Here is a 57671-nt window from a genome sequence, read left to right on the forward strand (position 1 = left end):
AGCGCTATGGTACCACCTGATCCCATCCCGAACTCAGAAGTGAAACGTAGCTGCGCCGATGGTAGTGTGGGAGATCCCATGTGAGAGTAGGTCACCCCCAGGGTTTAATTTGAGAAGCCTCTAGTTCTAACGGACTAGAGGCTTTTTCTTTGCTCCAAGAAAAAGTGGGGAAATGGGCATAGGGAAAATAGAATACCTGTATCACTAGAAAGATTTTAGAGTGATATTGGAGGATAAAGAGTGGGGTATAGCCTCTATGAAATATTATATCTGTAAGAAGAGATTAATCTTTCTAATAATATATAGCATCGATAAAGTATTTTATCTTTTGTTAACTTTTATCATTTTAATAATGATTAATATAAATATTTATTTAGCAATGATTTGTTTTGGTAAATTTCAGCCAATCATTGTTGACATAAACAACTTAATCTTTATAATTAACGATCTATATGTTCATTTCTTGATAAATATCATATTTAACAGCGATTAATTTACATTACGACATTTATTGGATGAACAATATTTCACACATAGAGATACTGGTCGTTAATATGAAAAAAAAATATATGGCTCTTGTTGCTGTATTTTTTATGAATCAAGTTTATGCATTCGCTCAGAATGAAGTAGTTATTCGACAACCTTTTTTTGATGCAGAACCTCCATCTTACTTAATAGATATTTCAAATGATTCTTCTGAAAATAATACTATTTCTGAAAAAAAGTACCTTCAAGAAGAGGTCTTTTTACAGAATAAAGATGGTGCTGAAGATGTTGAAATCGTTAAGCCTCTACATTCCAATCAGTTAGTGATTGAAAATATTCAAGATACGATTAATCAAGAGAGAAGCTTTGAGATAAAAAGTCAAAGTGGATCTCACTCTATTTCTTTAATAGATGCTACGAGATTAATAGTTCTCACTCATCCACGTATGAATCAGGTAAAAGCAAATGCCCGTGGTGAAGCTGAAATGATCGATGTTGCCAAGTCTGGATATTATCCGCAGGTAAAAGGTGGATTGGGGCTTCAATATAATCCTGATAATAGAGATCGTAATAGTAGAGATTATGTTCAAAGCATAAATTTAGAAGTTAAACAGACCTTATATGATTTTGGAAAAACATCTAGTAGTGTAAAAAGTGCTGAATATGGCTATTTAGGAGCAAAAGCATATATAGATGCAACCTCTGAGGAATTGATTCATACAGCAGCTACCATGGTTGTCATGATTTCTCGTTATGAACAACTCTTAATTTTAGCGCAAAATCAAGTTGATCAAGTTGATTATTTAGGCAATCTTGTTGAATCAAGACATATCAAGGGTGCCAGCAACTTATCGGATGTGCTTCAAGCAAATTCGCGTTTAGATAATGTAATGTCGGAAGCATTAGATACTGAGGCTCAATATGATAACTATGTAAGAACGTTAGGTCTGTTAATTAATCAGCCAAATATTGAAGGCGCGAGTATTGGGCAATTACCAAAAGGATTGACAGAAAGATGTTCTATTTTATCTGATTGGGATGATATCCCTGAATTTGCTATGGCGGAGCTAGAAGCAAAGAGAGCTTATGCGGATTTAGATCGAGCAAAGGCTGACGAGTTACCAACAATATCTTTAGATGGAACGTCTTATCGCCCCTTAAATCCTGTGAATAAGTCAGATTCTAAGTTTGAAAGTCGAGTATCAGTCAATGTATCAGTACCTGTTTATCAAGGTGGTGGATTAGCTGCCGGAAGAAGAGCATCAGCAAGCCGAGCAGGTGCTGCAAATGCTAGAAAGGCTGAAGTTAAATTAGAGATTAATAAAGCTGTCACGGAAATTGATGTTCGCTTACAGAATATGGTGAAACGTAAGAATTTATTAATCCAAAGAGTAGAGAACTTACGTGGCACTAAAGAACTATACAAAAAACAGTATTTAGAATTAGGAACAAGATCTCTATTAGATCTTCTAAATTCTGAGCAAGAATTTCATCAGGCTCAAGTAGAAGTTGAAAATAATAAGTCTGATATTATTCAGGCGCAATTGGACTGTGCATTTTACCAAGGGAAACTAAGAAAGCTATTTTAGTTTCTTAGATGGGGCAGAGTTTTAGTTGCAGTTGTGTTAATTATAATAAAAGAAAAAGGGAATTTTCATGAAAATTTTTTTAGTAGAGCGAGCTGATGGGAGTACCCCCGTTGCCGTTCCGTTTGAGGATAGAGTTTTAACTAGCCCAACCTTAATTAAGCTAGATGGGAATTTGAGTGATATCTCATCTGTTGAGAAACAAGGGTTGAATTTAGTCATTGTTTTAGCAACGGGGAAAAAAGTAATCTTTTTTAACTTCTTTAAAGAAGATGAAAATGGTGAGCATAGTGAACTCGTTGTTGAAGATGGAAATGACAATCTCTTCTGGTTAAATAGTAGCCAAGATTTTGTGGAAATCTCTCCGGATTCACCAATTATGAGTGAATTTGCAAGTAGTGCCGCGGCTGATGATGTACCTCCATTTTGGTTGCTAGGCTTATTAGGCGGATTAACTATTTACGGATTAGATAACTGGAATAATGGAGATGATGATTCATCGCCTTCTTTTGATGAGCCAGGTCCTCCGATTTTTGAAGTTAAAGTTGATAAACCTCAAAATGTAGAGCTCAGTGAAGATGGTGATGTTGTAACAGGGACAGCGACACCAGGTCATGAAGTTCTTGTATTAGATAAAGACGGAAATATCATTGCATGGGGCGTTGCGGATGAAGATGGGAATTTCTCTATCAAAATTGATCCACCTTTAACGGATGGTAATAGTGCTGATGTTATTGCTAAAGATAGTGATGGCAATGAATCTGATCCAGTAGAAATTACGGGTAAAAAAGATACCATTGACCCAGAGCCACCAGAAGCAACCGTTAATGATGATGGAACTCTAGTTATTGGTCGTACTGAACCTAATGCTGATGTAATTATTAAAGATAAAGACGGCAATATTATCGCTGAAGGTCAAGCAGATAAAGATGGGAATTTCAGAATAGAGCTAGAGCCTGCTTTAACTGATGGGCAAAAAGCTGATGTAATAGCTAAAGATGAAGCAGGTAATGAGTCTGAACCTACAGAAATTGAAGGTGGAAGGGATACGCTTGCCCCTGAAATTGAATATGTAGATGTATCGTCAGATGGAATAATGGTTACAGGTAAAACTGATGAAGGAAGTACTGAAATCACTATTACTGATAAAGATGGAAATGTAATAGGAACTGGTACATCTGATGAAGATGGTTATTTTAACATTAAGCTTGATCCAGCATTAACAGATGGGAACAGTGCTGAAGTAATTGCGAAAGATAAAGCGGGTAATGAGTCTAAGCCGGTAGAAATCACTGGTGATAAAGATACGATCGCACCAGAAGCACCAGAAGCGACAGTTAATGAAGATGGAACAGAAATTACTGGTCGTTCTGAACCAAATGCTAAAATTACGATTACCGATAAAGATGGCAAAATTATTGGTACAGGTAAAGCAGATGAAAATGGTGACTTTACGATTGAGCTTAAACCTAGTTTAACGGATGGTGACAAAGCTGAAGTTGTTGCTGAAGATGAAGCCGGTAATATATCTGAACCAACGGAAGTGACTGGCGGAAAAGATACCCTTGCTCCAGACGCACCTACAGATCTAGAAATCAATGCTGATGGCACTGAAGTTACTGGTAAGGCTGAACCAAATTCACAGATTTTTATCACAGATAAAGATGGAAATGTTATCGGAAAAGGACAAGCAGATAAGAAAGGTAATTTTAAAGTTACGCTTGATCCAGCATTAACAGATGGAAATGCTGCGGATGTTACTGCTCGTGATAAAACAGGAAATGAATCTGCACCTTCAGAAATTGTAGGTACAAAAGATACAATCGCTCCTGAGGCTCCTACTGATTTAGTATTAAGTAATGATGGTACTGAACTTACTGGTAAAGCAGAGCCTAACTCTAAAGTAATTATTACTGATAAAGATGGTAATACTTTGGGATATGCGTATGCAGATAAAAATGGTGATTTTAAAATCACACTTGAGCCTGCTTTAATTGATGAGGAAGCGGCTGATGTAATTGCTCAAGATCGAGCAGGAAATAAATCTGAATCTGTAGAGATCGTTGGTCCAATTATTGATGATTCAGATTCAGATTCAGATTCAGATTCAGATTCAGATTCAGATTCAGATAGCGACTCTGATTCCGACAGCGATTCTGATTCCGACAGCGACTCAGATTCTGACAGCGATTCAGACTCAGACAGTGATTCAGACTCAGACAGTGATTCAGACTCCGACAGCGATTCAGATTCAGATAGCGACTCTGACTCAGACAGTGACTCTGATTCGGACAGTGACTCAGATTCTGACAGTGATTCGGACTCAGATAGCGATTCAGATTCCGACAGCGATTCTGATTCCGACAGCGACTCAGATTCTGACAGCGATTCAGACTCAGACAGTGATTCAGACTCCGACAGCGATTCAGATTCAGATAGCGACTCTGACTCAGACAGTGACTCTGATTCTGACAGTGACTCAGATTCTGACAGCGACTCTGATTCAGACAGTGATTCAGACAGTGATTCAGACTCAGACAGCGATTCAGATTCCGACAGCGACTCTGATTCCGATAGCGATTCAGACTCAGACAGCGATTCAGATTCTGACAGTGATTCGGACTCAGATAGCGATTCAGATTCAGACAGTGACTCTGATTCCGATAGTGACTCCGATTCAGACTCAGACTCTGACAGTGATTCAGACTCGGACAGTGATTCCGACTCAGACAGCGACTCAGATTCCGATAGCGATTCAGATTCTGACAGCGATTCCGATTCAGACAGTGACTCCGACTCTGACAGTGATTCAGACTCAGACTCAGATAGCGATTCAGATTCAGACAGCGACTCTGATTCAGACAGTGACTCCGACTCGGATAGCGATTCAGATTCCGACAGTGACTCTGACTCCGACAGTGATTCAGATTCAGACAGTGACTCAGACTCGGATAGCGATTCAGATTCAGACAGTGATTCCGATTCTGACAGCGACTCTGATTCAGACAGTGACTCCGATTCTGATAGTGATTCAGACTCTGACAGCGATTCAGACAGCGACTCTGATTCAGACAGTGACTCAGACTCGGATAGCGACTCTGATTCCGATAGTGACTCCGACTCAGACAGTGACTCAGACTCGGATAGCGATTCAGATTCAGACAGCGACTCTGATTCGGACAGCGATTCAGACTCTGACAGCGACTCTGATTCGGACAGCGATTCAGACTCTGATAGTGATTCAGATTCCGACAGCGACTCTGATTCAGATAGTGATTCCGACTCAGACAGTGACTCTGATTCCGATAGTGACTCCGATTCAGACTCAGACAGTGACTCAGATTCTGATAGTGATTCAGATTCAGACAGTGACTCTGATTCAGACAGCGACTCAGATTCCGACAGCGACTCTGATTCCGACAGTGACTCTGATTCAGACAGCGATTCAGATTCCGACAGTGACTCAGATTCCGATAGTGATTCAGATTCAGACAGTGACTCTGATTCCGATAGCGACTCAGACTCAGACAGTGACTCTGATTCGGACAGCGATTCAGATTCTGACAGCGACTCAGATTCAGACAGCGACTCAGATTCAGACAGCGATTCAGATTCTGATAGCGACTCAGATTCGGACAGCGATTCAGATTCGGACAGCGATTCAGACTCTGATAGTGATTCAGATTCAGACAGCGACTCAGACTCAGACAGTGACTCAGATTCCGATAGCGACTCCGATTCGGACAGCGATTCAGACTCTGATAGTGATTCAGACTCAGACAGCGATGCTGATGCTAAGACAGAAGAGCCTGGTGATTTGCTAATTGGTGATACAGAGGAAGGTAAGGGTAAAACTCTTACAGGTACGGCTGAACAAGGAGCTTTAATTGTTGTTAAAGATCGTGATGGAAATATCATTGGGCAAGGTACAGCTGATAAAGATGGTAACTTCACAATCGAGTTAGAACGTCCAGTGACTGATGGGGAAACGGTATATGTAACCGCTGAAGCCGATGGTAAAGAAATTTCTGATGCAAAAGAAGTTGTGGGTAATGCTGATACTATTGCACCGAATGCACCAGATGCAGAAGTGGATATAAATTCAGTACTCACGGTAAAAACAGAACCTAATGCTAAAGTAACGATTTATGACAAAGACGGGAATTTTATCTTTTCAGGTTCTGCGGATGAGAATGGGGGGTTCACTTATACATTTGATCCTGTATTAGAACGTGGAACAGATCTTTCAGTGACTGCAACGGATGAGGCGGGTAATGAATCTAAGCCTACATATATTAAAGCTGGTGTAAGTGAAATTTTTGGAACTTCTGATGACATAATAAATATTCTTTTAGATGCTGATCCCGCTAGAATTGTTAATGAAAATCCGAGTGGATTAAATAAAAGTGGATTTACTGTTGCTAATGTTGGGCTTGGCGCTGTTCTAGATTTAGATGTTTTATCAGATGTTGTGAAAAACTCTGTTCAATTTGAAGTAGGTAAAGATCAAGTTCGTGAAATTAGTATGTATGGTGATGCTGGTGGTATTCAGGTTGCCGGGACAATGGACTTACACTTATATAAGCTTAATGAAGTAACTGGTCGATGGGAGCAGCATGCAGTTAAACAAAATTGGGTTATTTCTTATTTATTAGGTGGCAAATCTTCTGAAACAGAATTTGAGTTAACAGAAGGTAAATGGATGTTTGTCATGGCATCAGGTGGCGGAATTCAGGCACTTACAGGGTATGGACTGAAATTCACTAAAGATGTTATTTTGGATTATGGAAATGCTGAGGAGATAACGGGGTCTGCCGAAGGTAATATGATTACGGGAGAAGGTTCTTCTTTCGGTGAGGATATTGTTCCGAAGGATAGCACTATTACAGCTATTAAAGATGGTAAAGGTAACTGGGAGCAGACCTTTATTGATGGCGTAATGGAGGTTGAAGGTAAGTATGGAACTTTAATTGTAAAAGCAGATGGTTCTTATACTTATACAGTAGATAGTGATTTCCGAAGTTATGGTAAGAAAGATACATTTACGTATCGAGTGACTTCCCCATCAGGTAAGACATCAGAATCTGAATTAGTATTTGATTTAGATCGTACTTCTAAGGAAGAACGTATCGATATTGATAATGTATTGATTATAGATACAGATCCTAAAACATTATCTGATGTAGAAATTCCTAAAAATGCTACTGGATTTTCATTTTTATCTTTAGGGTTGTTAGGACCAATTTTAAGCGCAGATTTACTAACAGGTGATGGGGTAATGGATTTCTCTGTTGGAGAAAATCAAGTTACTGAGCTTACTATTCATGGAAGTGCCGGTGGTGGTGTTGTGAACGGTAAATTTGATCTTGGAGTTTTTAAATTAGATGAAGCTACTGGAAATTATGTAGAGGTTTATTTTCAAAAAGAATGGTTTACTGCAGCGCTCATTGGAGGTGCTTCAGATAAATTGAAATTAATGTTTGGAGAAGGAACTTATAAAGCAGTATTATTCAGTAGAAGTACTATAGAACTGTTTGTAGGATCAGGGTTGTATGTGGATGAGGTAAAGACATATGATTATGATCAACCTGAAAAGTTTGGGGGTTCTGTTTCAGGGGATGCTACTGAGAGTGAGTCAACAATTCTATTAAAAGCTAATGGTGAGGATGTATCTTTAGGTAAAGAAACCGTAGTGCAAGGGAAATATGGGAAGTTAGCAATTAATGCGGATGGAACGTATACCTATACGGTAGAAAAACCAGCTAATGCTCCTGGAAATTGGAAGCCACCATATGGAGAAGTAGATAGTTTCCAATTAGTAACTCAAGATGAAAATGGTAAAACTATCATTGACAACTTGAATATTAAGATAGGAACGCATACTGCAGAGGATGATTTCGATAATATTTTTGTTACTGAAAAGAATCAAGTATCAAAAATTGTCTTCGACGAGCCTGATAAAATAGGAAATCATGGGAAATCATATTCTAAAGAGTTTGAAATAGCAGAACATGATGGAGATATTTCTGCGACTATTAAAGTAACAGGAAGTCCGACAATTGTGGGTATTGCTGGTTCATATTTAGTCTTGAGTTATACCTTGACGAATCTGACAACAGGAGAAGTATTTACGCATACAGAAAATGCGGCAAGAGGTAAAGATGGCTCTTTTGAAATTAAACTAGATAAGCTTCCTGCAGGTAAATATTCACTTGAAGTGAATTCTGATAAAGGAAATCTTCAGAGTATTTATTTTGAAACAGATGAAATTATTCATTCAAAAGATTATGTGGTAGACGATACAAAACTTTCATTTGAAGGGAGTCTATTTGAAAATGATAAGGGGCAGAAGAAGTCATTAGATACGCTTAGTTTTGGTAATAAAGTAATATCTATTAACAATCCTTATACAAATCCTAAAGAAACCGATAAAAATGGTGAGATTGTCATTGAAGGAAGATTCGGAACTTTAACTGTTAAGAATGATGGAACATATACCTATAAAGCAAAAGGTGGGGTTTATGGTATTGATAAATTTGTTTATGAAACAACATCAATGCTTGGCGCCAAAGAAAAAGCGACTCTTGAAATCAATGTAGGTAAAACGGTTGTAGGTTCTGTGAATGCAGATATCGCAAGCGGATCATCTGCGGATGATATCTTTACAATGGATGCTGGCGCTGACACATTAGTCTTTACGAATCTTGGAGATGAAGAAGGACGAAATGGCGGTAATGGTTACAATGGCTTTGATAAGTGGACAGACTTTAATGCCGAAGAGGGCGATATCATCGATGTTAGCCAACTCTTAAACGGCGAACAAACTGCGGACAATATCCATAAATACTTAGAGTATAAAGATGGCATTCTCTACGTTGACCGTAAAGGTGAAGGTAAGTTTGAAAAACTCTTAGAAGTTGAAGCTAAAGATCTTGATGAGCTATTGAATAACATCAAATGGCAAGTTGAGGGCGTACCATCACCAGCAAGTATCGATCTCTCAGGAGTAGAAAGCTTTGCAATGGTGGATGAAGACTTCTTTGAATCACCATTATCAGTATCGCTTGAAGATGTAATTTCAACAGATGAAGAAAATAATTTACCATTATTCTTCAATGATGAAGCTACAGAATCAATCTCTAACTTAGAGAGTGCTGACAGCTTTGTTTCAAATGACAATCTATTTGATCTACAATCAGTTGTGGATCCTTTAGATGAGTTATTAGATCAAAAAACAACTTTGATTTAATCAGTATCAATGAATAGAAGTCAATATTAATGAGTTAGGTAAGGCACCGAAATCGTTTCGGTGCTTTGCTTTTGTTTTTTTTGAAAAATTCTTATAGATTTACTGATTCATGCCGAATATTGGTGAGTCATTAAATCTATCAGTTTTGATTCAATAAACTTTAAAATTTAGTGGAAAATAGTTTGTGGACGAAAAAGAAGTAGTAAACCCAATAGTGAATCCCGATGATGTAAATAGTGAAGCGGAAACGACCACAGAAATCCCGGTAGAAAAAACGAGTAAGAAAATCGTCAATTACCAAGCGTGGATTGAAGCAATCGTGATGATTGCAAAGCATTATCGGTTAGAAGTATCGAAAGAGAATATCTCTCTCACGAGTCATTGGCTTAAAAATGAACCTCTCAGTGATGTACTTCGTGCAATGGCAAGGCAGGCAGGGCTCAGTCTAAACGTTATTAAATTAGAAAAGCATGAACTGAGTGTTTGGCGTTTACCTCTAGTCGTTCAATTGAAAGATGGACAAATTGCCGTTGTAGATACCCTTGATCAAAAAGGCAATGTCGGTATTACTTACAGCGGTGACTCCGGTGTTAAAAGCCATATTTCAGAAGAAGATCTGTTAGAAAATGTCACACTTGCGGTTGTTTTAAGACCTTCTCATACGGTGGCAGATTCAAGAATTGATGATTATATCAAGCCACATGATAAAGATTGGTTTCGTAAAATTGTACTTCGAGATATTAAACCTTATGGCCATATCTTTTTAGCCTCTTTTATTATTAATATGTTGGCATTGACCGGCATTTTATTTACACGACAAGTGTATGATAGAGTGATTCCGGCGGAATCTTATCCTACGTTGTATGTGCTATTTAGTGGCGTAATCGTGGCGATGATCTTTGGGTTTGTTATGCGAAAGATGCGAACTCGGGTCACAGATATGCTTGGAAAAAGAGCGGATTTACGGATATCCGACCAAGTTTTTGGTCATACTTTACGGATTAAAAACTCCCATCGACCACGTTCCACCGGTACGTTTATTTCTCAAATTAGAGAGCTTGATAGCGTTCGAGAAATGCTGACATCTACAACCGTCACGGCATTTGCCGATATCCCGTTCTTTCTCCTGTTTTGTGTAGTCTTTTGGTATCTTGCCGGGCAACTTGTATGGATTCCCATTATTGCCGTGATCTTAATGATTGTGCCGGGATTATTAGCACAAAAAAAATTACGAGAATTTTCAAACCAAGCCATGCGAGAAAGTGCGCTTCGTAATGCCATGATTGTGGAAGCGATTCAAGGTAATGAGGATATTAAAAGCTTACAAGCAGAGCAACGTTTTCAGCATCAATGGAATAACTATAATGCTGTATCTGCAGATGTAAACTTAAAACTTCGCTCTTTAGTGAGCTCGTTAACTAGCTGGACACAGAGTGTGCAAGCAGGGGCTTTTGCCGTTATCGTACTCTTTGGTGCGCCGATGGTCATTGAAGGGGATCTGACAACCGGTTCTTTGATTGCAGCTTCCATTTTAGGTGGAAGAATGATCGGCCCGATGGCAGGATTAACGCAAGTTTTAGCAAGATGGCAACAGTCAAAGTCGGCATTGCAAGGGATTAATCAACTCATGGAATTGCCAGTAGATAATCCGGATGGCAAAAAGCGGGTTCACAAGCATGTGATTACCGGGGATTTTTCGATTAAAAATGCGACGTTTTCCTACAATGAAGAGCAACCTTTGCCATCCCTTTCTATTAAAAACTTAGAAATTAAACCTGGCGAAAAAATTGCAATTCTAGGTAGAAATGGTGCCGGAAAATCCACATTATTACAGGTGTTATCAGGATTGTTAGAACCGAAAGAGGGCACTGTAATCTTGGATAATATTAGCATGGCACATATTGATCCTGCAGATGTTCGCCGTGATATTGGTTTAATGAGCCAAAACTCAAGATTGTTTCATGGTTCCATACGAGAGAATCTCATGCTCGGTGCGCCGATGGCAACGGATGAAGAGCTTTTAAAAGCGCTGAATATGTCGGGAGCCGCAGAGTTTATTACGAAGCTTCCTACAGGATTAGATCATGTGATTGCCGAAGGTGGTTTAGGCTTATCTGGCGGACAGAAGCAGTCATTATTACTCTCTAGAGCGCTTGTACGAAATCCTTATATTTTACTGTTAGATGAACCGACGGCATCGTTAGATGATGTGACAGAAAGGCAGTTTATTCAGAAACTTCAAGCTTGGAGTGCCGGCAAAACTTTAATCGTTTCTACTCATAAAATGAGCATCGTAAATATGGTAGATCGAATTATTGTCATCGATAACGGGCAGATCGTTTTAGATGATCCTAAAGATATTGCAATCGCAAAGCTTTCCGGTAAATCTGCAAAATAGAGGAATATTTCATGCGTAAAATGAGTAAAGAAGATCAAATTCTTTTATTGGATTATGAAGAGGATAAACACCGATATAACGATCAGATAGATGATGCGAAAATTGTAAAATCGACACGTATCATTTGGATGATAGGGTTAATGATTGTGGTATTAATCATATGGTCCTATTTTGCAAACATTGTGGAAGTTTCTAATGGAACGGGGAAAGTTGTTCCAACTTCTAGAGAGCAGGTGATTCAGTCTTTAGAAGGTGGAATTATCTCGGAACTTTATGTGCGAGAAGGCGATATTGTGGAGCGTGATCAGATTCTTGCTCAATTAGATCTTACGAAGACAGAAGCAACTGTTGAGGAGAGTGCGACGCGTTATAGAGCACTTCTTGCCAATATTTCTCGTTTAGAGTCAGAGGTGAATCAAACAGATCTCTCATTTTCAGATGAATTGAAAGAATATCCACATTTGATTAAAGCTGAAACGAAATTATACGAAACACGCCAAAAAGCGGTTCAAGAATCTATTTCTGGATTAGAAGAAGCATTAGATTTAGTAGAAAAAGAGCTAGCATTAACTGCCGAATTAGCAAAGGAAGGAGCGGCAAGTAATGTCGAAGTTCTCAAGCTTCAACGACAAGTTTCAGATCTTAAATTAAAGATCACGGAAAAGCTCTCTGAATATATGGTGCGCTCGCGTGAAGAGCTTGGAAAAGTACGAGCGGAAGCAGCATCTTTAGAATCAGTGGTAAGAGGAAGAGCAGATTCTCTTTCCCGTTTAACGCTGAAATCGCCGGTAAGAGGAATTGTTAAAAATGTGGCGCTCACAACGATGGGCGGTGTTTTACCTCCTAGTGGCGAGCTGATGCAGATTGTACCCTTGGAAGATCAGCTTTTAATTGAGGCGCGTATCTCGCCAAGAGATATTGCTTATATTCACCCTGGACAAGAAGCAAAAGTAAAAATTACCGCTTATGATTACTCTATATTTGGTGGATTAGAAGGCGTGGTAACAACCATTTCTCCTGATACCATTCAGGATGAGGTAAAGCCGGAAGTTTACTATTACCGAGTATTTATCAGAACAGATACAGATACGTTAATCGATAAAGAAGGGAAATCCTTCCCCATTGTGCCGGGAATGATTGCAACCGTAGATATTAAAACAGGCGAGAAAACTGTATTTGATTATCTAATGAAACCGTTTGGTCGTATCAAAGACTCATTGCGTGAGCGTTAAAATATATTTGAGAGTTTAAGGATTAAGTATAAATGTCATTTAATAAATTATTGGCGAATGCTAAAGAGAAACTAGAAGCGATATTGCAGAAAGAACCACTACCGCAATTTCCTAATGAGTACCCTGCATGCGTACTATTTTTTGCGATTTCTAATGGCATAGATCGAGCGCATATTGAAATCGCTACGGGGAATAACTTTGAAGATAGCTGGAGTAAAGGTATTTCCGCATTAAAGAGATGGCAAACTAAAAATTGGTATAAGCCGACGTGGTTAAGAGTTGAACTTATTAATCAAATAGAGAGTTTAAGCTGGGGCGACTTAAAGGTAAGATTTAGTAAAGCAAAACGTAATTACTTTAGATTTGGGCTCTCTTTTACACCAGATTTTAAAACCGCTATGTTAGAACATGAATTATATGCAAACGCAGTGCTGTATAAAACAGATAGTAGTGTTGCAATTCCTAATGCAGTGAATTTAAAAAACTTTAGTAAGCGCAGATTCAGAAAAGAACTACAGTGGCCAACAAATGATGATGCGTTAATATATCGCTTTCAAACATTAGCTGTTTTTACCGATGGTAAAGAGACTTATGAAATAGAATCTGAAGGCAAAAATAGTGGTTATCGAAAAGTAGAAGAATGGGATATTAATACTGTTACATATCTTATCGAAACAAGTAGTGCATATTTAGCGAACCAAGTGAAGTCCAATGGATTTTATCATTATGGTTGGTTTCCTTGTTTTGATCGCCCAATTCCTACCTACAATGCACTTCGACATGCGAGTTCAACGTATGCATTGTTAGAAGGTTGGGAAGTTACGCAAAAAGAAGCGCAGAAAAAAGCGATCGATCAGGCCTTGAAGTATCTCACGCAAGAGCTCATTAAAATTGTGGAATTACCGGATGGTTCTTCTGCGGCATTTCTAGTAGATGTTGGAGATGAAATTAAACTCGGCGGAAATGCCGTATCTATTTTGGCTTATGCAAAATATACGGAGATTACCGGCGATCAGAAATATTTAGAGATTATGGAGCAATTAGCGCTTGGTATTCTCTTTATGCAAAAACCAGATACTGGCGAATATGTTCATATTTTGAATTATCCTGATCTGAGCGTGAAAGAAGATAGCCGTACCATCTATTATGATGGAGAAGCGGCATTTGGTTTGATGCGCTTATATGGAATTACAAAAGATCCTTGTTGGATTCAATCTGTCGAAAAAGCATTTGATTATTTTATTGAAAATAAGCATTGGCAAGCACATGATCATTGGCAGAGTTATTGCGTGAATGAGTTAACGCTCTATAATCCTGATCCTAAATATTACCAATTTGGGCTTGATAATATTCGTGATCATTTAGATTTTGTTCTAACAAGAATCACGACATTCCCAACACTCTTAGAGTTAATGATGGCAGCGCAACGAATGATTGAGCGTATGCAAAATGACCCGAAAGTTGCATATCTTTTAGAAGGATTTGACGTTGATAAGTTCTATGAGGCTTTAGAATACCGTGCGCGTTATCTTCTAAATGGATTTTTCTACCCAGAAGTTGCAATGTTCTTTAAAAATCCTCAACGTATTTTGGGTGGATTCTTCATTAGACATCACGCATTTAGAGTCCGAATTGATGACGTTGAACATTACTTGTCAGGGTATGTTGCGTATAGGAAGTATTTGTTAAACCAATAATCATAGCGTATTTGAATACTATTGCACTGCAGTCTTATAAAAAATAAACACAATTGAGATAGAAATGTTAAAACTAAATCAAAAGATGTGGGTTAATCATACTGAAAAACCAACAGCCTTAACTTTCACTGTTAACGAACTATTAAGCTTAAGACCAACGGGGAATCGTCTTTCTGCCTGGGGTACTAATCATCTTCTTTTATACTTGCAAATCTTACGTGATTTACAGAAAAAGACTTTGAAACCAGAGCAAGTTATTACATTCTCTAGAGGAGCAATGGTAGAGCAAAAAGCTGCTCGATCTACGGGGGGTATAGAAGGAGAGGAAAGGTTATTAGTTGATGTATTAAATCAAGCCGTCTCTCTAAATGCTCCAGATTGTATCCGAGCTTTATGTCAATTGTATGGAGGAGAAAAAGAAACTAGAAAGGTTTTGAATCGACTAGCTATACAATTAAATGTGTCAAAAAAATCTCAACGAAGTTTAACGGGAAGATTAGCCGACACTCAAAAAAGTAATCTATTTGATTATTATAAAATTGGATTAGAATTTTTAAAGTTAAATGAAAGTACTCTATCTTTTTTAAAAAATAAATCACACGTCATAAAAGATAAAATTTTTGAGCCTCAGCCTTTGGCTAATTTACAAACTGACGTAGTGGCTAGTATTTCTTGGGGAAATAAAAGTAATCAGTGTTTACTATTTTATAGAATAAATCAGAAGATAGTTTGCTCATTAGTTATTAATGCTAAGGATTCTAAACATGTCACAGAGCTTGTATCAGCCTTAAGTTTACTTACAAAAGAAGGAGAGCTGAATACTATAACACCTCTTCATTCTATGAATGTTGAGGATGATAATAATGTAGATATAGGATTAGAGTGGTTAGACATCAACCTTAAAGGACAGATTCTAAATAAAGATTTACGACCTGACTTTAATTTTGACATGATCAGTTTAACTCCGAGAAAAATAAAAGAGGGTAATTATACTCGTTCATTATTTATAAGCTTAAGTCCTGAAGATATTAAAGATATGAGGGGGGCCAAAGCTAAGGAAAGCATCCATAGAAATGAGGCTTTATTAAAGCGAAATATTAGTGATAAATTAGCTTTAATTATTACAGATGAACCTATAGAAGCCTATAGAAATAAAGTACCTCAATATATTGTGGGAAATAGTTTGGAAGCCGCATCATTAATAGCTGATATTGTCGCTGAAAGCTATAGTGGAAAGATGATTACAATAACAGGTAGTGCTGGTAAATCTTCGACTAGAATGATTTTGGAGAATCTTCTCTCAGAGATGTCTTTAGTAAGTAATCAAGGCAACAATAATGTCCATTTACCTAATTTAGAATTAGCTCTAAATCTAGTAAAAAAACCTCAATATCTGATAGCAGAAGTTGCTCTAGGCGGACTTAATAGACGAGCTTATGGGAATGAGTCATATAGATATTGTAGTGACGTTGTAATCATCACTTCTTATGGACTTACCCACACTAAAACAGGGAGTGAGGAGAGAAACTTAGATATTAAAAATGAGTTGTTCAGACATACTAAAAATGGTGCTACAGCCGTTATTAATGGAGACATAGAAAAAAAATATCTTTGTAAAATTATGGAAGAAGCCAATAGGCAAAATTTACAGATTAAAACTTATAGTCTTAGTAATAATCAAAGTTATTGTTATTTGGTAGGAAAAGAAGTGAAAAGAGAAGGGGCTGATATTACGATTTCTTTAAATCAGCAGATCTATAGTTTTCCAATAGCTGTGGATAGTGATGGACAGATTCAGAATATCATGGCTAGCTTAATAGCACTAGAGGCTCTTGGTTGTGACGTGTCAAAGCATATTCCTTTTTTAAAAGAACATTATAATTTACCTAGAAATCTAGAACGAATTTTGGTTGGAGATGCTGAAAGACAATTTACATTGTTAGATGATAGTCATAATAATTCTTTATTAGCTATGCGAAATGGAATAATGGCCTTTTCTGAAAAAAGGCATCTTTATTCAGGAAACGGTTTGCTTATATTGGGAGAAATTTCTGATTTAGAACATGATGGGATTTCGGAACATACAGAGTTAAAAAAAGTAATAATAAAGAGTGGGGCAGAGCATGTTTTTTTGTATGGAGCAGCATTTAAACAACTTTCTGATCAATTACCTAATGCGCAATGGTTTCTAGATAAAGAGAAGATATTTGAAGAGGTTACTAACTATTTAACCAATGATTCACTAGTTTATATCAAAGGTTCTGGAGCTTCATATAGTAGCTTTTATACTGTAGCAGACCAACTGAAACAGTATGTTTTATAAAATGTGGCAAACGTATATAAGAGTATTTTCAACTCTCACATATGCAGTAATTCACAATATTATTCTATTTCTATTTCTATTTCTATTTCTATTTCTATTTATATATGTAAAAGAAAACAGACATGACATTAAAAAAATTTTTTAAATCTAAAGATATGTGGGAGTCAAATATTATTATTGATTCCAAGATTAATAATCGTAAAATCAATATAGCTATCTTGAGATCTTCTAATTCTAAAATCGGTGTCACGGAACGCTTTGTAGAAAATCATATTCATGATATTCAATACATTATGTGTGATAACGAAAATATAGCTCAAAAATATGATAAAGAAGCAATAATTTTATCAAGTGATAAAGAGCATGATTTGTTTGAGGCATGTAAAGAAAAAAGGAAAAATATTAATCCATTTGTATATACAGTAATTGGTAGTGTAGGAAAAACTAGTGTATTAGGATTGCTTGGTCGTTCTTTAAAAAGAATTCAATCAAAAACGTATGTTAATGACTTTGGAAATAGACCATTTTATATATCAAAAGGAATTCTTTTTTCTTCACTCAGGGCTGAAAACTGGGTTTTTGAAGTTGCTGGAGCCAGTAAGTTTAAGGGAGAACCTATCAGTGTAATATCTCATGATATGCTACAGCCTGATGTCTGTATATTTACAAATATTGCCGAAGCGCATGTTGGAGCTATTGGTTCGTTAAAAGATATTGCTATTATGAAGTCAAAATCACTACAAAATATTCCGGATTCTAGTATCGTGATTTTAAATGGAAATATGCCTTATCAGGATGTTATTAGATCAAATATTAATCCCTGCGCAAGAGTTTATACCTTTGGGGATAGTGAAGAATCTAATTTTAAATTATTAAAAAGTGAAGAGGGGATTTTAAAGTTTAGATACGATAATTCTGATTATGATGTAAATATTCCCAAGGATCTACCCCAAGAAATAAAGTTGAATTTTCTATCAGTTACAGCAGCTTTATTTTTAACTAAAACAGATTGGAGAGTTGCTTGTGAATATTTTTCTGACTGGAAACCGGTAAAAGGACGAGGAAACTTGGAGGAAAGAATTGTTAGTAATAAGAAAATAAATATAATCAATGATTCTTATAATGCTAATCCTATCTCTATGAAATTAGCTCTAACAAGTTTATGTAAGAAAGATACTTTAAATAGAAAAATAGCAGTATTAGGGGAGATTGCAGAGTTAGGAGATCATCGTATTAGGATACATAAAGATATATTAGACTATATTTCTGACCTAAAAATAGATAAGGTAATATTGATAGGAGAGTCTTATACAAAGCATATCGATAGTTATATTGACAATGAAAAATTTACTTTTTTTAAAGATATAAATATATTTAAAGAGAACTTTAGTAGTATTATTTTAGATAATGATCTAATTCTTTTTAAAGGATCCCATTCAAGTCTGTTATATGATTTTTTAAATAAATTGGATTAATTGTGAAGTGAGAAAAAATTATAGATGCATGGCTTAGACTTTATTAGAACATCTAGAAATATATACTTCTTAAACATTGATTTAGGATTGAAACATACGGGCATTGAAAGTTCCGCATTATTGCGAAGCTCTCTATTTGTGAATCAATTGAATTGTATTCCTACAATCATTACGTACCGTTATCGTAGTCAGCTGACATCTGAAGTGAATGCGCTTCGAAGTAAGGGGAAGTTATCTAAAAAAATTCCAGTGGTAAATATTTATGATTACTTTCAGCAGTTAAAAGGCATCAATGATACGGAATTGCGACTGTATGACGGTAAGTTTAAGGTGTCATATGTTGGAGTTTCTCCTCAAAAATATGTAGATGAAAATAATAGAGTAAGAGCGAATGCGATTTATAATCAGTTAAATAATCGCTTGCACTATATTACTCATTACCACCAAGGAAAAAGATATCGCCGGGATTATTATCATGAAGGTGGACAAATAAGTTGTACGCATCTTTTAGATAAAGATGGGATGAAAACAACACAAGAAATCTTTTATCGTTATGATCAATCGATCTGTTTAATTAAAAGTTATTTTTATAAAGAAGATGGCAAACGATCAGCGCTAGAGATTCAAGTCATGGATGCTTTGGGGCAGGTAGTAGAAATTTTTGATACTGAAAATGGATTCATAGAGTATTTTTTAATGAGTTTTTTTGCTACTAAAAGTGAAAAGAGTATTTTATTAGTGGATAAAAATCGTTTCTTTTATGAACCCGCTTTAAATGTTAAAAAGCTGTACGGAACAGATAAAATTAAAGTGATTTCGGCAATTCATAATTTACATGCGGTGAATTATAAAGAGAAAAACACAAGCCGTATTAATTCAAATTATGTACCGGTATTTGAAGACTTAAGTAAGGCGGATGCGGTTGTAGTACAAACGAATATTCAGAAGAATGATATCCTTGAACGATTTGATAATCCTTCCAATATTTATGCGATTCCTCATACTTATGAAGCCCCTTTGACAGAAGAAACGATTGAGAGAAATCCTCTACGAGCAGTCTATTTTGCGCGTTATGATCATGATAAAAAACATGAGCTTGCTATAGAAGCATTTGCGAAAGTTGTCAAAAAATTACCATTAGCTGAATTTCATTGTTATGGGGCAGGATCAAGATTAGCAGAGTTAAAAGTTTTAGTAAAAGAACTTGATATGGAGAAGAATATTTTCCTGAATAATTGGTGTGACAGTGTTGCGAAAGAATATGAAGCTGCTGGTATGTCGATTATTACAAGCCCTTCAGAATCTTTCTCGTTAACAATTGCTGAGAGCTTAGCGCATGGTTGTCCTGTTGTTGGATTTGATGTTCCTTATGGACCTAAAGAGCTTATTCAATCTGGTGAAAATGGATATCTTGTGCCATTTGGAGATACGGATGCTTTAGCAGAGAAAGTCATTACAATGATGTCCGATCCTATGCTTTTAAGTGAGTTATCTCAGAATGCACGTTTAAGTTCTAAGCGATATTCAGAAGTGTTAGTCAGTAAGGCATGGAATCAATTACTGGAAGATATTATGACTCCGATGAACAACTAACCAATCTATAGATGAACTTTTATATAAAAATGAACAATCCCGAATACTAATAATATTCGGGATCTTATTAAAAATTTTGGGAGATTCTCTAAACGATCTATTAGAGGAGCTCTGTATCATAATCAAATGCTAAGAAGGAATCTGATCCTTCTGTATCGAGCATTGATCGAAGTTCTGTGCCTACTTTGACATGTTCAGGATGAATAAGGTATTCATCTCTTTCCTGTGGGGTATCAAACTCCATATAAAAAGCATAGTCAAAACCCTTATGGCGTGCTTCCGCACCATTGTATCGACCATAATCAAAGGATTTCATGCTTGGAAGAATAGTTTCTAATGCTCCAATTCTTTCAAAAATGTCTTTGATTTGTTCTTTTGATACTTCCTTGTTAAAACGCACTAATACAATATGCTTAATCATGATATCTCTTTTAAGGTCTTCTAAGGGTTAGTGGATATAGTATTTACTTGGGTTGTCATCGATTCTTATTTCATCTGGTGCGAAGATTGGTCCAATGGGATCTACTGGTATCGCATTGTAATCTTCAACTTTTACCACGCTTGGAAGTTGAACTTGTGCTGGAGCTTCAAGAGGATGTTGTCTACTACAGGCTGTTAGTAAAAAGGCTGTAGTAAAAAGTATGATGAGTCGCTTCATGATTGAAATCCATAGAGATATAAATATATGGTACTACACTGTTTTATAATTACTTTAGATAAAAACAGGGGAGAGTTCTAATAGATACAATGATAATAGAAGTAGTTTAAATTGCTAGAAAAATTTAAGAGAATAGTGGGTATTAGTACCGCATTTTAAAAGACAACCCGCCGAAGCGGGAGAGTTCGTGAATATATTGATTAAGCGACACTTTTTTTAATAAGCACTATAGGAGCATAAGCAATGGTGCTCTGTTTTTGGTAAATACGATCTCTATTCATAATCAGGTTTTGAGCTCTATAAAGTGCTTCAGTTAGTAATTGCATCTCTTTTCTACGCCAGAAAGGAGATCTAGATAGTTTAGATTCTGCTATAAAGATTCTTTCTTGGATTTTCTCTGGAGTATCTGCGCTAAATTCATTTGCAATGGATTGAATTTTATTAAAGCGAGAATCAAAAGCAATACGGCGATTTTCTTGATAACGATTCAAAAGAGAAAAGTGTTGGAATAGATTTTTCATAAGATGCTCCCATAGATTAAATAATCTGTTACAAATGATAAAACGAGTTGTTTGTATTTCTTTAATGTAATTTATATTACATATTTGCAATATTCATTACAAACTTTATTTGTAATTTATTCAATAATTTAGAGAGGAAACATCTTTTGTTTTTCGATAAATATAAAAAAACACCGCAATAAGCGGTGTTTTCAATAGATCTTTATTCTATTCTCGAAAGTGTCAATGATGTTTTAGGAAGCATGGATTTTGAAATGAAAAACTTCAATTTTATGTAGACAAGATGAATATAAGAGAAAGGAGATTGAGGGAATCTCTAAAATATTTTATTTTCTATGCTGAAAAAAATCTTAAAAAATATCCACCCATTTACCGATTACGACGCCATTAATAGATGCATCTCCTTCGATTTCAATAGGTTTATCTCCCCAGTTGGGATTGAGAGGAATGATATATTTTTTACCATCTGGCTCTATGACTAATTGCTTAAACGTTGCGCTGTTGCTGCCACCTAAAGTTACGATGACACAAGACTTGTTTTCGGGAAGTCGTGCTGGATCCACAAAAATAATATCGCCATCTTCAAAAGAGGGGTTTCCATTAGGATTCATCATACTAATGCCGGAAACGGTTAAGGCAAATGTGCCTTTGCTATGAGGTGCAGGACAAGGAACCCATTTGATGAGGTCATCTGTTGGGGAGAGCTCTGCATCACTAAAGTGCCCAGCCGCAACCCATGAAATAACAGGAACCATACCTCGGGTACTCATTGGGTTAATAGTGACTTCTGATTGCTCTGTCTGCTCTAAATACATATTAGGCATATCGGCAAGTTCTTCGATAGATCTCGCTTTACGTTCTCCAAAAACACGGCGACCATTAATAAGAGCCGATAACTCTCCTTGATTCATGCCTGTTTTTTCGATAAATGCGGCTTGTTTGCCTCCATAATACTCATCAATCCAAGCTTTTAAATTTTCAGCTCTGATCTTTGTCGCTTCATTCATTGTTTTTTCCCTCAATATTGACCCTATAAATGTAAATTATATAAATGCATTGGTCAATGTATTGCATAAATATAATGTTTTATTTTTAAGATCTAGATTCACAAAGAGTTTTTTAGCAGAAATCTGAGATTAGATTCCTGTATATGGAGTTGTGATATTTAATGAATGTAAAAGTTTAAATAACCTTACCAATCTTAAGATTTATTTAAGACTTCAATGTTTTAATAACATTCATCAACAAGTAGCCAATATTTATTTTCACAAAGGGAATATACAACATGAAAAAATTAGCATTAGTAACCGCAATGATTTTAGGTTCTTCAGTCGCATTTGCACAGTTCACAGATGGAAATAGTCCTGAAGGATTTACTGGTACACAAAACATTACGACAGTCGCTGTTGCCAAAGAAGCGAAGGATGATACAAAAGTGACGATGGAAGGAACGATTGTAAAACATCTCGGTGGCGAGCAATATCTCTTTAAAGATGCAACAGGTGAAATGGAAATAGAAATCGATCACGATGATTGGAAAGGCGTTCAAGTAGGACCTGAAGATACGGTAATTATCTATGGTGAGGTCGATCATCATCGTTTCAAGCCAACTGATATTGATGTTGATCGAATCATAAAAAAATAACAAGGTTCTATTAGAAACTAATAAGCCCTTGATAGGTTATTGCATGGAGATATAGTATTAATAAAATCCCGCTCATTGTGCGGGATTTTTGTATTTAGGCTAAATATAGCTCCATAAAAAAACAGCGAAACCTATTGGGATTCGCTGTTTTTTTATAACTTTTTATTATCCAATATGCTGAATTTATACTAGATTTTAAGTTTTAAATTTAGAATTCAACATTCAAAATTTGGAACGAAAAATCTTAAAGATCCGCTTCTAGCTCTTCGCCGTGCTCATCTTTAGGATGTGGCAAGATGAGATTTAGCACAATCGCAAGCACAGATGCAAGACCCACGCCGGCAAATGGGAAGCTTCCAATTTCAATGGTATAACCGCCAACGCCGGTAATAAGCGTTGCGCTTACAATCACAAGATTACGAGGAATGGTGATATCGACTTTCGCATCAATCAGAGCTTTTAAACCAAGGCTTGCAATGGTTCCAAAGAGCAAAATCATAATTCCGCCCATGACCGGAAGGGGAATGGAGCTTAAGAATGCGTTGAATTTCCCGAAGAATGCCATGAAGATCGCAAAAACGGCTGCATAAGTCATGATGAGCGGTTTATCATTTTTGGTAAGCATCACAGCGCCGGTGACTTCGCCGTAAGTTGTGACAGGAGGACCACCAATTAAGCCGGCAACACACACGCCAAGTCCGTCACCGGCAAGCGTCTTATGAAGGCCAGGATCAGACGCATAATCTTTGCCGGTCACTTTTCCAATCGCCATAATCCCGCCGATATGTTCAATCGCCGGCGCAATTGCCACAGGAAGCATGAAGAGTGCAGCCATCCAGTTGACTTCCGGCGTTACAAAATCCGGCACTTTAAACCAAGGAGCCGCTGCTACTTGTGAGAAATCCACAAGTCCAAGACTTGCGGCAACGCCGTAACCAATAGCAATTCCCATTAAAATTGGCACAAGACGTAAAAAACGTTTGCCGAACATCGTTACTAAAACCGTTACGATAAAGGTAATCGCCGACACAATGATCGATAATTTATAATCAACGACTTGCTCTCCGCCAGCTTTCCCCATCGCCATTTCTGTGGCAACAGCGGCAACTGAAAGACCAATTACGATAATCACAGGTCCAATCACAACAGGAGGAATTAAGCGGTGAACGCTCTCAATGCCTTTGACTTTAATGGCAAATGCGAAGATGAAATACATGAAACCGGCAGCGAAAAGCCCAAAGAACGTCGCGCCCGCTCCCCAAGTTTGCATGGCAAAGATAATGGGTGCGATAAAAGCAAAGGAAGAACCTAAGAAGATCGGCACTTTCCAACCTGTAACAACTTGGAACAAAATAGTCCCAATGCCGGCACCGAGTAGCGCCATTGAAGGATTAAGTCCGGTTAATAACGGCACAAGAACCATTGCCCCAAAGGCTACAAATAGAATTTGTAATCCGGCAATAGCATTATGAACAACTTGCATGATTGAGCTCCTAAAAGCGGATATAAAAGAGGTTTTTAAAGTGTGTAAAATTATATCAGTTTATTTGATAAATATAGAGTTTCTCTTGACTTACTGCGTGCTAATGCATAGTGAATTATTCTTTTTTTGAAAAAGATGCATTATTTATATGGTAATCATTAATAAAATTCATTTTAGAATTTTGTCTGTATGGGACTTTTCCTGAAGGAACATATTTACTTGAGTCTATTAAATGAGAGTCTTGGTCATCAAAGAAAATATGAGCCCCAAATGCTTTTAATACTTTATCTTTGGCGATACCTCCTAAGAAATAAGCTTCATCTACATATACACCCCAGTCTCGTAGAGTCTTGATTACTCGTAAATGTGAAGGAGCATTTCTTGCTGTAACGATTGCTATACGTAAAGGAGAATATTCGATAGATGTTCCAAGACTAGCCTTAACTTTATTTAACTTATGCAATAACTTTGCAAAAGGACCTTCTTTTAATGGGATATTTTCATTACTCAATTCATTTTGATGAAATGAATCTATGCCTTCTGTTTTATATATGTATTCGGAATCTTCAGAAAATAATACTGCATCAGCATCGAAAGCAATTTTTACACGATTATCTTGTGAATCATTGAACTCAGTAGGAGGAGCATAAATTAAAGCTGCAGCACAAGCTTTTGAATCAATAATTGTTTGAACATCCATTTCATCTTTTGATAAAAATAAGTCAACTTCAAAGGCATCAATATAAGGGGAAAGGGGCTCACCGCCTGACATAGCCATTCTAGAGATTTCTAAGTCTAGTGATTTTAATGAATTTAATACCCTAATCCCTGTTTCAGGACTATTTCTAGACATTACAATGACTTCGACTACAGCTTTATCCGTTAATTTATTAAGAGCTAATAAATTTTTCACTAAATAAAAAGCCGTTCCCGGTTGAAGGGGGGTATTTTCTTTTCTTAATTGATAAGCTCGATACGCGTCCATGCCTTTTTCTTGAAATATTCTATTTTCTTCTTCTAAATTAAATAATGCTCGAGAAGAAACGCCTATTACTAATGTGTCTGAAAGATCCAAAGCCATTTGATTCCTTTCTAATTTGATGTGTGTATTATTTAGTCGCTTAAAGAGTGTACCAAATTATAAGAAGTAAACATGGTTTGAAAATGTTACGAATACTTCCTTGTATCATTATTTGTGTTCAGGTAAATCTTAAATTAAGATGTGTTGGTTTCTTATAAAGAGTTTCTTGAAAAGATTTCTGACAAGAATTGAAAAATAGGCTTACTAAAAAGTCATTATTCAGATAAATTGGTGAGCTTAAAATATATTGCAGTATGCAAATACCATATTAAAATGCCGGCATTTTAAAGCAGTAACTTTGCTTAGATGAAGGCTTTAAAGTGGCGTGAATCAATATTAATAAACACACAACAATAAAAATTAGTGAAGAAGGATTGTCGTAGAGTTATGAAAACATATCGTTTGGTGATGTCTTGTCCTGATGGCGTAGGAATTGTTTCTGCAATAAGTGGGTTTTTAGCAGAAAATGGCGGTTGGATTATGGAAGCGAATCATCACTCAGACCTTGAAACGGGGCTTTTTTTCATGCGCCATGTGATTAAGGCGGAAAGCTTGCCATTTGGGATTGAAGAATTTTGCGAGCGTTTCGAACCAATTGCCGAAAAATTCCAGCTCAATTGGCGCATGATTGATACTTCAAAACAGCACAAAGTAATGCTCATGGCGAGTAAAGAAGCGCACTGTTTGGTGGATATTCTTTCTCGCTGGCATGCAGATGAGCTCGATTGTAATATTGTCGGCGTGATTTCGAATCATGAAGATCTTCGAAGCATGGTGGAATGGTACGGCGTTCCGTATCATTATGTGCCGGTGAATCCTGAAGATAAAGAGCCAAGCTTTGCGAAAGTAAATGAATTAATCGAAGATTCAAAAGCCGATACCATTGTACTTGCGCGTTATATGCAGATTATTCCGCCGAATTTATGTGAGAAATATAAATTCCGCATTATCAATATTCATCACAGTTTCTTGCCTTCATTTATTGGCGCAAGACCGTATCATCAAGCGGCAAAACGTGGTGTGAAATTGATCGGCGCAACGTGCCATTATGTGACGGAAGATCTTGATGCAGGCCCTATTATTGAACAAGATGTGATTCGTATTTCTCATGCGGATAGCGTGAAAGATATGGTGCGTTTAGGAAAAGATATTGAAAAAATCGTGCTTTCACGAGGACTTCGTTATCACTTAGAAGATCGCGTGATTGTTCAAGATAATCGAACAGTGATCTTCTAACTTTCATTCTAGTTTTCATATTAGTTTTTATTTTAGTTTTCGGAAAATAGAGCCGTTTTATATGGGCTCTATTTTTTGCCGGCAATAAGGAGATTTTGTAGGGGATTTTGTTGCACGATTAGAACTGATGCACGGCTGGGTCGAATGTTTGCATGCTTTTGAAGATCCCGCGCCAGCAAGATGAAGTCTTTTCGGAATTTTAAACGACAATAGAATAGAAGAGATTACGGATTTAATTGATAAAAGTGCGATTGGCGAAAAGTGCTGAAATTAGCTGTGTTGAATGTTTGAAAGCATCCAATTATTTCATGTATAAGATTGATTCTATTCCTATTTTTAGGCTGAAATTCAAATAAAAAATAACCGTAAAACAATCATAAAGCATTTAAAAAATAAACAGAAAATCATTGAGGAAGATCAAGAAGCGTTCAGAAAGGGTGGTTACTTCGACGAGGTTTTTATTTTTGAATGTTATATTGCGAGCATTGAATAGATCACTGAAGAGGTTTATATGAGCAAGAAATATAATGTTTGCGGTGTATTAGTGCATGTGAATGAAGAGAATTTTCCGGGATTAATGGAATATCTCAATCAGCTTCCAGGCTGTGAAGTTGTTGAACATGATCATAAAAACAAGATTGCCGTTGTGATTGAAGATCAAGAAAATGAAGATGCTTATGCCATTATGGAAACCGTAAAAGCGCATTCTAGCGTACTTTCAATTAGTCTGATTAATCATTTCTTCGATGAAGTGGATGATGAAAATGGCAATGAGATTCAATCATAAATAGAAGCATAATTATTCGAAATCGTTATTAGAATCAAAATTAACAACAGAATCAGAACCAGAATCAAAAAAACCTTCATGTTTAAAACAGCAGGTTTTTTGTTATCGATTTTTTTTCAGTAAATTCCCAAATTCCCAAATTTCCAAATTTCCAAATTTCCAAATTCGCAAATCCCAAAATCCGGAGTTCTAGTCTTTGCTGATTACAGCATATCGAAATATTCTCGGTGGAAGTGCTTTGGAACCGATAGATTCTGTTTACGCATGGATTTTTCGATTGCTGCCGCAAATTTTGTTGGGCCACAGAAAAATACTTCGGTGTTTTTATCAAAAGGTAAAGAATTGATCTGTAAAGATTCTCCTCTTTCATCGCAATAAATTGTTAAAGACACATCGCTCTCATTGGCTAATTGATAGAGATATTCCGGTTTTAAACATTCCTCTTCAGAGCGCACGCAGTAGTAGAGCGATACTTTGCCTTTTACTTTTTCTGTTTGCAGTGCTTCTAACCAAGCGATAAATGGTGTGATTCCAACGCCGGCACCAATCCAAATTTGGTTTTCCTTGCGAGAAGAGCCATAGAAGAAACGGCCATAAGGACCTTCCACACGAACGTCATCGCCCACATGCCAAACGGTTTGAATTTTACGAGTGTAATTGCCTAATGCTTTAATGGCAAAGCGAACATTTCCATCTTTCATATCGTTGGAAGCGATGGTAAAAGGATGAGATTCGCCGGAACCTTGATGCTTCAAGAATGCGTATTGCCCAGCTTTGTGATGCCAATTTCCTTGAATTTGGCAAGTCACTAATGTGATATCGCCTTGATGTTCAATCTCTACAATTTTACTGCGATATTGATTATGCTTCCCAATCAAACCTAAGAGCGCATAAATCGCCGCACATGTTCCGGCAACGCATAAAACAAGTAGCGCAATTCCCACAGGTTCATGCCAATAACGTGCCGGCATTAAGACGAGCGTATGAAATGCCGCGCCCACAAACATCACAGAAATGAAGCGGTGAATGTGTCGCCAAAGTTGATACGGGATCTTTTTCAGAAGCGAAATCACAAGCATTGCGATAAAGAGGAATACTAAAATTTCGCCAATATCTTTGGCAGATCCACTGAAAGATTTCAGCAGGGCAAATTTATCGCTAGGAACAGAGGCATTTCCGAGATATTGCTTGATAAATCCTTTTCCGACTTTCACGCCGTAATGCAAAATGACGAAGACAATACTGAAAATCCCGAGCCATTTGTGAACGTAGTAAATTTTGTCTAATCCGTGAAAAAGATTTTCGAAAATTCGGAGCCTTAACGCTAACAGCATGACAATTCCCATGGGAATCATCGCCATCACACCGGTAAGATTGTAGAGTTCCCTTCGGGAAAACCAAGAATTCCAATCTAATCCATATCGAAGGTACACATCCAGTATCCATAATAGGAGCGATGCAATAAAAACGCCCCAAACAATCTTCTTCTCTCGGCTCATGATATCCATATCATCCATTAAAGTTTCGGTCTAAATAATATAGCAACGGTAAAAACCGACCTCAAATATATTTGAAATATATTTGAAATATATCATTTTTATAAATGAAGTTTTTAATAGGTTTTAAGGAGTTTTTTACGGAACTTTTGCAAAAAATACTAGTTATAAAGTAGTAGTTTTTCATAATCATTACGATTTAGAAGGGTTTTTAAAATCTCTTGAATGTTAGTTATATGAGTTGATTTAAGAGTTTTCGTAGTGATTTTTAGAGGCGTCATTTTACATAATAAGCGTGATGTACATCAATATAAACCTTTCCCTTAATTGCTACCCTGAGGGCAGTTAATTTAGCTGTACACAGTTTAATGGAGAAATAATATGTCTATATCTCGTCGTCATTTTATGAAAGTCGTTGCGGCTTCTGGAGCTGCGAGTGCTTTAACAGGAATTCCCGTAGTTACGCAAGGCCAGCAGGTGGGTAGTGATGGTATTCGATGGGATAAAGGCACATGCCGTTTCTGTGGAACCGGTTGCGGCGTATTAATCGGTACGAAAAATGGCCGTGTTGTGGGAACGCAAGGCGATCCTGATGCGCCGGTAAATCGTGGATTGAACTGTATTAAAGGTTATTTTCTTTCAAAAATTATGTATGGAAAAGACCGCTTGAGCAATCCATTACTTCGCATGAGTAATGGCAAATATGATAAAGATGGCGAATTTACCGAAATCAGTTGGGATCAAGCGTATCAACTGATGGCAGAGAAATATCGTGAAGCGTACAAAGATAAAGAGAAAGGTCCTGATAATGTTGCCATGTTTGGTTCCGGACAATGGACTATCTTTGAAGGCTATACCGCCGTTAAACTCCATAAAGCGGGATTAAGAAGTAATAACCTAGATCCAAATGCGCGCCATTGTATGGCTTCTGCCGTTGTTGGCTTTATGCGAACATTCGGCATGGATGAACCGATGGGCTGTTATAATGATATCGAAGAAGCCGATGCATTTGTGCTTTGGGGATCGAATATGGCGGAAATGCATCCGATTTTATGGTCGAGAATTACGAGCCAGAGATTATCGCATCCCAATTGTGAAGTGCATGTATTATCCACGTATACGCACCGATCTTTTGAACTTGCCGATAATGGTTTAATCTTCACGCCGCAATCTGACCTTGCGATTTTAAACTATATCGCCAACTACATTATTCAAAACAGAGCCTACGATCAGGACTTTATTGATAAACATACGAACTTTAGAAAAGGCGATGATGATATTGGTTATGGTTTACGTCCTGAAAATCCGTTACAAGTTCAGGCGAAAAATCCAAATTCCGGAGATTCAACGCCCATAACCTTTGAAGAATTTGCCGAGTTTGTTTCAGAATATACCTTAGAGAAAGCACATGAAATTTCCGGAGTTCCAAAGAATAAGCTCGAGCGTTTAGCAAAACTCTATGCCGATCCTAAGAAAAATATTGTGTCGTATTGGACGATGGGATTCAACCAACATACTCGCGGTACTTGGGCGAATAACTTAATCTATAACATTCATCTATTGACCGGAAAAATCTCGAAACCAGGTTGCGGACCTTTCTCTTTAACAGGACAACCATCGGCATGTGGAACGGCAAGGGAAGTAGGAACATTCGCCCATCGATTGCCGGCAGATATGGTAGTGAATAATGACAATCACCGTAAAGTTGCCGAGCATATTTGGAAATTGCCGGAAGGCACTGTGAATCCTAAAGTGGGATTACACGCTGTCGATCAGAGCCGAGCGCTGAAAGATGGCAAGCTGAAAGTCTATTGGTCGATGTGTAATAACAATATGCAAGCAGGACCCAATATCAATGAAGAGATTTATCCTGGTTGGCGTAATCCTGAAGCTTTTGTCATTGTGTCAGACCCTTATCCAACGGTTTCAGCGCTCTCGGCAGACCTTATATTGCCGGCGGCAATGTGGGTAGAGAAGGAAGGTGCTTACGGGAATGCGGAACGAAGAACGCAGTTTTGGAGACAGCAAGTGAAACCGCTCGGCAATGCACGATCAGATATGCGCCAAATGGTGGAATTTTCCAAATACTTAACGGTAGATGATGTTTGGCCAGATGCGCTTTTAGCCAAAAATCCAGAGCTAAAAGGTAAAACTTTATATGAAGTGCTCTTTGAAAATGGCAATGTAAATAAATTCCCGTTATCTGAAAGACAAGTCGGTTTTGATAATACCGAAGGGGAAGCATTTGGCTTCTATATTCAGAAAGGATTATTTGAAGAATATGCCACTTTTGGTCGTGGCGAAGCGCATGATTTAGCACCTTTTGAAATGTATCATAAAGCCCGTGGCATGCGTTGGCCGGTGGTAGATGGCAAGGAAACGCTATGGCGTTATCGTGAAGGATCAGATCCCTATGTAAAACCGGGCGAAGGCTTTAGTTTCTACGGACATAAAGATAAAAGAGCGATTATTTTTGCGCTTCCTTATGAGGCGCCGCCAGAATTGCCGGATAGCGAATATCCATTTTGGTTCTGTACAGGGCGCGTATTGGAGCATTGGCACACAGGAAGTATGACCCGAAGAGTGCCGGAGCTTCATAAAGCGGTGCCGGTTGCACAGCTCTTTATTAGCGCCAATGATGCGAAAAAATTAGGACTTCGCCGTGGCGATAAAGCAAGAGTCACTTCTCGCCGAGGATCCGTTGTGACAACGGTGGAAACGAAAGGGCGAAATACGCCGCCGGATGGCTTAGTCTTTATTCCGTTCTTTGATGCATCTCGCCTTGTGAATAAATTAACGCTCGATGCAACGTGCCCATTGTCGAAGCAGACAGACTTTAAGAAATGCGCCGTTAAAATTGAAAGAGCCTAAATAAAGATATGGAACAATAGGCAATTTTATGAAGAAAAATCGTCGAAAGTTTTTAGCAGATATCGTGAAAGTCGGTGGGGCAGCTTGCCTTGCCGGCACACCTTTAGCAATGCTGGCAACGCAAAGTCAGGCTGCGAATAAAAATATCTTAAGACCGCCGGGCGCCATTGATGAAGCGGATTTTTTAAGCGCTTGTACTCGCTGTGGGCTTTGTGTTCGAGCATGTCCTTACGATACGTTGAAGCTCTCTGAACTGAGCCAACCGAGTTTTGGAACGCCTTTTTTCACGCCAAGAGAGATTCCGTGTGAAATGTGTGAAGATCTCCCTTGTATCAACGCTTGTCCAACGGGCGCATTAGATCAGAGCATTACGGAAGCGGAAGATATTCGAATGGGAACAGCGGTTCTCATTGATGAAGAAAACTGCTTAGCATTTTTGGGATTGCGCTGTGAAGTCTGCTATCGAGTTTGCCCTGTGATTGATAAAGCCATCACTTTGGAGCGACAAGAGAATCAGAGAACCGGCGTTCATGCGGAATTTATTCCGGTGGTACATGCAGAATATTGTACAGGTTGCGGGATTTGTGAAGAGAAGTGCGTGTTAGAGCATGATTCTGCCATTAAAGTGATTCCGACCAATATCGCAAGATCGAAATTGCCGGATCATTATCGAGTGAGTTGGGAAGAGGAAACAGCAGAAAGCCTTTCAATTGAAAATATTCCATTAAAAAGATTTGTACCATGACACAACATTCAAAAGTGACACAGACAAATTCGGCAAAACAGGAGAAGCGTTCCTATAAAAGTCCTTATAACACGTTCTATTTTGAAGAAGCGGTGGAGAAAAAAGGCTGGATTCGAGCGCATCTATTTCTCATTTTAAGAAGAATCAGTCAGATTTCCATCATTCTATTATTTACGATTCCTTTTGCGATGATGAATCAGGATGCTTTACAGGGAACCGTTGAAAACCCGCTTTCGGGAGAAAGAGAAATCTCTGAAATTGCCGGAAATTTTGCAAATAGTGATGGATTACGTAAAGAAGAATTTAGAGTGTTACAAGGCACGTTAGCCAATAGTGAGTTGTTAGAAGTGATTCCATTAGGCGATCCTTTCGTCTTCGTGCAATCTCTTGCGGCGCAAAATGTCTATCCACTCATGGGAATGATAGGCGTTCTATTGATCACGCTTTTCTATCTCATTTTTGGCGGCAGAACATACTGTTCATTTGTCTGCCCGATTAATATTGTGACGGATGCTTCGAGCTGGATTCGCCGGCAATTACGGATTAACAATCAACTGACCGTTTCTAAAAAAGCACGGTATTACATTTTAGGGATTGTGGTTGTGATTTCGCTGATTTTTCAAGTAATCGCTTGGGAGTTAGCGAATCCCATTACAGGACTATTTCGAGCGCTTGTCTATGGCGGATTGACCATTACGAATATCGGCGTGACTTTTAGCATCGTGATTTTTATTACCGATATTATCGGTTCAGCAAATTTATGGTGCGGGCATTTATGTCCTGTCGGTGCTTTTTATGGGATTTTAGGGAAGAAAACAATGCTTCACATGAGCGCTCCCAATTTAGAAGCGTGTGATGATTGCATGGATTGTTACAAAGCTTGCCCAGAACCTCATGTTTTAAAACCATTATTACAGCAAAGAAAAGAGATTCATGAAGCGGATTTGATGCCAAGTATTGGATTTAGCGATTGCACAAGATGCGGCAGATGCCTTGATGTCTGCGCTGAGAATGTCTTTAAGTACCGATTTATAAAAAAACATCATCCCATTAATCATCAACCAATTACGATTCAGCCGATCCTGAAAGAGAGGAAGTTATGAGAGAAAAATTACGATTATTAGTGATCTGCCTAGGGTTATTGATCGGCATTGGAATGAATGCCGGCATTGCGGAAAACTTCCCAGGATTAAGAGGGCCAGTTTCGGTGGATGAAGATAATATCAGCGTGGAGCCGTATCAGATGCAAGAAGGTATTGTGCTTCATAAAAACTATCGTCAGCAGCCGCCACTTATTCCGCACAAAATCGAAAAGTATCAGATTGATCTGAAAGCCAATCAATGTTTAGCATGTCATTCATGGCCGCAACATAGTGATTTTAAAACCGTTGCTGCGCCGGAAAGCCATTTTATCAATTCGCAAACCGGCGAAAAAACTGATCATATCGCGCCGGGAAGATGGTTCTGTAATCAATGTCACGTCCCGCAATCGAATGCGCCGGAACTCGTTGATAACCTTTTTGGTAAAACAGGAAAATAACAGAACATCAGAATAAGGCATAACAATAAGGAGATTATATGAAAGGCATTAAAAAGCTTTGGAAATGGTTTTGGCGACCATCTGCGCGTTGGTCGCTCGGCGCACTAATTCTTGCCGGCGTTCTATTTGGCACCTTCGGCACGATGACTTCTCATAAAGTTTTAGAGTGGACGAATAGCGAAGCATTCTGTACAAGTTGCCACACGATGCAATATAACCTGACGGAATATACCGGCACCGTGCACGATGTGAGTAAAACTGGCGTAAGAGCAACCTGTGCACAATGTCACGTTCCGGAGCAAGGCTTGAATTTGATCGCACGAAAAATAGAAGCATCGAATGATGTATATCAGCACTTTATCGGTAAAACCATTGATACGCCGGAGATGTTTGAAGAGCGCCGAGGATTCCTCGCCATGCGTGAATGGGGAAGAATGAAAGAGAGCGATTCCGCCGGTTGCCGAAGTTGTCATACAGAAATGAACATGGATTTATCGAACCAAAACATCCGCGCAAGAACAGGGCACACTTTAGCAAAAGATCGCAACCAAACCTGTATCGATTGCCACAAAGGCATCGCCCACGAATTGCCGGCAAACTGGATGCAATTACAAGATGAGCTCAATGAGAAATATTCAGATGTTTTGAAAAAATAAGATTGCTAAAAGTGAAAGATTTTAAAAGGCAAAATAAATCCCAAAACAATCATTTTTTATAATATTGATTTATTCTAGTTATAATTGATTTTCATATATGAAAATATAAAGATACAGAAAGATTGATTTTTACTTGAATAGATAGAAAAAAGCTAAAAAGCAAGCTTCTAATAAAGCACTTTTTAGCTTTTTCGTTATCTCTAAAAAATACCTAAAAAGTTTAAAAGCTCTAATTAGGAAGAAGATTAGAGCTTTTTTCTGAAGGTTAAAGATGGGAAAGAATATGAAGAAAACAGCGCTATTAGCACTTTTAGTAATCAATACTCTTTTGACGGTGACAAAAGGGGAGATTGATGAAGGGAAAAATATTAATTACATTGTGAACTTTAGATATCACAATATGTATTGCAATTTTTATGTGAATAAGATTCCATTACATTCTTCAGCAGGTAGAAGTTTAGCTCGTCAGTGGACTTTTATGGATCGTATAGGAATGTTTTTAAAGGAAGGTAATAATACTTTTGAGGTCGAAGGTGTTGATCTTCCAGAGGATCGTGATGGCGCATTTTGTGAGATGGTTATTTCTTCCAGAATTGCTAATACTGAAACCCAAAAACATGAAATAGAAGAGGTTAGTTCTCTGCGCCTGACCTATGATGAAAATAGAGAATTTACGATTGTAGAAAGTAAAGAGTATGAGACTACTACAGTGACAGATCAGCCGATATTAGAACAGTTAAGCATTCTTAGTTATGAAAAAGAAATAGGATTACAAAATAATGTGATGGCAAGTCGCTCTTTAAAGGTTAATCATCCCTTTAAAACGCATTCATGGAAATATAAAGCGACTCCATTTGAGGATACTCTAGAGAATCGAGAGAAATTATGGCGCAAATATGAAGAGATGCATCAGATTATGGAGGCTAAGAATTATAAAAATTTTGTTCAAGCACTTCAACCAGGATTGAAAGAAACAGAAGTTTATCAAGGAGATCCTAAAACTAGAAGTTGGGAAAATAGTCTATTAGCATCTAATAGAGCTTTTTTTAATAGCTCAAACTTAACAATGAGACCAATTGATCGGGATTACGGCTATGAGTTGTTGATTAGTGATGATGGGCTACTATTTAGATTTGGTGGGGATGGGATAGGCGCACCTCAAAGGTTATATTCGTCTTTATTCTATAGTAACGGTTTATCAACCAACATGACATTTACCTTAATAGATGGTGAGATTGTGATTGCTTTTTAATCACGTTTGCACATTTTTACGCTTTTAAGTTTGGAGTTAATCTATGAAAATTATGAGTAAATACGTGTTTGTGGCGATCTTGTCGCTTGTATCGATCTCTCTGACGGTCGCAAAAGGGGAGATTTATGAAGGGGGAAATATTAACTACATTGCGGATTTTAGATACCAAAATATGTATTGTAATTTCTATATTAATAAAATTCCTATTCATACATCCAGCGATAGAGATTTAAATCAACAGTGGTCATTTGTGGATCGCGTAGGAATGATGCTTAAAGAAGGTAGAAATAGTTTTGAAATAGAAGGGATAGATATTCCTGTGGATCATACAGATGCCTTCTGTGAAGTTACCATTACAGCTTTTATGAGTAATCCCGATACGAAATCTACGGAGAGTAAAGAGGTCAGCTCATTACGATTAACTTATGATGATAATAATATTTTTACAGCTATTGAAAGTAAAGAGTATTCAGAGTCTACGGTAACGGATAATCCAATATTAGAAACCTTAGGATTTAAAACTTACTATGATGAAAGAGAGATTCAAGACAATATTATGGTAAGTCGATCTTTAGTCGTGAATCATGCTTTTAATACTCATTCTTGGAAGTATTTATCTACCCCATTTGAAGATACACCTAGAAATAGAGAGAAGTTGTGGCAAAAATATGAAGAGATTCGTCAAATTATGAATGAGAAAAACTATAAGAAATATGTAAACTCCCGACAACCAGGCTTAAGTGAAACAGAAAGATATCAGGGAAATCCTGACACTAATAGTTGGGAAGATAGTGTGCTGAATGGTTTTAAACAATATAGTGCAATTCCTAATTTGTATATGGAACCTATAGAACGTGATGAATATATATTAATGATTAGCAATGATGGATTACTTTTTAGGTTTGGAGGATCAGGAAAGGGAAATCCTGAAAGACTGCTTTCGCCTTTACATTTTGAAAATGGCAAAGATGAATACTGGGATACTAATATTACTTTTACATTAATTGATGGAGAGATCGTTCCGGCTTTTTAATCATAATATGAAAAAGTTTTAGTTTATGTAGGATCAGATAAATATAAGGAAGTTCGTAATTATGGTTGTTCGCCTTTTAGATTGAAGGAATATCGATGAAGAAAAATGAAGCTCCAAAAACAATATTAACGCTTTGGAAATGGAGCATTATTTATAATTTTATTTTCAGTGGTATCACAACTTTGATTAGTGTTTTCTATCGTGAGCTTTTCATTATCTAAGTCTGATTGGAATCAGTTTGTTTTTTATTTATATGAAGATCCTATCCATTTACTTCACTATTTAATAAGCCTACTTTTTTGGGGAATAATGATCTTTTGTGTGTTTTCGCCAAGCGCTGTTGTTCTCTATTTAAGGCTTAAGAGAAATAGAGGTCTTTATATCGCAACCGTTCTAGCATGCTTTCTCAATACGATGTTAGTTACGGGAGTTTTAGCATTATCATCCTATTCCCATATGCGAAATAAAGGAGAGCTAGAAAGCTTGTATTATCTGCTGATCACAACGCCTTTAGTAACTATTATCAGTAGCTTTCTTTCTGTATGGATAATCATAAAGTGCCTCAGGAATAGGGGGTATAAGTTTATTTTATGAAGATATTACGGATATTTATCCCCTCTTTGATTGTGATCTATATTACATGGATGATATGTTTTTTCATCCAGCCTTTTTATATTAATCCTGCTGAATTACAGAATAAAACGTATGGGGATATTGTTCAGCTCTTGGGAGAACCGACTCATAACTTTAGCGAGAAGGGTTTTGTTGCTTGGGAAAGAAGGCTAAACACTTACACCATACAAACAATTCAATTACAGATAAATTCTGCTGATATAAATCCTGAATACATTCCAACAATGATTACTCAAAAAAATATTTATGATGCTAATACACGCTATTTTATAAAAACAAACACAATAGATACTACAAATCATACTCTTAAGGATCGTTTTAGAATTTGGCCTTTTGGATAAAGACGATATGATCTTGCTTTTATTGCAAGATTAAATTTGAGGTATAGAAATGGATAGTAAAAATTATCGGTTATTAGGGTTTGAGTTAAAGCTTGCAGAGGATGTTTTACCATCGGTAGATTGTTGCATTTGGGATGATGATGAAATTGGCACCGAAAAATTATGTGCTTTAGGGGCGCAAAGAAATATGGTTCAGCTAATGGATAGTGAATGGGATCTTATCGAAAACTCTACGAAAGAGGGATCTGTCGCAATGGCTGTACTTATCGATATGAAGTATTTACCAATGTTGCGAATACTGGATAGTCAATATGCTCTATCTCCTTATCCAGAGATTGATTTTGATGCATTATTAGCGAGAAGTTGGGAATTTAGGGGATTTGATATTGTTGATGTAGATGGTTTATTTTCTATTTTTGATATGTTGCCAAGTTTTAGGCGTCAAGAGTTATTGTCGGTGGAAGATGATCTTGACCATTATGTGGAACTTGCAAATACAGCAGTTCCTTCGCATTCCCCTTTTGCACCCCTTGCGATATTTACTTATCAAAGTAGATAACTAGGTTAAAAATATTTCGTATCCGTCTAGTTAGTCAAGATGTTGAGAATATTGCTAATTTGTTTTTGATGATGATCAATAAAAGAATCTGGTAAGTTTTTTATTAAATTGAGATATCTTATTAAAATCTGTTTCTGTTGCTTGGTAAATACCGAATGAATGTAGCTTAATGAGTTGCCGATAGTTGCGAGCGAAAATTCTAAAATAGCGGTATCCCTGCAAATTTTTTCTATAGAAGAGATAAGATAAGCAGGTAGAAAGTAGATAAGTGCTTCCTGCTTCATCTGTAAGATATCGTAATCGATAATTTTAAGTAAATGGGGTTCTTTGGAAATATCTTTCCAACTCGCATTTAATAAGATATTTAAATATGAATAATCAAAGCTTTCAAAAAATTCAGGGTTAAATAAGAGAGATATTTTTTTAAATTTTTGGGGCTGAAAGTGTTCGGAAATCTCTTCTTCTAAAGATAATTTCTCTTGAATCCATTGAATTGAATGCTTAAAAGCTTTGACCGCTTCAGGATATGATTTTTTGGGTTCAAAAATAGAGAAGGCACTACTTATAGAGTCTATTTGGTCTAAAGAATAGGAAATCATGTGGCAAAATAAGTCAGAGTGATGATCTAGCGTGGAATTACCAGCCTTTTCCATAAAACATAGTAAAACGTCATCATCTTGATCGGCATTTTGTAATAAATGAATTAATACGGCAGGTAAGAAATAATCAAATAGATCATCAACTAAATACCAATGTTCTATATCTTTTAGCATAGAGTGATTTCTTCCTAAGAGATCTGACCAGTGCAAAGTCATTAGATCTAAATTTAATAGATCCTTATTAGATGCGACATCCATCATAGATTCAACGGGATTCAGTTTATTATAAAAAACAACTTTTTCGATATCCCATGCCACGCTGATTTTTTTGATAATCTCATTCATCATTATTGTGCTTTTTAGTTTATAAAACTGAACTTTACCAAGCTCAATCATAGCATTGAATAGGCGAATTTTTTTATATTGTATGATAGAAGTAACTGTTAATAAGTTGTTTTTAGGAATGAATTTATGAAAATTATGAGTAAATACATGCTTGTGGCGATCTTATCGTTTGTATCAATCTCTTTGACGGTGGCAAAAGGGGAGATTGATATTCTAAATATTAAGGATGATGAGAGCGATATCTTTGTGGAATATACGGGAAGTTTTAATTTTAATAATATGCATTGTATTTTTAGCATTAATGGTTTGTTATTCACAACCTCAACACTAATTTTGCCCAAAGGCTGGAAGTTAGAGAATATGCAATTAAGTGATGATATCGGAGGGCATTTACATCAAGGTGCTAATAATATTGAGATCAGAGGAATTCAAGTACCTACGCTTCCCAAGGAGGGCACGATATCTTATTGTGAAATGAGTATTTATGCTTCTGCTATCAACCGGAGAACAGGGGAAACTGGAGGAGAAGAGGTTTCGCATTTACGTTTATCTATTGATGAGAGTGGAAAGTTTACAGCAGAACAAAGTCGAAATTTTCCAGAACCCTCTGTAATAGATGAACTCCAGCTATTTGAGTTAGATGAAAAAGCAATTAATATAGATTGGCTCAATAATGATACCGTTGTGCGAAGAAATTTACAGATTGATCATAGGCATGATTCTTTTGCTTGGACAAAAGCGAAATCTTTTGAGAATACACCTGAGAGTATTGCTCGATTATGGGAGGCTTACGATGAGCTAACCGCCGCATTCAGCGCACAAGATTTAGAGAGAATTGAACAGTTAATATTACCTGCAGGAAAAGAGCGGGATCGCTATACGGGATATACAGGGATGGGGTCTCGTCGTGTAGAGGAAAGATTGTTGTCTTATCAGAGATTATTAAATCAACATGGCTTTACCCCTTCTAAAATTGATAGAAACGATTATGAGTTGGAAATTGCGGATCATGGAAAATTATTTCGATTTAACTATAAAGGGGGATTTAACTCATCGCCCATTATTTATGATATTGATGGCGGAAAGTCTTACGGAACGATCAATTATTATTTTACAGAAATAGACGGCAAGATCCGAGTAGGGGTTTTGTAATTTCTATTTCAAAAGCCTTCATCGTAGGATGAAGGCTTTTATCGTCTTAAAGAATATTCTTCGTAGAAAACTCAATCTCGCCAAATTCAATCATTGCATTGAATAGGCGAATTTTTTCATATTGGGTAATATCATCTTGGTGGATATCAGCTTCTATGATCATGCCGTGATGCAGTAATGCTGCACGTTTTGTGCCTTTTAGAAGCGGGGATTTTGGTGTGTACCAAATGCCGTCTTTGAGAAGTGCGATATTGGCGATAGAAGTATCGGTTAGTAAGCCATTTTTGGTAATGAGAATGTCATCACATTTCTTTTTCTGCTGAAAAAGAGTATTGAGCTGTGGGCGTTTCTCATATTTAAAGCTGTAATCAATATCTGCTTCAATGAGCTTTAAGCTTGAAATATCTCGTTTTTCATAGGGAACGAATTCGATAGATTCGATATTTTCATTATAAATCACGCGAACACGATATAAACCTTTTGGCGGAATAGAACCTGATTTCATCAATGCTAATGGCAGAGAGAGCGGTTCTGGATTCTCCCAAAATGCTGCTCTTGTTTCATCCATTCGAGTTTGATGAAATGCGAGAGATGAAAAAAATCCGCCATCAAGCTTGATGGTTTCAAGAAATGGGGAGATAGATTTTTTCGATAAGTTCGTCATATTCGCTCTGTGCTTGGCTCATTGCGGTAATGCCGCCGCCGCTTTTAAAGGTGTATTGAAAGAGAGATTGATCGGTTGCTGATTCATTGTTTTTCTTCTCTTGCTGTGCTTCAAGATAGCGAATTAGGACGGCGCTATCAAGATTTTCGCCATCATAAATGCCGGCAACGCCGGAATAGAATCCACGATCGTAAGTTTCTAAGGTTTCGAGTAGCTCGGTTGTAATCGCTTTTGGCGATCCTGTGATAGAACCTGCCGGCAATAAGCGGTAGAGCAGATCGCCGAGCGCTTCATGAAAGTTTTCCGGCAAATCGCCTTCAATTTTTGAGCTCGTTTGTAAAATCGCACCATCGCCACGTTCTACACGATCAACATAGCGAAATTGGCTAATACGAGCATTCTCGGCAACTAATGAAATATCTCGTAGCGCTTCTTTCGCCACAGTTTCATGCTCATCAATCTCTTTGGGATTATTCAGAAGTACCGCTTCGGCATTCGGAACCTGCGTATTGATCGTCCCTTTCATGGGAAAGGTTGCGATGGTATTCTCTTGAATTGTGACAAATGTTTCCGGCGAGAAAGAGCAGAAATAATCTTTCAGATAAATGCGATACTTTGCCGTGGTTCTCGCAAAGATTTCCGGCAATGTCAGATTGCATTGTATTTCGGTTGGAAAGGTCAAATTGGCGAGGTTTGTGGTGCCATTTTTAAGATTGTGCATTAATGGCTGAAATGTCGAATCATATTCTTGAAACGGAATCGGGAAGCTGTTCCAAACAGGTTTTGTATCTGCCGTTGTTGTCACAGAATTGGCTTGATCGCTAGTTTGGCAATTACTGTTGCCTTGAAAATCATAAGAGATCTCTCTATTTGAGATTTCATCCAGCGGTAATACAATATTTTTGGTCGTATCGTAACTTGCGATAAAGAGAAAAGGGGTTCTTTGCTGACCGAGCTGATTCATTTTTTGAATCGCTTCAGCTTTGGTTAAAAAATTCATCTAAAAGTGGCCTTTTAAATAGGGTAAAAAATAAGTGTGAATCTATTGCTGTCATTCAATCTCAAGAGGCTTTACGTTGTTTCTATGAAGATAATTTTGAGCTTAATGAGAGATTAGAAATTACTTTCGCTTTTTAATCTCAAAATAGCTAATGGCTAATAAGGAGCTCACCATAATGATCGCGCCAATCCAAAATTGGCTTGTGACAGCCCAGCCGAAAACGATAAATCCTAAGAAGGTATTGAGCGGCAATTTGAGATAATCAAACGGCTGAATAAAGATCACATCGGCGTGAGAATAGGCTTTGGCAACGGCATATTGTGCGATTGCCGTTAAGAATCCTAAGAGTAGAAGCGTTGCTAAAAGCTCGCTATCTGGCACAAAGGTATTCAGCGAAAGATGCGTAAAGTTATCGGTTAGGGCAATGGAGAGATTGATCGGCACCATTAAAATATAGAGATAACTGACCATCGTTAAAGGATGATCTTTATCGGAAAGATGCTTCATCAAAAGCGCATGAAGCGCCCAGAAAACCGCCGCTAAAATAGGGAAGATGGCGGCAGTATTGAAGTTGTTGCTATTGGGCTGAAGAATAATAATCGCACCAATAAAGCCTAAAATAGTGGCGATGACTCTTGGTGCTGTAAAGCGTTCTTTTAGAAAGAGAAATGCACCAAGGCTCGCAAAGAGCGGGGAAGTCATTAAGAGCGCAACACCTTCGCCGATGGGAAATTGAATCGCTAATGCATGCACCCAAAACTGAATGCCAACAACAGCCACTAAAATTCGCCAAAAATGCGTCATAAAATGGCGCGTATAGAGAATTTTCTTCACGCCTAATTTCATGAAAAAAGGCGCCATGAAAAGTAGGGCGAAGAGATATTGATAAAAAGCAATCCAGCTTGATGAGATTACATAGCGCTCGGTAATGAGCGGTGTAATCACGTTAATGGCGGCAAAAGCCATGCCGGCAATAATCATCCAAAGTGCACCGTGCAGAGAATAATGATCGCTATCGGTATAACGTTTAAGAAGATATTGGAATTTCTGGATCATAAGGCAAGACTTTGAAAGATGCTATAAATTGAAAGTTGTCAGGTAGAAGCTACGGTTTAGAAGCGGCTACCTGAAAGCTTTACGTTTAAAATTTAAGTTTAAGGTAAAAGATCTTCCCGAAAGAAGATCTTTTATTGATTGAAGTTTTAATGGATTAATGAGTTTAAGTAAGTTTGATTGCCAAATGAAGGCTGAGCCATTGCTGGATCGAATGCTTGCATGTTTCTAAAAATTTCATGCCAGCATTATTCCTTCTTTTAGAACTTTAAACCGAAATGACTATGTGAAGATAAAAGTCATGAGGATTTGAAGTTGCGGGCGAGGGATCGTTACATGAGTGCAAGCATTCTCTCCCGCTTTGAGTTAACTTTTCTTAAGTAGATTACATTTAAGAAAACCAATGCAAATACTGCGATTCAAATATCTCGATTAAAATACTTTAATTAAAGAAGATCTTTATATCCTAATGCATTGAGTGCTTTTTCATCATCAGACCAACCTTCACGTACTTTCACAAATGCACGGAGGAAAACTTTCGCATCAAATAGACGTTCCAGATCAATACGAGCTTGCGTGCTCACTTCTTTGAGCGTTGAACCGCCTTTTCCGATCACGATTCCTTTTTGGCTCTCTCTTTCAACAGAGATTGCTGCGAGGATTCGGTACAGGTTGCCTTCGATTTTGAACTCTTCAATTTCAACGGCAATGGTATATGGAAGTTCTTGATTCAATCTTCTTGTGAGTTTTTCACGAATCACTTCTGCTGCTAAGAATGAGCTAGAAGCCGTTGTGATCTCATCTTCGCTATATGGAAAAGGTTGCTCTGGAAGATATTTACGAATAATTTCTACTAATCTTTCGCCGGCTTTCTCTTGTTTTGCAGATAAAGGAACGATGTCTGCAAAGTCATAACGTTCGCTCATTTCTGCTAAGAATGGGAAAAGTTCATCTTTGTTTTCGATCTTATCGATTTTGTTCACAACCAAAATGACCGGCGTTTCTAAGCCTTTTAACTTGCTTAAGACTTTCGCATCATCTTGGTTAAAACGAAGCGCTTCTACGATAAAAATAATCACATCGCCTGTTGTGATAGAACTCATTGCCGTTCTATTTAACTGCTTGTTGAGCGCTGATTGCATATTCGTGTGAATTCCCGGCGTATCGAGGAAGATAATTTGCGTATCTTGATCGGTATAAATGCCGGTAATCGCGTGGCGAGTTGTTTGAGGTTTATTAGAGGTAATACTAATCTTTTGCCCTAAAATGCGATTCATTAGGGTTGATTTACCGACATTAGGGCGACCGATAATCGACGCAAATCCAGCTTTGGTCATTTTATATTTTCTCCAACATTAATTCAGCAGCACGTTGTTCGGCACGTTTTTTCGTAGTGCCAACAGCGATTGTTTTGTGTTTTTCAAAAGTGCAGAGGACTTTAAAGACTTTCTCATGATCTTTCCCTGAAACGTCAATGACATCATAGGTCGGAATTTCACGATTAAGTGCTTGAAGTTTCTCTTGTAAGCGACTTTTTGGGCTTTTGAAGATTTCGCCAAGATCCTTCTTGGCTTTTTCGATAATCGTTTGAAAGTAAGGCTCATAGAGTGACAGAATCACAAGTCTTGTGGTTTCAAAATCTGAGTCTAAAAAGAGTGCCCCAAAGAGTGCTTCAAGGCAGTCTGATAGCGTGCTCGGCCTAAATTCGCCCTCATTATTTTTCTCGCCAATACTTAATACTAAAAACTGATTGAGCTTTAGTTTAAGCGCGATTTCTGCAAGGGTATCTTCTTTCACAAGATGCGCTCTGAGTTGGCTCAGTTCGCCTTCATTTGCGTCCGGCAACTTATGATAGAGCGCTTCTGCGATAATGAAGTTCAAACAACCATCGCCGAGATATTCTAAGCGTTCGTTGTTATCTTGTGAGTAGGAACGATGAACAAACGCCTGTTTTAGAAGGCGCTTATCCATGAAGGTGTAATTGAGATTTTTCTCGAGCTGTTGCATATTATTTTATTGTGGTAAAGATATGGTCACAATCTTCAAAAGAAGTGACACAGTTATAGTTCATCCAGATATAGCGAGCTTTACCTAGGATTTTTTTGTCATCAACCAGTTCCCAGAAACGGCCATCATAACTATTGTCACGATTGTCGCCCATCATCAGGAATTTTCCTTCTGGAATGGTTAATGGGAAACGATGATAAAGTCCAACGCCACGGTCAGCATTTGTAATGTGGTTTGACGTTTGAATCGTATGTTCTTTATATTCACCAGAACCCGCAGAGCCAGTAGGGAAGCGTTCTACAACAAATAGATCTTCTTCCTCAGGCGCTTTAGCAGGACCCTGATAAGTATATTCTAACGCTTCACCATTGATGGTGAATTGCTTATTTTTATAATCAATCACATCGCCAGGAATCGCCACGACTCGTTTGATGTAGTTGATTTTCTCATCTTTTGGATATTTGAAAATCGCTACATCGCCACGCTCAATGCCTTCGCCAGGTTGAGAGAAGATACGAGTATTGAGAATCGGAACACGAACGCCATATGACCATTTGTCGGCAACGATCATATCGCCGGCATAAAGAGTTGGTTGCATTGAGCCCGATGGAATCACATAAGGCTCAATAATGAATGAGCGCAAAACTCCCACAAATAGAACTACCGGAAATAAAAACTTCGCCCAATCCACAATCCAAGGCTCTTTTTTACCGGCACGGCGTTTATCTTGGTAAAAGAGATAATCAATGAGCCAAATCAAACCTGTAACAGGAATGGCAAGGATAATGATGATCGCTAAGTAGTGGGTGAGATTTGCAAATAATGACATAATAATTACTCTTCATTCACTTTAAGAACGGCTAAGAACGCTTCTTGTGGGATTTCAACACTTCCCACTTGTTTCATACGTTTTTTACCCTCTTTCTGTTTTTCTAATAGTTTACGTTTACGGCTCACGTCACCACCATAACATTTCGCCGTAACGTCTTTACGAAGTGCACGAACGTTGGTACGAGCGATAATATTTGCGCCGATTGCCGCCTGAATCGCAATTTCAAATTGTTGTCTTGGAATGAGCTCTCGCATCTTCTCAACTAACTTACGTCCTTGATATTGCGCATTATCTTTGTGAGTGATCAATGATAACGCATCTACTCGTTCAGCGTTAATCAATACGTCAACTTTTACAAGATCAGCTGGTTGGAAGCGTAAGAATTTATAGTCAAACGATGCATAACCACGAGATACAGATTTTAAGCGGTCGAAGAAGTCTAAAACAACTTCACTCATCGGAAGTTCATAACGAAGTTGAACTTGATTGCCGGCATAGACCATATCTAGCTGAACACCACGTTTTTCAATACAGAGTTTCATGATATTCCCGATGAACTCTTGCGGCGTTAAGATTGTCGCTTCAATGATCGGCTCACGAATCTCTTTGATCTGTGTTACTTTCGGTAAGCCATCTGGATTATCGACATAGATAACTTCGTTATCATTTTTTTCAACTTCGTAGATTACTGTCGGCGCTGTTGTGATGAGATCGAGATTATATTCACGCTCTAAACGCTCTTGGATAATCTCCATGTGAAGCATTCCAAGGAAGCCACAACGGAAACCAAAGCCAAGGGCTTGAGAGGTTTCAGGCTCAAAGTGAAGCGAAGAGTCATTTAAGCGAAGCTTTTTAAGCGCTTCACGAAGATCTTCATATTCTTCAGAATCAACAGGGAAAAGACCGGCAAATACGCGAGGCTGAACATGTTCAAATCCTGGAACAGGTTCCACTGCTGAATTTTTATCTAATGTAATGGTATCGCCCACTGGCGCACCATCAATATCTTTAATGCCGGCGATGACAAACCCTACTTCGCCCGCTGAAAGCGTCTGTTTATCTACACGATTTGGCGTGAAAACACCAATATGTGTTGCTTCATGAACTTCTTTTGTGCTCATGATTTTGATCTTGTCATTCTTATGAAGTACACCATCAAAGATACGAACAAGTGACACAACGCCTACATATTTATCGTACCAAGAGTCAATGATCAGCGCTTTGAGCGGCGCATTCACATCTCCCACGGGTGCCGGAATCTTCTTGATCATATCTTCAAGTACATCACGAATCCCAATGCCAGATTTCGCAGAACAGCGAACGGCGTCCGTTGCTTCAATGGCGATGATGTCTTCAATTTCCATCGCAACACGATCAGGATCGGCTGCGGGTAAATCAATTTTGTTGAGAACAGGAATAACCTCTAAACCTTGATCAAGCGCCGTATAGCAGTTTGCAACTGATTGCGCTTCCACGCCTTGCGCTGCATCGACCACCAAAAGTGCACCTTCACAAGCGAAGAGTGAACGGGATACTTCATACGAGAAGTCCACGTGTCCCGGCGTATCGATAAAGTTTAGATGGTATATTTCACCATTATCGGCTTTATAGTCGAGAGAAACACAGTGTGCTTTAATCGTAATTCCCCGTTCTTTTTCGAGATCCATCGAGTCTAAGACACGATCCTCCATTTCACGTTCGCTCAGTCCCTCACAAATTCGGATGAACTGATCTGCTAAAGAGGATTTGCCATGGTCAATATGGGCAATTATTGAAAAGTTTCTAATATTCTTCATCGATTCTATCTATATAATAAAAGGTGAATTATCTTACTCTAAAAGAGGTCTATCTTAGCAAATAAAGTGATTCAACATAAATTTAAATACAGTAGAAAGTTCTATATCCACTATTTTAAGTTGCTTATGTGACAGGTTACTCAATTTATTCAATTAATAATGGAACGATAGTATCCTAAAAAAATAGATAATGGGGATTTAGCCTATATTTCGTAATAATTTATAAGTTGTATTTATACGGTGTTTATAACTTGTTTGATGGATTTGCTTAAAAAACGTTGAAATGGGATCAGTTCAAAATTCATTGAGAAAGCTCATTGGGAAAGTGTGATAGGAAAAAGAAATAAGAAGTGTTCAATCTTGAGATTTAAGTATCTAACCCTATATTGAAAAGCAGAGTGCCTCGCCATAAGAATATTGTTATGATGGCAAGGTTTAATAATTTAGAAATCCGTAGAAATAGTTAGAGAAAATTAGTAGCTCAAGAGTTAAGAGTTTTCTGCGAGATTGATACAGACAGATTTACACAGAAAGATGCACTTTGTAATGCAATAGAGAGGATTAATGACTCAGACATTTACCAAAACTAAAGAAACGTTTATTCCATCCCTTAATATCACGCTTCAGGAATATGAGCACAACGCGACAAAAGCGAAGCATATTCACCTTGCGAGCGATGATACGAATAATGTTTTCTTGGTTGGGTTTTTAACCGTTCCTGAAGATTCAACAGGTGTCGCACATATTTTAGAGCACACGGCGCTCTGTGGTTCAGAAAACTACCCCGTTCGTGACCCATTCTTCATGATGATTCGCCGTTCTTTAAATACCTTCATGAACGCATTTACCTCATCTGATTGGACGGCATATCCATTCGCGAGCCAAAACAAAAAAGACTTCTATAACTTATTAGATGTCTATTTAGATGCGGCATTCTTTCCGCAATTAGAATATTTAGATTTCTTGCAGGAAGGGCACCGTCTTGAGTTTACAGAGATGGAAAATCCGGAAAGTGAATTAGTCTATAAGGGTGTTGTATTCAATGAAATGAAAGGTGCAATGAGCTCGATTGGTTCTGTGCTTTATCAAGAATTGACGAAAGCTCTGTTCCCAACAATCACTTATCACAATAACTCCGGCGGCGAACCGCAAGATATTCCGGATTTAACCCATGAAGGGTTAGTGAATTTCCATAAGAAGCATTACCATCCTTCAAACAGCGTGTTTATGACTTACGGGAATATGGATCCGCTTGAGCATCAGAAAGTATTTGAAGAGAAAGTGCTCTCTAAATTTGAGTATCAAGATTTTGATTTCAGCGTTAAAGATGAAGTTCGTTACTCTGAACCGCAAACCGTTACAGCAATTTACGCATTGCCGGAAGATGAGCCGTTAGAAAAGCAGAGCCATGTGATTCAATCATGGTTATTGAATCCAATTATGGATGCAGATGAGCTTATGCGCGCGCGTATTTTAAGTAGCGTATTAGTGGATAACTCAAGCTCGCCACTTCGTTTAGCACTTGAATCTACGGATTTAGGAACGGCGCCTTCCATGTTCTGTGGTTTAGAAGAGGGAACTCGTGAATCATTCTTCTCATGCGGACTTGAGGGTGCAAATGGCGAAGATACTGAAAAAATCCAAGCGCTCATTACAGAAACATTAGTGAATGTTCGTGATAACGGCGTGCCACAAGAGAGCATTGAATCTGCGCTTCATCAGTTAGAGCTTGCTTCAAGAGAGATCTCCGGTGATCGTTATCCTTATGGATTACGTTTAATCGTCGATACTTTAACGCCGGTACTTCATGGCGGAGAAGCATTTGATACATTATCGTTTGATGAATCGTTAGTGAAAATGCGTGAAGAGATTCAAGATCGTAACTTTATTCCGAATTTAGTGGATCGTTTACTCTTAAATAATCCGCATGCAGTCACGTTAACAGTGAATCCAAGCCATACGCTTGCAGATGAGATTGTGGCAAAAGAGAAAGCGAAGCTTGCACAAATTCAAGCAAACTTAACGCCGGAAGAAACTGCGAAAATCATTGAAGATGCGAAAGCGCTTCAAGCAAGACAATCACAAATTGATGATGATTCCATTTTACCAATCGTCACGCGTGAAGATATTCCGGCGAACTTAACATTCCCAGAATTGAATTACAGCAATGAAGAAGTGGTATTGGGATCTGTTACAACAAACGGCATGACGTATCAATCTATCGTGGTGGATCTGCCGGAGCTTACGGAAGAAGAGATGGAAATTCTCCCATTCCTCGATGCATTTATGACAGAAATGGGTGCCGGCGATAAGAGTTATTTAGAGCAACAAGCTCGTATCTCTGCAATCACAGGTGGAATCAGCGCAAGAACAATGTATCAGCCGATGAATGATGACATTCGTGGATATTGGGTTCTTTCCGGTAAAGCGTTATTGAGTAATAGCCAAAAACTCAGCGAGTTATTGCAAGATGTCTTCTTCAACGCACGTTTTGATGAAGTAAAACGTATGCAAGAGATCATGGCGCAAATCAAACTCGGTCGTGAGCAAGGCATTGTGAGTAATGGTCATAGCTATGCGATGGGCGTTGCGAGTCAGAATATCTCTCTTCTTTCGCAATTAGATCAGCGTTTAAGCGGTATGCAATCCATCAAAGATTTTAGAGTGATTGAGAATGATTTAAAAGATGATGCAAAATGCCGTGAATTTGGCGAAAAACTTGCGAAGCTTTTAACGAAATTACAGCAAAGTCCTTATGAATTAATCGTATTAAACGATGCGGATAATATTGAAGAAGTGGGTCAAGAATTCGCAGCGATTATGAAACATGATGTGAATGCGGATATTGCGGCGTTTACAGTGCCTTTCGCAGAAAAAGATGCCGAGAAAGTGAATCTTGGTTGGGCGATTAATGCGCCGGTATTCTATTGTGCGAAGAGCTATAAAACAGTGACGAGAGATCATGAAGATTCTCCGGCATTCCAAGTATTAGCAGGATTCCTTCGTAACGGTTACCTTCATAGAGCGATCCGTGAACAGGGCGGTGCTTACGGCGGTGGTGCAAACTATAATGCCGGATCAGGCGCGTTTAACTTCTTCAGTTATCGTGATCCACGTTTACATGAAACATTGGCGGATTTTGATGCTTCTATTGATTGGTTATTAGAAACAGATCATGAAGAGCAACAATTAGAAGAAGCGATTTTAGGTGTGATTAGTGGAATTGATCGTCCGAAAACACCGGCAGGTGAATATGGTGATCGTTACTTCATGAAACGCTACGATCGTACACCGGAAGATGTTGAAAGTTATCGTGCGGCAGTTCTTAAAGTAACCATTGATGATCTTAAACGTATCGGCCGTGAATATCTCTCAAACAAAGATACGCACACGGCAGTTTTAGGACCAAAAGCGAAGCTTGAAGAAGCTGGATTTGAAGTAAAACAACTCTAATAGAATTTTGATGAGGGTTTCAGTGCGTTAAGTTTATAAGCTCCGGAATCTTTCAAAATCTCTTAAAAGGACTTTTCATAATATGGGAAGTCCTTTTTTATAGGTCATTTTTGGTGGGTTTAGTAGGAAACAGAAGCTGATTCATCGCTGGATCGAATGCTTGCATACTTTTCAAAATCTCGCGCCAGCATATTAATTCTTTTAGAACTTTAAATAGAAGTGATCATGTTTCGCGGGCGCTCGGTAGTAATAAGCATGCAAGTATTCTCTCCCGCCACAAATCAGCTCTAAAATAGAAGCAAAAAAAGAGAACCAAGTAAAAGAGAAGCAAAAAAGAGAGCAAGCAAAAGAGAAAGCCTATCTCAATACATTAAATCAGCGCAGTGATGTATCCTCAACTGAAATCAGAATTCGTTTATAATGAAAACCTTCATAAAAAATTGCGTATAAAAACGGGATACAAACAAAAAGGATGGGGAAGTGGAGTTTGAATCATTTGTTACAACCATTACAGAGTTCACGAGAGAGCACCAATATTGGGCGCCGGTGATTATTTTCTTGCTCGCTTTTGGAGAATCTTTAGCGCTTGTATCGCTCCTCATTCCGGCAACGGTAATTTTGGTTGGGCTCAGTGTTTTAATCGGCGAATCAGGATTATCCTTTTGGATGGTTTGGATTGCCGCAACTTTGGGCGCATTCTTAGGAGATTGGGTTTCTTACGGCATTGGCTATCACTATAAACTCAGAGTTTATAATATGTGGCCATTTACCAAAAAGCCGGAGCTTCTGGTTAAAGGGCAAGGCTTCTTTGATAAGTGGGGGATTTGGAGCGTATTTTTAGGAAGGTTTTTAGGACCTTTCCGTGCCACAATTCCGCTCATTGCCGGCATTTGTATGATGCCAAAACGATACTTTCAATGGTCGAATATTCTCTCAGCAATGATCTGGGCATTTGGAATCCTAGCGCCGGGCGCATTTGGAATTCAATGGTTATCGAAGTGGATTGGGTAGAGGGTTTATCATTTTTTGAACGTTCATCTGCATATGGAAATTTGACCGCTTTATCTAGTTCTAGACGATTTGATGGAGGAAGCAGAAGTTGATGCAAGGCTGGGTTGAATGCTTGCATTCTTCTTAATATTGCATGCCAGCAGTATTTATCTTTTGAGATCGTATACACGAAAATGGTGATCTCTTACGTTGGTAATAAGAGTTTTTCAGGATTTAAATGGAAACTTTCATGCAATACGTCAATGAAAACATGAATGAAAAATGAGAATGAAAATCGAGAATGAAAAAAACCGCTAAAACTTCATGGAAGTTAGCGGTTTTAGTGATCGTTAAAAACATTGTTTATTGGTAATCGCTCATCAGTAATGATGAACGATTATTATTTGTTAGCATCTTTCTCTGAAGAATCTTTGATTTCGGAATGATTAGAAGACTCTTCCGCTTTTGGTGCTTTCTCTTTATGAATATGTAAACCTTCATTGTCGAAAGAACAATCTTGAATCGTTGGCCATTCTACTTCTAAGTCAATATCTTGCGCTTTCAATTCCATCTGCATTTGGCAAAGGGCTTTGTCGAGCTTTTCGATGTGATTGAGAAGCAGATTAATTGCATTGGCTTCCGGATCTTCAATATCGTGGCTCATGCCGTAGGCGTTAAACAGTTTATCGGCAATCTCTTTCTTTACATTCGGTTTATCTGCTTTCGAGAATCTCGCAGGAATACCAACGGCAGTTACATTCTCCGGCACGGATTTAATCACAACAGAGTTTGCACCAACGCTTGAATTATTACCGAGCGTAATCGGGCCAAGCACTTTTGCGCCGGCACCGACAACGACATTATTGCCAAGGGTCGGATGTCGTTTGCCTTTCTCAAGGCTTGTACCACCAAGCGTCACGCTGTGATAGAGCGTACAGTTATCGCCGATAATGGCAGTTTCTCCAATCACAACGCCCATTCCATGATCTATAAAAAGACATCGACCAATCTGTGCACCCGGATGAATCTCAATGCCGGTAAGAAAGCGGTTCCAAGTAGAAATCCAGCGTGCCATGGTTTTGAGTTTCATCTGCCATAATTTATGGGAGACACGATGAATCCACACAGCCCAAAGTCCAGGATAGGAGAGAATTACTTCAAGAGAAGTTCTCGCAGCCGGATCGAATTTTTTGATATTTTGAATATCTTCTTTAATAGTTTTTATCATGGTAAGTTTTGATCTCCAATGAGTCCAAAGATTCTTTGATCATCGCTTATTGGCGATAGTTTTTTTCTGATGCAGAGAGCGCGCCTCGAAGGATATTAATCTCTTCTTGGGTTAAATCTGCTTTTTTATAGAGAAGTCTGAGCTTTCTCATTAAATGTTTCGGATTTTCCGGATCTAAGAATTGCGTTTGCACGAGTGTTTTTTCAAGATGATGAATAAACCCTTCCATCGCTTCTTGGGTTGCCGGAAGATCGCCTGCATATTGTGGTTCTCTCTTTTTCTCTAAGCGATCATCTTTCGTGGTTTGACGGCGAAGTTCATAGGTAATGATCTGGATTGCTTGCGCGATATTAAGGGAATTATAATTGTTTTCTGTCGGAATATAGAACAGTTCTTGGCAAAGATCTACTTCTTCATTTGTAAGACCGGTTCTTTCTGTGCCAAAGAGAATCGCAATTTTCGCATCCGGCTGATTTTGCAAAATATCATTGATCTTTTGTGCACCTGTTTCTATCGGAAGTTCCGGCTTGCCAATATGACGGCTACGAGCACTTGTGCCAAAAACATATTGGCAATCTTGAATGGCTTCGGCAAGCGTTTCTGTGACAACGGCATTTTCTAAAACATCTAAAGCACCGCTTGCAAGAGCAGTCGCTTCGCTACTTGGGAACTTTTTAGGATTTACTAATGTTAAGTTATATAGCCCCATAACACGCATCGCACGTGCAGCGGCACCAATATTGCCGGGATGAGAAGTATTAACCATAACAATTCTAATAGCGTTTAATGGCGCGTCGGTCTGCATTATTTGACTCTCTTTTGTGATAAAATTTAAACATTCAATAATGGCGCATATTCTATATCAAAATCAGCCGATTTCATCACGCTTGAACTCTCTTTTTCAGCAATGCTGTAAACGCTATTTTAATAAGCTGTTTGCAGCAGTATTAAAGTAAGATGGAACTTCTCGTAATCTTTCGTGATGCTTTTGCTGAATATCTTTTACATATAGCAATTTTATCTAATGATATGAGAAAAGAGATGGTTTGATGAGGTTGAGATGATAGATATGTCACGCATTATTTTTACTGCACCGATTATAACAATTTTCGTTAAAAAGAGAGGATTCATATGCCGAAAAACTTTATTCAAGATCTTGCTGATAAAATTCAAGAAGCGTTACCAGATGGCGTGAAAAATGTTCATGGGGAAGCGGAAAGGCTCGTGAAAGAAGGCGTTGAATCAGCGCTTTCGAATTTTAAGTTAGTGCGTTACGAAGAGTTTGAAATTCAACAAAAAGTGCTTTTAAAAACCCGTGAAAAATTAGAACAGCTGACAAAGCGAGTGGAAGAGCTTGAAGAAAAGTTGGCGGGAAATGGAAAGTCTTCAGAAGAAAAATTATTAGAAGATCATTCAGATACTGAGCGTTAATCTTTGGTATATCTTTTAGTTTGTTGGTTCTGAAGTGTTAAAAAAGTGAGTGCTTTGGTAAAAACAGTCGACATTGACGGCTATTAAAGCGCTCAGAAATAGAGTAAGATAGAGCCTATTTATAAAGTCTCAAATCTACTAGAAAGGAAGTGTACAGTTATGAGTCAAGCCCCTAAATATAAACGCATTTTATTAAAGCTCAGTGGTGAGGCCTTGATGGGAGATGGGGATTACGGGATTGACCCAGTGACAATTGGGCGCGTTGCCGACGAGATTAAAGCATTAAACCGTATCGGCGTTGAAGTGGGCGTTGTGATCGGTGGCGGTAATATTTTCCGTGGTGCAGGACTTGCAGAAGCAGGAATGGACCGAGTTGCTGGTGATCATATGGGAATGCTCGCAACGGTCATGAACTCATTAGCATTACAAGACGCGTTAGAAGCAAGAGATGTGTATGTACGTGTGATGAGTGCGATTCGTATTAATGAAGTATGTGAAGATTATCTTCGTCGCCGTGCAGTTCGCCACCTTGAGAAAAAGCGTGTGACGATTTTTGCAGCAGGAACAGGAAATCCATTCTTCACAACAGATTCAGCAGCCGCGCTTCGTGCGATTGAAATCAATGCAGATATCATGCTTAAAGCAACGAAAGTTGATGGTGTTTACACAGCTGACCCAATGAAAGATCCTACGGCAACTCGTTATGATCACATTACATTTACAGATGCATTGACCCAAAACCTAGGCGTCATGGATGCAACGGCATTAGTGATGTGCCGTGAAAATAATTTACCGATTAAAGTATTTAATATCTTTAATGAAGGTGATTTAATGAAAGTTGTAAAAGGTGAGAATGTTGGAACGTTAGTTTCAGAAACAACACCTCAATAATTTTAGCAATCATGTGTAATAAGATTACGGATATTGTTACGGTAATGACGATCAATATCGCAACAGATATTGTAATGAACATGACGAAAAACTATCAGAAAGATGATCGTCAATGTTCACAAACCTTGAGTTATCAAGGCAGGATATTAGATTTTAAAGTGATTTTTAAAGTAATGATTTAGTTAGAAACGCTCTCGTGAATTCATGAGAGCGTTTCCTTGTTTAGAGAAACTGGAGAACAAAGTTATGACACAAAATATTATTAAAGATGCAAGAGTTCGTATGGAAAAGTCTGTAGAAGCGTTAAGTACAGCTTTAGGTAAAATCCGTACAGGTCGTGCGCATATCTCAATTTTAGATCACATTGAAGTTGATTATTACGGTTCAATGGTACCACTTAGCCAAGTTGCGAACTTAACCGTTCAAGACTCACGTACATTGGGTGTTGCGCCTTGGGAAAAAACAATGGTTGCACCGATTGAGAAAGCGATCATTAATAGTGATTTAGGTTTAAACCCTGCAACAACAGGAACGCTTATCCGTATTCCACTTCCTCCTTTAACAGAAGAGCGCCGTAAAGATTTAGTGAAACTTGTGGGCGGTGAAGCAGAACAAGCGAAAGTGGCAGTACGTAATATCCGCCGTGATGCCAATAACCAAATCGCAGCGATGGAAAAAGAGGGTGAAATATCTGAAGACGTTCAACGCCGTACAGAAGATGAAATCCAAAAGTTAACAGATGCAACAACGAAAAAAATCGAAGAAGTTCTTGCAACAAAAGAAGAAGAATTGATGGAAATCTAAGGATCTATTGTGGGAACAAGCAGAACAAAATGTCAGCATGTTGCCATTATTATGGATGGTAATGGTCGTTGGGCAGAAAAAAATAGTTTAACGCGCGCACTAGGACATCGTGCTGGCGTTAAATCTGTGAAGAAAAGTGTGGAATGTGCCATTAAACATGGCATTAAGGTCTTAACCGTTTACGCTTTTTCAACAGAAAACTGGAAAAGACCGGATGAAGAAGTCTCCTTTTTAATGGAACTTTTCTATCAAACCATAGAAGGTCAGCTCAAGTCATTACATAAAGCGGGAATACGCCTCTCTTTTATTGGAGATTTATCCCCGCTTTCCAATAAACTCAAAGAAAAGTTACTCAATGCCGTAGAGATCACGAAAGATAATGATGTGCTAGATCTTGTGATTGCCATTAACTATGGTGGTAGACAAGATATTGTGAATGCATGTCAGGAGATTGCCGAGGAAGTCTCAAAAGGCGAGATGAGTGTGGAGGATATTTCGGAAAGCTATTTTGAAAGTAAGCTTTCACTACAGGAATTTCCGCCGGTAGATCTATTGATTCGTACGAGTGGCGAGCAACGTATTAGTAACTTTTTATTATGGCAATTGGCATATGCGGAGTTCTACTTTGCAAAGTGTCATTGGCCTGATTTTAATGAAGCGGAATTTGAAGCAGCGCTTTTAGAATATGATCAGCGAGATCGTCGATTTGGCGGGAGAAAATGAATCATGAAGCAACGAATTATTACAGGTGTTATTTTAGGAATAGTGGCACTTGTCGCCATTCTTTTTCTGCCAACGATGGCATTTTCTTTGTTACTTTTTCTAGTAGCGATGATTGGTCTGAATGAGT

Annotated in this window: 46 protein-coding genes and 1 rRNA gene (1 of these 47 running past the window's edge); 30 read left to right on the forward strand and 17 right to left on the reverse strand. The window is 38.0% G+C overall.

What is annotated here, in order from left to right; genetic code table 11:
* From rrf to ACYSN2_RS00045, 9 genes are all read left to right on the forward strand, one after another.
* Positions 1–103, forward strand: a 5S ribosomal RNA gene (gene rrf / locus ACYSN2_RS00005); the annotation flags it as partial.
* Positions 104–554: 451 nt separating this feature from the next.
* A complete protein-coding gene (locus ACYSN2_RS00010; RefSeq protein WP_461748202.1) occupies positions 555–2075 on the forward strand; it encodes a TolC family protein in 1521 nt (506 codons plus the stop codon).
* Positions 2076–2142: 67 nt separating this feature from the next.
* Positions 2143–9321, forward strand: a complete 7179-nt coding sequence (locus tag ACYSN2_RS00015) for a BapA/Bap/LapF family large adhesin (RefSeq protein ID WP_461748203.1) — start codon at positions 2143–2145, stop codon at positions 9319–9321.
* Positions 9322–9505: 184 nt separating this feature from the next.
* On the forward strand, positions 9506–11719 hold the full coding sequence (locus tag ACYSN2_RS00020; protein WP_461748204.1) for a type I secretion system permease/ATPase: 2214 nt from the start codon (positions 9506–9508) through the stop codon (positions 11717–11719).
* A gap of 20 nt (positions 11720–11739) precedes the next feature.
* A complete protein-coding gene (locus ACYSN2_RS00025) occupies positions 11740–12951 on the forward strand; it encodes an HlyD family efflux transporter periplasmic adaptor subunit (RefSeq protein ID WP_461748544.1) in 1212 nt (403 codons plus the stop codon).
* 32 nt (positions 12952–12983) lie between these two features.
* The gene (locus ACYSN2_RS00030) at positions 12984–14648 is read left to right on the forward strand and encodes a Mur ligase (protein ID WP_461748205.1); all 1665 of its coding nucleotides are present in this window, start codon (positions 12984–12986) and stop codon (positions 14646–14648) included.
* A gap of 64 nt (positions 14649–14712) precedes the next feature.
* Positions 14713–16971 (forward strand): Mur ligase family protein, encoded by a 2259-nt coding sequence (locus tag ACYSN2_RS00035; protein ID WP_461748206.1) that lies wholly within the window; start codon positions 14713–14715, stop codon positions 16969–16971.
* A gap of 122 nt (positions 16972–17093) precedes the next feature.
* A complete protein-coding gene (locus ACYSN2_RS00040; RefSeq protein ID WP_461748207.1) occupies positions 17094–18446 on the forward strand; it encodes a Mur ligase family protein in 1353 nt (450 codons plus the stop codon).
* Between the two features lie 138 nt (positions 18447–18584).
* The gene (locus ACYSN2_RS00045) at positions 18585–20039 is read left to right on the forward strand and encodes a glycosyltransferase (RefSeq protein ID WP_461748208.1); all 1455 of its coding nucleotides are present in this window, start codon (positions 18585–18587) and stop codon (positions 20037–20039) included.
* 100 nt (positions 20040–20139) lie between these two features.
* Here ACYSN2_RS00045 and ACYSN2_RS00050 read toward each other — a convergent pair whose 3' ends face one another.
* The 4 genes from ACYSN2_RS00050 to ACYSN2_RS00065 all read right to left on the reverse strand — a co-directional run bounded on the left by ACYSN2_RS00050 (position 20140) and on the right by ACYSN2_RS00065 (position 22225).
* The gene (locus ACYSN2_RS00050; RefSeq protein WP_461748209.1) at positions 20140–20460 is read right to left on the reverse strand and encodes a Dabb family protein; all 321 of its coding nucleotides are present in this window, start codon (positions 20458–20460) and stop codon (positions 20140–20142) included.
* A gap of 27 nt (positions 20461–20487) precedes the next feature.
* Positions 20488–20697 (reverse strand): hypothetical protein, encoded by a 210-nt coding sequence (locus ACYSN2_RS00055; RefSeq protein ID WP_461748210.1) that lies wholly within the window; start codon positions 20695–20697, stop codon positions 20488–20490.
* A 200-nt stretch (positions 20698–20897) separates the two neighbouring features.
* On the reverse strand, positions 20898–21218 hold the full coding sequence (locus ACYSN2_RS00060) for a hypothetical protein (RefSeq protein WP_461748211.1): 321 nt from the start codon (positions 21216–21218) through the stop codon (positions 20898–20900).
* A 350-nt stretch (positions 21219–21568) separates the two neighbouring features.
* Entirely contained in the window at positions 21569–22225 is a 657-nt protein-coding gene (locus ACYSN2_RS00065; RefSeq protein ID WP_461748212.1) for a LexA family protein, read from the reverse strand.
* Positions 22226–22503: 278 nt separating this feature from the next.
* Between ACYSN2_RS00065 and ACYSN2_RS00070 the strand changes: the two genes are divergently transcribed.
* Complete coding sequence (locus tag ACYSN2_RS00070; RefSeq protein WP_461748213.1) at positions 22504–22863, forward strand: NirD/YgiW/YdeI family stress tolerance protein; 360 nt, start codon at positions 22504–22506, stop codon at positions 22861–22863.
* Positions 22864–23107: 244 nt separating this feature from the next.
* On the opposite strand, the gene ACYSN2_RS00075 is transcribed toward ACYSN2_RS00070, so the two are convergent.
* Positions 23108–24346, reverse strand: a complete 1239-nt coding sequence (locus ACYSN2_RS00075) for a uracil-xanthine permease family protein (RefSeq protein WP_461748214.1) — start codon at positions 24344–24346, stop codon at positions 23108–23110.
* 115 nt (positions 24347–24461) lie between these two features.
* Positions 24462–25427, reverse strand: coding sequence for a 5'-nucleotidase (locus ACYSN2_RS00080; protein WP_461748215.1), 966 nt, complete (start codon positions 25425–25427; stop codon positions 24462–24464).
* Between the two features lie 387 nt (positions 25428–25814).
* Here ACYSN2_RS00080 and purU point away from each other — a divergent pair, with 387 nt between their 5' ends.
* Both purU and ACYSN2_RS00090 read left to right on the forward strand, forming a co-directional pair.
* A complete protein-coding gene (gene purU, locus ACYSN2_RS00085; protein WP_461748216.1) occupies positions 25815–26663 on the forward strand; it encodes a formyltetrahydrofolate deformylase in 849 nt (282 codons plus the stop codon).
* 511 nt (positions 26664–27174) lie between these two features.
* Positions 27175–27450 (forward strand): chaperone NapD, encoded by a 276-nt coding sequence (locus tag ACYSN2_RS00090; protein ID WP_461748217.1) that lies wholly within the window; start codon positions 27175–27177, stop codon positions 27448–27450.
* A 203-nt stretch (positions 27451–27653) separates the two neighbouring features.
* Here the strand turns inward: ACYSN2_RS00090 and ACYSN2_RS00095 are convergent, their stop codons facing one another.
* Positions 27654–28949: a ferredoxin reductase family protein gene (locus tag ACYSN2_RS00095; protein WP_461748218.1), complete on the reverse strand. Its 1296-nt coding sequence runs from the start codon at positions 28947–28949 to the stop codon at positions 27654–27656.
* Positions 28950–29327: 378 nt separating this feature from the next.
* On the opposite strand from ACYSN2_RS00095, the gene napA reads away from it, so the two are divergent.
* From napA to ACYSN2_RS00140, 9 genes are all read left to right on the forward strand, one after another.
* Complete coding sequence (gene napA / locus ACYSN2_RS00100; protein ID WP_461748219.1) at positions 29328–31817, forward strand: nitrate reductase catalytic subunit NapA; 2490 nt, start codon at positions 29328–29330, stop codon at positions 31815–31817.
* 28 nt (positions 31818–31845) lie between these two features.
* A complete protein-coding gene (napG, locus tag ACYSN2_RS00105) occupies positions 31846–32562 on the forward strand; it encodes a ferredoxin-type protein NapG (RefSeq protein WP_461748220.1) in 717 nt (238 codons plus the stop codon).
* Positions 32559–33665 carry a quinol dehydrogenase ferredoxin subunit NapH gene (napH, locus tag ACYSN2_RS00110; protein ID WP_461748221.1) on the forward strand — a complete coding sequence of 369 codons (1107 nt, stop codon included), beginning with the start codon at positions 32559–32561 and terminating at the stop codon, positions 33663–33665. The genes napG and napH overlap by 4 nt, the downstream gene beginning before the upstream one ends.
* Entirely contained in the window at positions 33662–34102 is a 441-nt protein-coding gene (locus ACYSN2_RS00115) for a nitrate reductase cytochrome c-type subunit (RefSeq protein WP_461748222.1), read from the forward strand. The genes napH and ACYSN2_RS00115 overlap by 4 nt, the downstream gene beginning before the upstream one ends.
* Positions 34103–34140: 38 nt before the next feature.
* Positions 34141–34758: a NapC/NirT family cytochrome c gene (locus ACYSN2_RS00120; RefSeq protein WP_461748223.1), complete on the forward strand. Its 618-nt coding sequence runs from the start codon at positions 34141–34143 to the stop codon at positions 34756–34758.
* A 283-nt stretch (positions 34759–35041) separates the two neighbouring features.
* Complete coding sequence (locus ACYSN2_RS00125; protein WP_461748224.1) at positions 35042–36010, forward strand: hypothetical protein; 969 nt, start codon at positions 35042–35044, stop codon at positions 36008–36010.
* 43 nt (positions 36011–36053) lie between these two features.
* Entirely contained in the window at positions 36054–37043 is a 990-nt protein-coding gene (locus ACYSN2_RS00130) for a hypothetical protein (RefSeq protein ID WP_461748225.1), read from the forward strand.
* A gap of 590 nt (positions 37044–37633) precedes the next feature.
* Complete coding sequence (locus tag ACYSN2_RS00135) at positions 37634–38017, forward strand: hypothetical protein (protein ID WP_461748226.1); 384 nt, start codon at positions 37634–37636, stop codon at positions 38015–38017.
* A gap of 49 nt (positions 38018–38066) precedes the next feature.
* Entirely contained in the window at positions 38067–38576 is a 510-nt protein-coding gene (locus ACYSN2_RS00140) for a hypothetical protein (RefSeq protein ID WP_461748227.1), read from the forward strand.
* Between the two features lie 26 nt (positions 38577–38602).
* On the opposite strand, the gene ACYSN2_RS00145 is transcribed toward ACYSN2_RS00140, so the two are convergent.
* Positions 38603–39523, reverse strand: coding sequence for a hypothetical protein (locus ACYSN2_RS00145; RefSeq protein WP_461748228.1), 921 nt, complete (start codon positions 39521–39523; stop codon positions 38603–38605).
* A gap of 123 nt (positions 39524–39646) precedes the next feature.
* On the opposite strand from ACYSN2_RS00145, the gene ACYSN2_RS00150 reads away from it, so the two are divergent.
* Entirely contained in the window at positions 39647–40672 is a 1026-nt protein-coding gene (locus tag ACYSN2_RS00150; RefSeq protein WP_461748229.1) for a hypothetical protein, read from the forward strand.
* A gap of 46 nt (positions 40673–40718) precedes the next feature.
* Here the strand turns inward: ACYSN2_RS00150 and ACYSN2_RS00155 are convergent, their stop codons facing one another.
* The 7 genes from ACYSN2_RS00155 to lepA all read right to left on the reverse strand — a co-directional run bounded on the left by ACYSN2_RS00155 (position 40719) and on the right by lepA (position 48024).
* Entirely contained in the window at positions 40719–41336 is a 618-nt protein-coding gene (locus tag ACYSN2_RS00155) for an aminotransferase class IV (RefSeq protein WP_461748230.1), read from the reverse strand.
* On the reverse strand, positions 41296–42336 hold the full coding sequence (locus ACYSN2_RS00160) for an aminodeoxychorismate synthase component I (RefSeq protein WP_461748231.1): 1041 nt from the start codon (positions 42334–42336) through the stop codon (positions 41296–41298). Before ACYSN2_RS00160 ends, ACYSN2_RS00155 begins: the two co-directional genes overlap by 41 nt.
* Before the next feature lie 120 nt (positions 42337–42456).
* The gene (locus tag ACYSN2_RS00165) at positions 42457–43392 is read right to left on the reverse strand and encodes a DMT family transporter (protein ID WP_461748232.1); all 936 of its coding nucleotides are present in this window, start codon (positions 43390–43392) and stop codon (positions 42457–42459) included.
* Between the two features lie 443 nt (positions 43393–43835).
* Positions 43836–44726, reverse strand: coding sequence for a GTPase Era (gene era, locus ACYSN2_RS00170; protein WP_461748233.1), 891 nt, complete (start codon positions 44724–44726; stop codon positions 43836–43838).
* 1 nt (position 44727) lies between these two features.
* Positions 44728–45396, reverse strand: a complete 669-nt coding sequence (rnc, locus tag ACYSN2_RS00175) for a ribonuclease III (RefSeq protein WP_461748234.1) — start codon at positions 45394–45396, stop codon at positions 44728–44730.
* 1 nt (position 45397) lies between these two features.
* The gene (gene lepB, locus ACYSN2_RS00180; protein WP_461748235.1) at positions 45398–46225 is read right to left on the reverse strand and encodes a signal peptidase I; all 828 of its coding nucleotides are present in this window, start codon (positions 46223–46225) and stop codon (positions 45398–45400) included.
* Between the two features lie 5 nt (positions 46226–46230).
* The gene (lepA, locus tag ACYSN2_RS00185) at positions 46231–48024 is read right to left on the reverse strand and encodes a translation elongation factor 4 (protein WP_461748236.1); all 1794 of its coding nucleotides are present in this window, start codon (positions 48022–48024) and stop codon (positions 46231–46233) included.
* 564 nt (positions 48025–48588) lie between these two features.
* Here lepA and ACYSN2_RS00190 point away from each other — a divergent pair.
* Positions 48589–51477 (forward strand): insulinase family protein, encoded by a 2889-nt coding sequence (locus ACYSN2_RS00190; protein WP_461748237.1) that lies wholly within the window; start codon positions 48589–48591, stop codon positions 51475–51477.
* Positions 51478–51957: 480 nt separating this feature from the next.
* Positions 51958–52488, forward strand: a complete 531-nt coding sequence (locus tag ACYSN2_RS00195) for a DedA family protein (protein WP_461748238.1) — start codon at positions 51958–51960, stop codon at positions 52486–52488.
* 379 nt (positions 52489–52867) lie between these two features.
* On the opposite strand, the gene epsC is transcribed toward ACYSN2_RS00195, so the two are convergent.
* Positions 52868–53695 carry a serine O-acetyltransferase EpsC gene (epsC, locus tag ACYSN2_RS00200; RefSeq protein WP_461748239.1) on the reverse strand — a complete coding sequence of 276 codons (828 nt, stop codon included), beginning with the start codon at positions 53693–53695 and terminating at the stop codon, positions 52868–52870.
* Between the two features lie 46 nt (positions 53696–53741).
* Positions 53742–54500: an RNA methyltransferase gene (locus ACYSN2_RS00205; protein WP_461748240.1), complete on the reverse strand. Its 759-nt coding sequence runs from the start codon at positions 54498–54500 to the stop codon at positions 53742–53744.
* Positions 54501–54826: 326 nt separating this feature from the next.
* On the opposite strand from ACYSN2_RS00205, the gene ACYSN2_RS00210 reads away from it, so the two are divergent.
* The 6 genes from ACYSN2_RS00210 to ACYSN2_RS00235 form a co-directional block, all read left to right on the forward strand.
* Positions 54827–55126 (forward strand): accessory factor UbiK family protein, encoded by a 300-nt coding sequence (locus ACYSN2_RS00210; RefSeq protein WP_461748241.1) that lies wholly within the window; start codon positions 54827–54829, stop codon positions 55124–55126.
* A gap of 159 nt (positions 55127–55285) precedes the next feature.
* Positions 55286–56017 (forward strand): UMP kinase, encoded by a 732-nt coding sequence (gene pyrH, locus ACYSN2_RS00215; protein WP_461748242.1) that lies wholly within the window; start codon positions 55286–55288, stop codon positions 56015–56017.
* A gap of 11 nt (positions 56018–56028) precedes the next feature.
* Positions 56029–56199, forward strand: a complete 171-nt coding sequence (locus ACYSN2_RS00220; protein WP_461748243.1) for a hypothetical protein — start codon at positions 56029–56031, stop codon at positions 56197–56199.
* A gap of 64 nt (positions 56200–56263) precedes the next feature.
* Complete coding sequence (frr, locus tag ACYSN2_RS00225; protein ID WP_461748244.1) at positions 56264–56821, forward strand: ribosome recycling factor; 558 nt, start codon at positions 56264–56266, stop codon at positions 56819–56821.
* A 9-nt stretch (positions 56822–56830) separates the two neighbouring features.
* On the forward strand, positions 56831–57544 hold the full coding sequence (uppS, locus tag ACYSN2_RS00230; RefSeq protein ID WP_461748245.1) for a polyprenyl diphosphate synthase: 714 nt from the start codon (positions 56831–56833) through the stop codon (positions 57542–57544).
* Positions 57545–57547: 3 nt separating this feature from the next.
* On the forward strand, positions 57548–57671 hold the 5' end (the start) of the coding sequence (locus tag ACYSN2_RS00235) for a phosphatidate cytidylyltransferase (RefSeq protein ID WP_461748246.1). Its footprint extends 764 nt past the window's final position; 124 of the gene's 888 nt are visible here — the first part of the coding sequence; the start codon lies at positions 57548–57550; the stop codon falls past the right edge of the window.

The sequence above is a fragment of the Ignatzschineria sp. LJL83 genome, assembly GCF_054871845.1.

Bases quoted from the DNA above. Each gene is read 5' to 3' on its own strand.
- ACYSN2_RS00065 (WP_461748212.1), bottom strand. From the start codon at position 22,225: ATGAATGAAGCGACAAAGATCAGAGCTGAAAATTTAAAAGCTTGGATT.
- napA (WP_461748219.1), top strand. From the start codon at position 29,328: ATGTCTATATCTCGTCGTCATTTTATGAAAGTCGTTGCGGCTTCTGGA.
- ACYSN2_RS00040 (WP_461748207.1), top strand. From the start codon at position 17,094: ATGACATTAAAAAAATTTTTTAAATCTAAAGATATGTGGGAGTCAAAT.
- ACYSN2_RS00140 (WP_461748227.1), top strand. From the start codon at position 38,067: ATGGATAGTAAAAATTATCGGTTATTAGGGTTTGAGTTAAAGCTTGCA.
- ACYSN2_RS00030 (WP_461748205.1), top strand. From the start codon at position 12,984: ATGTCATTTAATAAATTATTGGCGAATGCTAAAGAGAAACTAGAAGCG.
- ACYSN2_RS00190 (WP_461748237.1), top strand. From the start codon at position 48,589: ATGACTCAGACATTTACCAAAACTAAAGAAACGTTTATTCCATCCCTT.
- ACYSN2_RS00150 (WP_461748229.1), top strand. From the start codon at position 39,647: ATGAAAATTATGAGTAAATACATGCTTGTGGCGATCTTATCGTTTGTA.
- ACYSN2_RS00160 (WP_461748231.1), bottom strand. From the start codon at position 42,336: ATGAATTTTTTAACCAAAGCTGAAGCGATTCAAAAAATGAATCAGCTC.
- ACYSN2_RS00075 (WP_461748214.1), bottom strand. From the start codon at position 24,346: ATGCAAGTTGTTCATAATGCTATTGCCGGATTACAAATTCTATTTGTA.
- ACYSN2_RS00080 (WP_461748215.1), bottom strand. From the start codon at position 25,427: ATGGCTTTGGATCTTTCAGACACATTAGTAATAGGCGTTTCTTCTCGA.
- frr (WP_461748244.1), top strand. From the start codon at position 56,264: ATGACACAAAATATTATTAAAGATGCAAGAGTTCGTATGGAAAAGTCT.
- era (WP_461748233.1), bottom strand. From the start codon at position 44,726: ATGACCAAAGCTGGATTTGCGTCGATTATCGGTCGCCCTAATGTCGGT.
- ACYSN2_RS00155 (WP_461748230.1), bottom strand. From the start codon at position 41,336: ATGACGAACTTATCGAAAAAATCTATCTCCCCATTTCTTGAAACCATC.
- lepB (WP_461748235.1), bottom strand. From the start codon at position 46,225: ATGTCATTATTTGCAAATCTCACCCACTACTTAGCGATCATCATTATC.
- ACYSN2_RS00090 (WP_461748217.1), top strand. From the start codon at position 27,175: ATGAGCAAGAAATATAATGTTTGCGGTGTATTAGTGCATGTGAATGAA.
- ACYSN2_RS00135 (WP_461748226.1), top strand. From the start codon at position 37,634: ATGAAGATATTACGGATATTTATCCCCTCTTTGATTGTGATCTATATT.
- ACYSN2_RS00125 (WP_461748224.1), top strand. From the start codon at position 35,042: ATGAAGAAAACAGCGCTATTAGCACTTTTAGTAATCAATACTCTTTTG.
- epsC (WP_461748239.1), bottom strand. From the start codon at position 53,695: ATGATAAAAACTATTAAAGAAGATATTCAAAATATCAAAAAATTCGAT.
- ACYSN2_RS00095 (WP_461748218.1), bottom strand. From the start codon at position 28,949: ATGAGCCGAGAGAAGAAGATTGTTTGGGGCGTTTTTATTGCATCGCTC.
- purU (WP_461748216.1), top strand. From the start codon at position 25,815: ATGAAAACATATCGTTTGGTGATGTCTTGTCCTGATGGCGTAGGAATT.
- ACYSN2_RS00205 (WP_461748240.1), bottom strand. From the start codon at position 54,500: ATGCAGACCGACGCGCCATTAAACGCTATTAGAATTGTTATGGTTAAT.
- ACYSN2_RS00015 (WP_461748203.1), top strand. From the start codon at position 2,143: ATGAAAATTTTTTTAGTAGAGCGAGCTGATGGGAGTACCCCCGTTGCC.
- lepA (WP_461748236.1), bottom strand. From the start codon at position 48,024: ATGAAGAATATTAGAAACTTTTCAATAATTGCCCATATTGACCATGGC.
- ACYSN2_RS00165 (WP_461748232.1), bottom strand. From the start codon at position 43,392: ATGATCCAGAAATTCCAATATCTTCTTAAACGTTATACCGATAGCGAT.
- ACYSN2_RS00035 (WP_461748206.1), top strand. From the start codon at position 14,713: ATGTTAAAACTAAATCAAAAGATGTGGGTTAATCATACTGAAAAACCA.
- pyrH (WP_461748242.1), top strand. From the start codon at position 55,286: ATGAGTCAAGCCCCTAAATATAAACGCATTTTATTAAAGCTCAGTGGT.
- napG (WP_461748220.1), top strand. From the start codon at position 31,846: ATGAAGAAAAATCGTCGAAAGTTTTTAGCAGATATCGTGAAAGTCGGT.
- ACYSN2_RS00010 (WP_461748202.1), top strand. From the start codon at position 555: ATGAAAAAAAAATATATGGCTCTTGTTGCTGTATTTTTTATGAATCAA.
- ACYSN2_RS00060 (WP_461748211.1), bottom strand. From the start codon at position 21,218: ATGAAAAATCTATTCCAACACTTTTCTCTTTTGAATCGTTATCAAGAA.
- ACYSN2_RS00050 (WP_461748209.1), bottom strand. From the start codon at position 20,460: ATGATTAAGCATATTGTATTAGTGCGTTTTAACAAGGAAGTATCAAAA.
- ACYSN2_RS00145 (WP_461748228.1), bottom strand. From the start codon at position 39,523: ATGATGAATGAGATTATCAAAAAAATCAGCGTGGCATGGGATATCGAA.
- rnc (WP_461748234.1), bottom strand. From the start codon at position 45,396: ATGCAACAGCTCGAGAAAAATCTCAATTACACCTTCATGGATAAGCGC.
- ACYSN2_RS00070 (WP_461748213.1), top strand. From the start codon at position 22,504: ATGAAAAAATTAGCATTAGTAACCGCAATGATTTTAGGTTCTTCAGTC.
- napH (WP_461748221.1), top strand. From the start codon at position 32,559: ATGACACAACATTCAAAAGTGACACAGACAAATTCGGCAAAACAGGAG.
- ACYSN2_RS00220 (WP_461748243.1), top strand. From the start codon at position 56,029: ATGTGTAATAAGATTACGGATATTGTTACGGTAATGACGATCAATATC.
- ACYSN2_RS00210 (WP_461748241.1), top strand. From the start codon at position 54,827: ATGCCGAAAAACTTTATTCAAGATCTTGCTGATAAAATTCAAGAAGCG.
- ACYSN2_RS00130 (WP_461748225.1), top strand. From the start codon at position 36,054: ATGAAAATTATGAGTAAATACGTGTTTGTGGCGATCTTGTCGCTTGTA.
- ACYSN2_RS00120 (WP_461748223.1), top strand. From the start codon at position 34,141: ATGAAAGGCATTAAAAAGCTTTGGAAATGGTTTTGGCGACCATCTGCG.
- ACYSN2_RS00115 (WP_461748222.1), top strand. From the start codon at position 33,662: ATGAGAGAAAAATTACGATTATTAGTGATCTGCCTAGGGTTATTGATC.
- ACYSN2_RS00025 (WP_461748544.1), top strand. From the start codon at position 11,740: ATGAGTAAAGAAGATCAAATTCTTTTATTGGATTATGAAGAGGATAAA.
- ACYSN2_RS00055 (WP_461748210.1), bottom strand. From the start codon at position 20,697: ATGAAGCGACTCATCATACTTTTTACTACAGCCTTTTTACTAACAGCC.